The sequence below is a fragment of the Rossellomorea sp. FS2 genome (genome assembly GCF_047915635.1).
GTDB lineage: Bacteria > Bacillota > Bacilli > Bacillales > Bacillaceae_B > Rossellomorea > Rossellomorea marisflavi_A.
This window is the reverse complement of the sequence record NZ_JBLRVS010000001.1, coordinates 612,563-668,387: the sequence shown is the minus strand read 5'-3', so window position 1 is coordinate 668,387 and position 55,825 is coordinate 612,563. Positions and strand designations below refer to the sequence as shown.

65 protein-coding genes and 1 other annotated feature (2 of these 66 cut by a window edge) are annotated in these 55,825 nt (G+C 50.2%); of the genes, 15 read left to right on the top strand and 50 right to left on the bottom strand.

Annotation, left to right across the window (positions count from 1 at the left end):
* The 11 genes from ACNA6I_RS03540 to ACNA6I_RS03490 all read right to left on the bottom strand — a co-directional run.
* Window positions 1–856, bottom strand: partial view of an ATP-binding protein gene (locus ACNA6I_RS03540; protein ID WP_416312958.1) — the start only. It extends 911 nt beyond the left edge of the window; 856 of the gene's 1,767 nt are visible here — the first part of the coding sequence; the start codon lies at window positions 854–856; the stop codon falls past the left edge of the window.
* Entirely contained in the window at window positions 853–1,569 is a 717-nt protein-coding gene (locus tag ACNA6I_RS03535; RefSeq protein WP_048005922.1) for a response regulator, read from the bottom strand. The genes ACNA6I_RS03540 and ACNA6I_RS03535 overlap by 4 nt, the downstream gene beginning before the upstream one ends.
* A gap of 191 nt (window positions 1,570–1,760) precedes the next feature.
* Window positions 1,761–2,936, bottom strand: coding sequence for a c-type cytochrome biogenesis protein CcsB (gene ccsB / locus ACNA6I_RS03530; RefSeq protein ID WP_048006388.1), 1,176 nt, complete (start codon window positions 2,934–2,936; stop codon window positions 1,761–1,763).
* Complete coding sequence (resB, locus tag ACNA6I_RS03525; protein ID WP_048005923.1) at window positions 2,917–4,587, bottom strand: cytochrome c biogenesis protein ResB; 1,671 nt, start codon at window positions 4,585–4,587, stop codon at window positions 2,917–2,919. Before resB ends, ccsB begins: the two co-directional genes overlap by 20 nt.
* A gap of 27 nt (window positions 4,588–4,614) precedes the next feature.
* Window positions 4,615–5,145 carry a thiol-disulfide oxidoreductase ResA gene (gene resA / locus ACNA6I_RS03520; RefSeq protein ID WP_048005924.1) on the bottom strand — a complete coding sequence of 177 codons (531 nt, stop codon included), beginning with the start codon at window positions 5,143–5,145 and terminating at the stop codon, window positions 4,615–4,617.
* A gap of 258 nt (window positions 5,146–5,403) precedes the next feature.
* The gene (locus tag ACNA6I_RS03515) at window positions 5,404–6,135 is read right to left on the bottom strand and encodes a pseudouridine synthase (RefSeq protein ID WP_048005925.1); all 732 of its coding nucleotides are present in this window, start codon (window positions 6,133–6,135) and stop codon (window positions 5,404–5,406) included.
* Window positions 6,136–6,258: 123 nt separating this feature from the next.
* On the bottom strand, window positions 6,259–6,786 hold the full coding sequence (locus ACNA6I_RS03510) for a spore maturation protein (RefSeq protein ID WP_048005926.1): 528 nt from the start codon (window positions 6,784–6,786) through the stop codon (window positions 6,259–6,261).
* Window positions 6,786–7,379, bottom strand: a complete 594-nt coding sequence (locus ACNA6I_RS03505) for a nucleoside recognition domain-containing protein (RefSeq protein ID WP_416312957.1) — start codon at window positions 7,377–7,379, stop codon at window positions 6,786–6,788. The genes ACNA6I_RS03510 and ACNA6I_RS03505 overlap by 1 nt, the downstream gene beginning before the upstream one ends.
* On the bottom strand, window positions 7,372–8,535 hold the full coding sequence (locus ACNA6I_RS03500) for a D-alanyl-D-alanine carboxypeptidase family protein (RefSeq protein ID WP_048014058.1): 1,164 nt from the start codon (window positions 8,533–8,535) through the stop codon (window positions 7,372–7,374). Before ACNA6I_RS03500 ends, ACNA6I_RS03505 begins: the two co-directional genes overlap by 8 nt.
* 109 nt (window positions 8,536–8,644) lie before the next feature.
* Window positions 8,645–9,229 (bottom strand): SMC-Scp complex subunit ScpB, encoded by a 585-nt coding sequence (gene scpB / locus ACNA6I_RS03495; protein ID WP_048005929.1) that lies wholly within the window; start codon window positions 9,227–9,229, stop codon window positions 8,645–8,647.
* Window positions 9,216–9,980, bottom strand: a complete 765-nt coding sequence (locus tag ACNA6I_RS03490) for a segregation/condensation protein A (protein ID WP_048014056.1) — start codon at window positions 9,978–9,980, stop codon at window positions 9,216–9,218. Before ACNA6I_RS03490 ends, scpB begins: the two co-directional genes overlap by 14 nt.
* 156 nt (window positions 9,981–10,136) lie before the next feature.
* Here ACNA6I_RS03490 and ACNA6I_RS03485 point away from each other — a divergent pair, with 156 nt between their 5' ends.
* Window positions 10,137–10,661 (top strand): DUF309 domain-containing protein, encoded by a 525-nt coding sequence (locus ACNA6I_RS03485; protein WP_048005931.1) that lies wholly within the window; start codon window positions 10,137–10,139, stop codon window positions 10,659–10,661.
* Between the two features lie 22 nt (window positions 10,662–10,683).
* Here the strand turns inward: ACNA6I_RS03485 and ACNA6I_RS03480 are convergent, their stop codons facing one another.
* The 18 genes from ACNA6I_RS03480 to ACNA6I_RS03395 form a co-directional block, all read right to left on the bottom strand.
* Window positions 10,684–11,037: a GNAT family N-acetyltransferase gene (locus tag ACNA6I_RS03480; RefSeq protein ID WP_048014054.1), complete on the bottom strand. Its 354-nt coding sequence runs from the start codon at window positions 11,035–11,037 to the stop codon at window positions 10,684–10,686.
* Between the two features lie 331 nt (window positions 11,038–11,368).
* Entirely contained in the window at window positions 11,369–12,673 is a 1,305-nt protein-coding gene (gene lysA / locus ACNA6I_RS03475) for a diaminopimelate decarboxylase (protein WP_416312956.1), read from the bottom strand.
* An 83-nt stretch (window positions 12,674–12,756) separates the two neighbouring features.
* The gene (locus ACNA6I_RS03470; protein WP_048005934.1) at window positions 12,757–14,226 is read right to left on the bottom strand and encodes a spore germination protein; all 1,470 of its coding nucleotides are present in this window, start codon (window positions 14,224–14,226) and stop codon (window positions 12,757–12,759) included.
* The gene (locus ACNA6I_RS03465) at window positions 14,219–14,791 is read right to left on the bottom strand and encodes a stage V sporulation protein AE (RefSeq protein ID WP_048005935.1); all 573 of its coding nucleotides are present in this window, start codon (window positions 14,789–14,791) and stop codon (window positions 14,219–14,221) included. Before ACNA6I_RS03465 ends, ACNA6I_RS03470 begins: the two co-directional genes overlap by 8 nt.
* A 24-nt stretch (window positions 14,792–14,815) precedes the next feature.
* A complete protein-coding gene (locus tag ACNA6I_RS03460; RefSeq protein ID WP_148795385.1) occupies window positions 14,816–15,238 on the bottom strand; it encodes a stage V sporulation protein AB in 423 nt (140 codons plus the stop codon).
* Complete coding sequence (locus ACNA6I_RS03455; protein ID WP_048006389.1) at window positions 15,228–15,848, bottom strand: stage V sporulation protein AA; 621 nt, start codon at window positions 15,846–15,848, stop codon at window positions 15,228–15,230. The genes ACNA6I_RS03460 and ACNA6I_RS03455 overlap by 11 nt, the downstream gene beginning before the upstream one ends.
* A gap of 139 nt (window positions 15,849–15,987) precedes the next feature.
* A complete protein-coding gene (gene sigF, locus ACNA6I_RS03450; RefSeq protein ID WP_048005937.1) occupies window positions 15,988–16,755 on the bottom strand; it encodes an RNA polymerase sporulation sigma factor SigF in 768 nt (255 codons plus the stop codon).
* A 12-nt stretch (window positions 16,756–16,767) separates the two neighbouring features.
* Window positions 16,768–17,211 (bottom strand): anti-sigma F factor, encoded by a 444-nt coding sequence (spoIIAB, locus tag ACNA6I_RS03445; protein WP_048005938.1) that lies wholly within the window; start codon window positions 17,209–17,211, stop codon window positions 16,768–16,770.
* Window positions 17,212–17,562 carry an anti-sigma F factor antagonist gene (gene spoIIAA, locus ACNA6I_RS03440; protein ID WP_048005939.1) on the bottom strand — a complete coding sequence of 117 codons (351 nt, stop codon included), beginning with the start codon at window positions 17,560–17,562 and terminating at the stop codon, window positions 17,212–17,214.
* A 106-nt stretch (window positions 17,563–17,668) separates the two neighbouring features.
* Window positions 17,669–18,835, bottom strand: coding sequence for a D-alanyl-D-alanine carboxypeptidase family protein (locus ACNA6I_RS03435; protein WP_048005940.1), 1,167 nt, complete (start codon window positions 18,833–18,835; stop codon window positions 17,669–17,671).
* Between the two features lie 169 nt (window positions 18,836–19,004).
* Window positions 19,005–20,312, bottom strand: coding sequence for a pyrimidine-nucleoside phosphorylase (locus ACNA6I_RS03430; protein WP_048014733.1), 1,308 nt, complete (start codon window positions 20,310–20,312; stop codon window positions 19,005–19,007).
* Window positions 20,313–20,339: 27 nt separating this feature from the next.
* On the bottom strand, window positions 20,340–21,155 hold the full coding sequence (locus ACNA6I_RS03425) for a purine-nucleoside phosphorylase (protein WP_048014051.1): 816 nt from the start codon (window positions 21,153–21,155) through the stop codon (window positions 20,340–20,342).
* Window positions 21,156–21,229: 74 nt separating this feature from the next.
* Window positions 21,230–22,417, bottom strand: a complete 1,188-nt coding sequence (gene deoB, locus ACNA6I_RS03420) for a phosphopentomutase (protein ID WP_048005943.1) — start codon at window positions 22,415–22,417, stop codon at window positions 21,230–21,232.
* Between the two features lie 187 nt (window positions 22,418–22,604).
* Window positions 22,605–23,498, bottom strand: coding sequence for a site-specific tyrosine recombinase XerD (xerD, locus tag ACNA6I_RS03415; RefSeq protein ID WP_063191747.1), 894 nt, complete (start codon window positions 23,496–23,498; stop codon window positions 22,605–22,607).
* Between the two features lie 6 nt (window positions 23,499–23,504).
* Complete coding sequence (locus tag ACNA6I_RS03410) at window positions 23,505–23,732, bottom strand: YqzK family protein (RefSeq protein WP_048005944.1); 228 nt, start codon at window positions 23,730–23,732, stop codon at window positions 23,505–23,507.
* A 150-nt stretch (window positions 23,733–23,882) separates the two neighbouring features.
* Window positions 23,883–24,329: a Fur family transcriptional regulator gene (locus tag ACNA6I_RS03405; protein WP_048005945.1), complete on the bottom strand. Its 447-nt coding sequence runs from the start codon at window positions 24,327–24,329 to the stop codon at window positions 23,883–23,885.
* 111 nt (window positions 24,330–24,440) lie between these two features.
* Window positions 24,441–25,094, bottom strand: a complete 654-nt coding sequence (spoIIM, locus tag ACNA6I_RS03400; protein WP_048005946.1) for a stage II sporulation protein M — start codon at window positions 25,092–25,094, stop codon at window positions 24,441–24,443.
* Between the two features lie 104 nt (window positions 25,095–25,198).
* Window positions 25,199–25,747 (bottom strand): NUDIX domain-containing protein, encoded by a 549-nt coding sequence (locus tag ACNA6I_RS03395; protein ID WP_048005947.1) that lies wholly within the window; start codon window positions 25,745–25,747, stop codon window positions 25,199–25,201.
* Between the two features lie 74 nt (window positions 25,748–25,821).
* On the opposite strand from ACNA6I_RS03395, the gene mciZ reads away from it, so the two are divergent.
* Entirely contained in the window at window positions 25,822–25,959 is a 138-nt protein-coding gene (gene mciZ / locus ACNA6I_RS03390) for a Z-ring formation inhibitor MciZ (RefSeq protein ID WP_048005948.1), read from the top strand.
* Between the two features lie 66 nt (window positions 25,960–26,025).
* Entirely contained in the window at window positions 26,026–26,946 is a 921-nt protein-coding gene (locus tag ACNA6I_RS03385; protein ID WP_048005949.1) for an aldo/keto reductase, read from the top strand.
* Window positions 26,947–26,988: 42 nt separating this feature from the next.
* On the opposite strand, the gene ACNA6I_RS03380 is transcribed toward ACNA6I_RS03385, so the two are convergent.
* The 4 genes from ACNA6I_RS03380 to ACNA6I_RS03365 form a co-directional block, all read right to left on the bottom strand.
* Window positions 26,989–27,225 (bottom strand): YqkE family protein, encoded by a 237-nt coding sequence (locus ACNA6I_RS03380; RefSeq protein WP_048005950.1) that lies wholly within the window; start codon window positions 27,223–27,225, stop codon window positions 26,989–26,991.
* A gap of 164 nt (window positions 27,226–27,389) precedes the next feature.
* Entirely contained in the window at window positions 27,390–28,052 is a 663-nt protein-coding gene (locus tag ACNA6I_RS03375) for a CoA transferase subunit B (RefSeq protein ID WP_048005951.1), read from the bottom strand.
* Between the two features lie 17 nt (window positions 28,053–28,069).
* Window positions 28,070–28,759, bottom strand: coding sequence for a CoA transferase subunit A (locus ACNA6I_RS03370; RefSeq protein ID WP_048005952.1), 690 nt, complete (start codon window positions 28,757–28,759; stop codon window positions 28,070–28,072).
* Between the two features lie 16 nt (window positions 28,760–28,775).
* Window positions 28,776–29,966, bottom strand: coding sequence for an acetyl-CoA C-acetyltransferase (locus ACNA6I_RS03365; protein WP_416312955.1), 1,191 nt, complete (start codon window positions 29,964–29,966; stop codon window positions 28,776–28,778).
* A gap of 169 nt (window positions 29,967–30,135) precedes the next feature.
* On the opposite strand from ACNA6I_RS03365, the gene ACNA6I_RS03360 reads away from it, so the two are divergent.
* From ACNA6I_RS03360 to ACNA6I_RS03345, 4 genes are all read left to right on the top strand, one after another.
* Window positions 30,136–31,026, top strand: coding sequence for a hydroxymethylglutaryl-CoA lyase (locus ACNA6I_RS03360; RefSeq protein ID WP_048005954.1), 891 nt, complete (start codon window positions 30,136–30,138; stop codon window positions 31,024–31,026).
* A 121-nt stretch (window positions 31,027–31,147) separates the two neighbouring features.
* Window positions 31,148–32,065: an alpha/beta hydrolase gene (locus tag ACNA6I_RS03355; protein WP_048005955.1), complete on the top strand. Its 918-nt coding sequence runs from the start codon at window positions 31,148–31,150 to the stop codon at window positions 32,063–32,065.
* Complete coding sequence (locus ACNA6I_RS03350; RefSeq protein ID WP_048005956.1) at window positions 32,062–32,964, top strand: aminoglycoside phosphotransferase family protein; 903 nt, start codon at window positions 32,062–32,064, stop codon at window positions 32,962–32,964. Before ACNA6I_RS03355 ends, ACNA6I_RS03350 begins: the two co-directional genes overlap by 4 nt.
* Window positions 32,965–32,983: 19 nt before the next feature.
* Window positions 32,984–33,667: a YjjG family noncanonical pyrimidine nucleotidase gene (locus ACNA6I_RS03345; RefSeq protein WP_048005957.1), complete on the top strand. Its 684-nt coding sequence runs from the start codon at window positions 32,984–32,986 to the stop codon at window positions 33,665–33,667.
* A 43-nt stretch (window positions 33,668–33,710) separates the two neighbouring features.
* Here ACNA6I_RS03345 and ACNA6I_RS03340 read toward each other — a convergent pair whose 3' ends face one another.
* Window positions 33,711–34,040 carry an iron-sulfur cluster biosynthesis family protein gene (locus ACNA6I_RS03340; RefSeq protein WP_048005958.1) on the bottom strand — a complete coding sequence of 110 codons (330 nt, stop codon included), beginning with the start codon at window positions 34,038–34,040 and terminating at the stop codon, window positions 33,711–33,713.
* Window positions 34,041–34,155: 115 nt separating this feature from the next.
* Between ACNA6I_RS03340 and ACNA6I_RS03335 the strand changes: the two genes are divergently transcribed.
* Window positions 34,156–34,371: a CDGSH iron-sulfur domain-containing protein gene (locus ACNA6I_RS03335; protein WP_048005959.1), complete on the top strand. Its 216-nt coding sequence runs from the start codon at window positions 34,156–34,158 to the stop codon at window positions 34,369–34,371.
* Here ACNA6I_RS03335 and ACNA6I_RS03330 read toward each other — a convergent pair whose 3' ends face one another.
* Window positions 34,372–34,704, bottom strand: coding sequence for a YolD-like family protein (locus ACNA6I_RS03330; RefSeq protein WP_048005960.1), 333 nt, complete (start codon window positions 34,702–34,704; stop codon window positions 34,372–34,374).
* Window positions 34,705–34,724: 20 nt separating this feature from the next.
* Window positions 34,725–36,011, bottom strand: a complete 1,287-nt coding sequence (locus ACNA6I_RS03325; protein WP_231579001.1) for a DNA polymerase thumb domain-containing protein — start codon at window positions 36,009–36,011, stop codon at window positions 34,725–34,727.
* 395 nt (window positions 36,012–36,406) lie between these two features.
* Between ACNA6I_RS03325 and ACNA6I_RS03320 the strand changes: the two genes are divergently transcribed.
* On the top strand, window positions 36,407–36,592 hold the full coding sequence (locus tag ACNA6I_RS03320; protein WP_156185311.1) for a hypothetical protein: 186 nt from the start codon (window positions 36,407–36,409) through the stop codon (window positions 36,590–36,592).
* Here the strand turns inward: ACNA6I_RS03320 and ACNA6I_RS03315 are convergent.
* Window positions 36,589–37,134, bottom strand: a complete 546-nt coding sequence (locus ACNA6I_RS03315; RefSeq protein WP_048014729.1) for a DUF402 domain-containing protein — start codon at window positions 37,132–37,134, stop codon at window positions 36,589–36,591. The genes ACNA6I_RS03320 and ACNA6I_RS03315 overlap by 4 nt on opposite strands.
* Before the next feature lie 107 nt (window positions 37,135–37,241).
* On the opposite strand from ACNA6I_RS03315, the gene ACNA6I_RS03310 reads away from it, so the two are divergent.
* Entirely contained in the window at window positions 37,242–38,183 is a 942-nt protein-coding gene (locus ACNA6I_RS03310) for an alpha/beta fold hydrolase (RefSeq protein ID WP_048014728.1), read from the top strand.
* A 6-nt stretch (window positions 38,184–38,189) separates the two neighbouring features.
* On the opposite strand, the gene ACNA6I_RS03305 is transcribed toward ACNA6I_RS03310, so the two are convergent.
* The 3 genes from ACNA6I_RS03305 to ACNA6I_RS03295 form a co-directional block, all read right to left on the bottom strand.
* On the bottom strand, window positions 38,190–38,714 hold the full coding sequence (locus tag ACNA6I_RS03305; RefSeq protein ID WP_048005965.1) for a hypothetical protein: 525 nt from the start codon (window positions 38,712–38,714) through the stop codon (window positions 38,190–38,192).
* A 141-nt stretch (window positions 38,715–38,855) separates the two neighbouring features.
* Entirely contained in the window at window positions 38,856–39,650 is a 795-nt protein-coding gene (locus tag ACNA6I_RS03300; RefSeq protein ID WP_048005966.1) for an SDR family NAD(P)-dependent oxidoreductase, read from the bottom strand.
* Window positions 39,651–39,664: 14 nt separating this feature from the next.
* Entirely contained in the window at window positions 39,665–40,558 is an 894-nt protein-coding gene (locus tag ACNA6I_RS03295; protein WP_311284608.1) for an MBL fold metallo-hydrolase, read from the bottom strand.
* Between the two features lie 243 nt (window positions 40,559–40,801).
* Window positions 40,802–41,011 (top strand) — a binding site (T-box leader).
* A gap of 52 nt (window positions 41,012–41,063) precedes the next feature.
* On the opposite strand from ACNA6I_RS03295, the gene proC reads away from it, so the two are divergent.
* Together proC and namA are read left to right on the top strand one after the other, a co-directional pair.
* Window positions 41,064–41,879, top strand: a complete 816-nt coding sequence (gene proC / locus ACNA6I_RS03290; RefSeq protein ID WP_048005969.1) for a pyrroline-5-carboxylate reductase — start codon at window positions 41,064–41,066, stop codon at window positions 41,877–41,879.
* 103 nt (window positions 41,880–41,982) lie between these two features.
* Window positions 41,983–42,999, top strand: a complete 1,017-nt coding sequence (gene namA / locus ACNA6I_RS03285; RefSeq protein WP_416312954.1) for an NADPH dehydrogenase NamA — start codon at window positions 41,983–41,985, stop codon at window positions 42,997–42,999.
* Window positions 43,000–43,109: 110 nt separating this feature from the next.
* On the opposite strand, the gene ACNA6I_RS03280 is transcribed toward namA, so the two are convergent.
* Together ACNA6I_RS03280 and rnz are read right to left on the bottom strand one after the other, a co-directional pair.
* Window positions 43,110–43,862: a GNAT family N-acetyltransferase gene (locus tag ACNA6I_RS03280; RefSeq protein ID WP_048005971.1), complete on the bottom strand. Its 753-nt coding sequence runs from the start codon at window positions 43,860–43,862 to the stop codon at window positions 43,110–43,112.
* Entirely contained in the window at window positions 43,859–44,800 is a 942-nt protein-coding gene (gene rnz, locus ACNA6I_RS03275; RefSeq protein ID WP_048014745.1) for a ribonuclease Z, read from the bottom strand. Before rnz ends, ACNA6I_RS03280 begins: the two co-directional genes overlap by 4 nt.
* Before the next feature lie 242 nt (window positions 44,801–45,042).
* Here rnz and zwf point away from each other — a divergent pair, with 242 nt between their 5' ends.
* Window positions 45,043–46,545, top strand: coding sequence for a glucose-6-phosphate dehydrogenase (zwf, locus tag ACNA6I_RS03270; RefSeq protein ID WP_048005972.1), 1,503 nt, complete (start codon window positions 45,043–45,045; stop codon window positions 46,543–46,545).
* Between the two features lie 27 nt (window positions 46,546–46,572).
* Complete coding sequence (locus ACNA6I_RS03265; RefSeq protein WP_048005973.1) at window positions 46,573–47,193, top strand: cyclase family protein; 621 nt, start codon at window positions 46,573–46,575, stop codon at window positions 47,191–47,193.
* Between the two features lie 619 nt (window positions 47,194–47,812).
* Here ACNA6I_RS03265 and ACNA6I_RS03260 read toward each other — a convergent pair.
* The 5 genes from ACNA6I_RS03260 to mce all read right to left on the bottom strand — a co-directional run bounded on the left by ACNA6I_RS03260 (window position 47,813) and on the right by mce (window position 53,196).
* Window positions 47,813–49,063: a DNA polymerase IV gene (locus ACNA6I_RS03260; protein ID WP_048005975.1), complete on the bottom strand. Its 1,251-nt coding sequence runs from the start codon at window positions 49,061–49,063 to the stop codon at window positions 47,813–47,815.
* A 15-nt stretch (window positions 49,064–49,078) separates the two neighbouring features.
* The gene (locus ACNA6I_RS03255) at window positions 49,079–49,546 is read right to left on the bottom strand and encodes a chemotaxis protein CheW (protein ID WP_416312953.1); all 468 of its coding nucleotides are present in this window, start codon (window positions 49,544–49,546) and stop codon (window positions 49,079–49,081) included.
* 137 nt (window positions 49,547–49,683) lie between these two features.
* Window positions 49,684–50,811, bottom strand: coding sequence for a tripeptidase T (locus ACNA6I_RS03250; RefSeq protein WP_048005977.1), 1,128 nt, complete (start codon window positions 50,809–50,811; stop codon window positions 49,684–49,686).
* A 418-nt stretch (window positions 50,812–51,229) separates the two neighbouring features.
* A complete protein-coding gene (locus ACNA6I_RS03245; protein WP_048014036.1) occupies window positions 51,230–52,777 on the bottom strand; it encodes an acyl-CoA carboxylase subunit beta in 1,548 nt (515 codons plus the stop codon).
* The gene (gene mce, locus ACNA6I_RS03240; RefSeq protein ID WP_048005979.1) at window positions 52,777–53,196 is read right to left on the bottom strand and encodes a methylmalonyl-CoA epimerase; all 420 of its coding nucleotides are present in this window, start codon (window positions 53,194–53,196) and stop codon (window positions 52,777–52,779) included. Before mce ends, ACNA6I_RS03245 begins: the two co-directional genes overlap by 1 nt.
* 176 nt (window positions 53,197–53,372) lie before the next feature.
* Here mce and prli42 point away from each other — a divergent pair, with 176 nt between their 5' ends.
* Window positions 53,373–53,468: a stressosome-associated protein Prli42 gene (gene prli42 / locus ACNA6I_RS03235; RefSeq protein WP_148795406.1), complete on the top strand. Its 96-nt coding sequence runs from the start codon at window positions 53,373–53,375 to the stop codon at window positions 53,466–53,468.
* A 17-nt stretch (window positions 53,469–53,485) separates the two neighbouring features.
* Here prli42 and ACNA6I_RS03230 read toward each other — a convergent pair whose 3' ends face one another.
* The 3 genes from ACNA6I_RS03230 to ACNA6I_RS03220 all read right to left on the bottom strand — a co-directional run.
* Window positions 53,486–54,475, bottom strand: coding sequence for an aromatic acid exporter family protein (locus ACNA6I_RS03230; RefSeq protein ID WP_048006392.1), 990 nt, complete (start codon window positions 54,473–54,475; stop codon window positions 53,486–53,488).
* A 173-nt stretch (window positions 54,476–54,648) separates the two neighbouring features.
* Entirely contained in the window at window positions 54,649–55,365 is a 717-nt protein-coding gene (locus ACNA6I_RS03225; protein WP_048005980.1) for an amino acid ABC transporter ATP-binding protein, read from the bottom strand.
* Window positions 55,358–55,825, bottom strand: partial view of an amino acid ABC transporter permease gene (locus ACNA6I_RS03220; RefSeq protein WP_048005981.1) — the 3' portion only. Its footprint extends 192 nt past the window's final position; the window shows 468 of its 660 coding nt (coding positions 193–660); its start codon lies off the right edge, out of view; the stop codon is at window positions 55,358–55,360. Before ACNA6I_RS03220 ends, ACNA6I_RS03225 begins: the two co-directional genes overlap by 8 nt.

The window sequence follows — 55,825 nt, the reverse complement described above, 5'->3', positions numbered from 1 at the left end:
GGTCTGCAGGAGGGTTCGTAATGAGGATCGTACCGTCCCGATTGAAGGTGATGACCCCGTCGGCCATGGAACTCAAAATGCTCGACAGCTGTTCTTTTTCCTGATTCAAGGCATTGATATGGAACTTCAGCTGTCTTCCCATCTGGTTGAATCCCGTCGCAAGTTCACCGATTTCATCTTTTGTCAGGATCGGTACTTTCGTATCGAACTTCCCTTTCGCCACTTCGAAGGCTGCTTCCCTCATCTTCCTCAATGGCGATGTGATCCTGGTGGAGAGGAAGAAAGCAAAGATGGTGGTGAGGATGATCGCGATCCCCATGGCAAGGACGATAAGCTTCGTTGTCTGTTTCGTCGTATCCTTGATCACATCAAGGGACTGATAAAGATAGACGGCCCCTTCCTGACCGTTGACGCTCAGGTGGCTTCCGACGACGATGATATTCTCATGACGATTCGCAGAGGGATCGGAGGGAACTTCATATTCCCTCTTGATGGTCTCATCACGTACTTTTACTTCCTTCAGTTTCGGGTCATTTCTGATGAACCGGTGAATATCCTTCTCGACCCCTGTGGAATCCTGGGAAAACAGTTCCTGATTATCATCGACCGTAATGAGAATATTGACGGGATCATCGATGATTTCACTGCCAAGCTCGAGGCCCAGATCAAGGTCTTCATGATTTTCAATCACCTTGGCCACTTTGTCGGCAGTGATCGTGAGCTCGTTTTCCACCACATCCACATGGTAGTTCTGGAAGAACTCAAGAAGCAGGATCGTCAGGATGAAAAGAACGAAGGAAACGAGGAGAAGGATGGTGACCCAAAGCTTCCCGACTACACTACGCCACAGTCTCATTCATTTGTAACCTCGAACTTATATCCGACGCCCCAAACGGTGACGATCATGCGGGCAGCGTCTTCCGATACTTTGTTCAATTTTTCACGAAGGCGTTTGACGTGGGTATCCACTGTCCGAAGATCTCCGAAGAATTCATAGTGCCAAACTTCCTTGAGAAGATGTTCACGATCGAACACTTTATCAGGGGCCTTTGCTAGGAAGTAAAGGAGTTCATATTCCTTTGGCGTCAGATTCACATCGATTCCATCGGCACTCACCCTGTGAGCATCGTTATCGATGGTCAGATGCTTATAGACGATCAGATCCTTCGCTTTTGCATCGGTTTGGATGAAGCTGGTCTTGGAGGACCTTCTGAGAAGGGCTTTCACCCTCAGGACCACCTCTCTCGGTGAGAATGGTTTCACGATGTAATCATCGGTCCCTACCTCGAAGCCCTGCACGCGGTTCACTTCTTCCCCTTTTGCCGTCAGCATGATGACAGGCGTCGTCTTCGTCTCGCGAAGGTTCTTACACACTTCGATTCCGTCCATCCCGGGCATCATCAAGTCTAGAAGGATGCAATCATATTCGCGTTCAAGAGCCATTTCAAGGGCACGTTCCCCATCTTCAGCTTCTTCGATTTCATAATTTTCTCTTTCCAGATACATTTTCAATAATCTTCTGATGCGGTCTTCATCGTCCACGACCAGAATCCGGATGTTTTCTTCCATGGGTTTTCCCCCTTTAGCATAGTTATCTCCATTTTAATCGGAATTAGTGGTATTTTTAAACCGAAAAGCGTTGTTGAATTGTTCAAAACGACAATCCAGCTATCTATCTATGTACGCCTCCTGCTGTCCGCCGTTTCATTGTACCAAAAAGCTGACAGGGACACCCATGTCAGCTCTTTGATTCCTTCCGATCAGGCATACGAGTGTAAACCTGCAATGATCAAATTGACGGCCACCAGGTTGAAAAGGATGATGGCAACCCCGACAACGGCAAGCCATGCCGATTTCTCCCCGTGCCAGCCCTTGGATAATCTCAAATGAAGGAAGGCTGCATAGAAGAGGAAGGTGACCAGTGCCCACACTTCCTTCGGGTCCCATCCCCAGTAGCGGTTCCATGCGATCTGGGCCCAGATCATGGCGAAGATCAAGCCTCCGAGTGTGAAGACCGGGAATCCGATCAGGACGGATCGATAGCCGATTTCATCCATGAGATTCAGGTTCACATTTTTCACCATAGGCTGCATTTTCGCCGCAATGCGCTTACGCAGGATCAACCTGAGGAGAAGATAAAGGACCGCTCCGGATATGATTGACCAGATCACTGTATTAAGTTTCTTCGCATTGATGAGAGCAGGCATTTCCACCAGGGGTTCCATGACCCCTTTCGTCTGAAGCTCGCCTTCATTCGGCCCTACGAGTGCGGGCAATGTATACTGCGCTACCGCTTCCTTCTCTTCCTGATTGATATAGTTGAAGTCTGCCTGGTAGTCCATGCCTTTGAATACAACTGACACCAAGACAAAACCAAGGACGACAACCAGTGAGAACATGACGGTTTCAAGCCAGAACGATTGTCTGCTCCCCTTTGAATGATCAACTGATTTCAACAAGTAGATCAAGCCTGCCACGAAGCTGATGGAAAGGATCGCTTCCCCGGCCGATACGGTCGTCACATGGATCTTCAGCCAGTCACTCTGAAGGGCAGGGATCAGCGGCGAAATTTCCGTCGGGAACATGCTTGCATAGGCAATGACGAGCTGCGCAAACGGCAGCGCGATGATTCCTAGAACGGTTGATTTATACATAAAGTAGATGATGATGAACGCGCCCACAAGCATCATTCCGAAAAATGTGGTGAACTCAAAGAGATTGCTCACCGGGGCATGACCTGCCGCCCCCCATCTCAGGAAGAAATAGCCGATTTGCGCAACGAATCCGATGATCGTCAACGTGATCCCGATCGTACCCCATTTGCGCTGATTTGTTTCTGTCGTGTTCTTTTGGCGGATGCTACCACCAAAGAAGAACGTCGCCACCAGATATGTGATAAAGGAGATGTAGAGCAGGTTACTGCTCCATTCTGCCATTGTTGTCGACATCCTTTTTCCCCCTAGCTTCTTTCGATTCTTGTTGATCTTTCGGTTCTTCTATGCCTGTCCCATCAAGGATATGGCTGATTTCATGCTTGAGGCCATGCCAGTTTTTATTTGTATGCCCTGCAACGATGATGCCGTCCTCGGACTTTCTAAGCCAGATTCTCCGGTGATGCCAATACGCCCCCTGGATGACTCCGATCATGAAGATGGCTCCCCCGACTGCCAGGATCCAAAGCGTCAGGTCCTTTGAGAACGTCAGGGCTGAGATATCCCTGGAGTCGATGCCGGCGAACGACAGCTTATAATCATTCTCCCCAAGGGGTTCTAGATTTTTCTGGATTCCGATGAAGGCCACTTCTCCATCCGGCTTTTCTGGTGAGAACAACTCGAACAAGAATGCCGGGTTATTTGGTAGCGGAGAGGCAGTTTGAGGCTCGCCCTTTTTATCAAATCCTGAAAAATCAGGATAATAGCCTTTGAGTTTCACTTTATAGCCATCGTCAAGGGCGTACTCTTCCTCTGGATCCATCAGATCGACGGTGAACGCCCCGTGCTGCTCACCCGTGTCCTTTTTATCCAGTGTGAAGCTCATGCTTGTCAGTTCATCAAGCTTATAGCTTGTCTGATAAACCGCATAGTTTCCGAATTTCAAAGGATGATTCACCCGGATGGACTCTTCTTTCTCAGCGGTCCGTTCCACTTCCTGTCCCGGAAGGCGTTCTCCTGACTCCTTATAGAGGACCACATCGGTCTGGAAATTCTTTGCGACATCTCCATTCTTCTCGATGGCTTCACTGAACACTTCTTTGTCTTTTTCTTTATCATAGGTTTCCATGATGAAGTTTTCGTTCTTGATGAAATATTCATTGTCCGTGCCAGGTACCGCCCGTGTCTCGCCTTCACGGATCCATATGGTTTCATTCAAATACATTCCAGGGACAAAGCGGAGCATGCCGCCTATGAGAAAGATGATCAGCCCAATGTGGTTCACATAGGGACCCCAGCGCGAGAATCGATTCTTTTCTGCAAGGATGCTTCCATCTTTTTCCCTTATCTTATACTTCTTATCTGATAATCTCTTCTTTACATCATCCATAGCTGTAGGCTCAATGCTTGAAGCCACTGTCTTTCCGTAGAATCTCTGTCTCTTCAGGAATCCTTCATGCCGGTCGACCCTTTGATTCTTGAGGGCCCTGTGAAGGGGGATCACCCTGTCGAGACTGCAGATGACGAGGGATACTCCGATGGAAGCGACAAGGAGAAGATACCACCATGAACTGTAGAGATCATGGAATCCAAGCGTATAGTACAGGTCTCCGAAGAACCCGTATACATCTCCGTAGAACTCTTCCGGCGGCCTTCCTCCGGGTATGTATTCTTCCTGGGGCAGCACGGTGCCCAAAGCTGAAGCAATGAGCGTAAGGACGATGAGCCATACACCCACCTTGACGGATGAAAAGAAGTTCCAGATCTTATCGATGATGGATTTACTGTAGGTTTGAGAACGCCTCGCACTTCCCTCATAGCGCATATCATGCAGCTTTTCTTTTTTTGCCTCTTCTGTAAGGGCCCGTCCACACGATTCACACAGGACCGTTCCATTGGGATTGACGTGACCGCATACGCATTTGATCTCTTTCATGTAAAAACCCCTTCTGTCAGGTTGGCATTATGGCTTGATACTCTCCAGGTCTTCTATGATATCTTCTTCTGACATCGTCCCCGTGATGATCTTGTCGATCTTCCCATCGGGATTGATCAGCATGGTCGTCGGAAGCGGATCGATTCCGTAGGCATTCTGCACTTCTTCTTCCTTATCGACGACAATCGGGAATTCCAGCCCGTGCTTCGAGGAGAAGCTGTTGATCAGGAAGTCCGACTGCCCTACATTCACCGCAAGGATCTGAACGCCTTTATCCTCATATTTCTTATACTGATTGTTCATATAGGGCATCTCACGTTCACATGGTTTGCACCACGTTCCCCAAAAATTCAGGAATACGCCCTGGCCTTTGTAGTCGGAAAGCTGATGGGTGTTGCCTTCCATGTCTTTAAGGACAAAATCAGGGGCCTGGTCCCCCACCTGTAGCTTTCCACGATCCTCCTTGGTGAAATTGGCATACAGCGTATAACCGACGGCCGACACCAGTATCAGTAAGATGACCGACCGGATCATCAACCTGCGTTTTTTCTTATTCATCGTACCCCTCCTCGCTCTGAAATCGCTAACAAAATAAGTGAAATAAAATGACTTCCGAGTGAAGTCCTTATGTATGCCTTCCCATCACTCAAAAATGATAGAAGGAAAGGGGATGATCGATTGATCAACCCCTGCCATTGTCTGTTGCAACCGTTTCAAGAAGCAGGGGCCTTCCCCATAGATGGTAAAATTCCTTTCCAATTATACCATTTTTCTTCATGACGGTCTTTCAGATTATATGAATGATTCGTGACACTTTTATTTGTTGGCGGCTGATTCTGCCAACGTGCGGAGCTGCTTGACTTCGTGAGGGGTCAGCTCTCTTCCTTCCCCTGCGGTCAGACCCTGGAGGGTAAGGGAGCCATAGCGCTCACGCTTCAGCTTCTGCACCGGGTATCCGATATGCTCGAACATGCGGCGGACCTGACGATTCCGGCCTTCGTGGATCGTGATTTCGATGATGGACTTCCCTTGCTTCTTGTCCATGCTGAGCATTTTCACTTTCGCAGGAGCGGTTCTCCCGTCCTCGAGCTTCACACCCTTCTCAAGTTCCTTCAGCTTGAACTTGGATGGGATGCCCTTTACCCTCGCGACGTACGTCTTTTCGATTTCATTGCTCGGGTGCATGAGGAGGTTCGCGAACTCTCCGTCATTCGTAAGGAGCAACAAGCCTGATGTTTCGTAGTCAAGACGACCGATCGGGTAGATCCTCTCGTCGATTTCCTGGAAGAAATCCGTCACGACCTGACGATTCTTATCATCGGTCACGGCAGAAATGACGCTTCTCGGTTTGTAAAGCATATAATAGACCTTATTTTCCCGTTCGATCTGGACTCCGGAGACATCCACCCGGTCGGAAGCCGCTACCTTGGTTCCCAATTCTTTGACGACTTTCCCATTCACTTTGACTTTACCTTCTATGATCAGCTGCTCAGCCTTGCGCCTTGATGCGACACCGCTGTGTGCAATAACTTTTTGTAAACGTTCCACGGTCTTTCACCTCATTTTTCTATTCCTTCATGAATTATGGCATAAACCATGCAAAATAGAAAGGTATAAAAAGAAAACGGGCTTCCGCTTTCCTTTTATACCTTTTTTCAGATCGTATTGAAATCAGAACATCAGGGTCACCACGAAGATCGCCGCTGCGATGCCGACCACATCGGCGAGAAGACCGACCTTCAACGCGTCCCCCATCCTGCGGATCCCTACAGCACCGAAGTAGACGGTCAAGACGTACAGTGTCGTATCTGTACTGCCCTGAAGCACGGATGCAAGCCTTCCTATGAAGGAGTCGGGTCCATATGCCGCGACCATATCGCTCATCATCCCTAATGCGGCCGTCCCGGAGATCGGCCGGATGATGGCGAGGGGCACGATTTCAGGTGGGATGCCAATAGCCAGGAGACCCGGTCTTATCAGCCCGACAAAAAACTCCAAAGCACCCGATTCCCTGAAAATCGTGATGGCAACAAGCATGCCGATCAGGAAGGGGATGATCGACACGGCGATCTTGATCCCCTCCTTCCCTCCTTCCACGAAGGATTCATAGGTAGGGACCTTCTTCCACGTGCCGTACAGTAGAATGAAGCCGATCAGCAGGGGGATCATCCAGAGGGAAACCAACGAAATCCACTGCATCACTTCACCCCCCGTTTCGTTCTCCTATGGTGGAAGTACCGATCGATGCAGATCGCACCGATTGCCGATAATATCGTCGCCACCAGGGTCGGTCCAACGATTTCCGTCGGCGATGCTGAATCATATTTCATCCTGATGGCGATGACCGTCGTCGGAATCAGGGTGATGCTTGACGTATTGATGGCGAGAAACGTGATCATCGACCTGCTCGCCGAGTCCCTCCCCCCGTTCAACTGCTTCAATTGCTCCATCGCTTTGATCCCGAGGGGAGTCGCTGCATTTCCGAGTCCGAACATATTCGCCATCATATTGCTTAAAATATATCCCATTGCCGGATGATCCGCAGGCACTTCCGGGAAGAGCCGCTTCACAAATGGCCGGCATAGGCCCGCGAGCTTATCGAGTAGCCCCGCCTCCTGGGCGATCTTCATCATACCGAGCCAGAAAACGAGTACGCTTACAAGTCCGATGCAAAGGGTGACCGCTTCATTGGCCGATTGAAAGATGGCTTCGTTCACTTCGGCCATCCTCCCATTGATCACAGCAAAAACCAGACCGATGATCGTGAGCGCCGCCCAGATGATGTTAACCATTTTTGTTCACGCCAAGGACCGATTGAATGGAGCCGGCCCATAGCTTCCACCAGCTTTTCTTCTCGGGTTTTGCGACGGATTCAAAGTAGACCGGGAGAGAGTCCACTTGTTCATCGTCCAGATAGACGAGGGCATTCCCCACGATATCAGGCGCCCCCTTTCCATCAGCCCATTTCTTCTCAGGCTTCAGCATCCTGTACTCCACCCTGACACCATCCACTTCGTTCTTTTGAAGAGTCAGGACCGCATCCCTGTCTACATGGACGTGCCCCTGATAGACGGGGTCATCGATGTTTTCGATTTTCCCCTTCGCAATGACAATTTTATAGTCATACTGCTTGAATCCATACTCGAACATGGAGATATGGTCATTCCAATCATCCGGCCCATTCAATGTAACGGCGATCAAGTCCTCTCCGTCTTTAGAGGCCGTGGAGACAAGCGTCCGTTTCGCCCTTTTGGTGAAGCCGGTCTTCCCACCGGTGCTGTATTTATAAAGCTCCGTCAAAAGTCTGTTCTTATTCTTCCACTTCCTGTCCCATTTCTCTTCAGGATTAGGTGCTGTATGGAGCTTGGTGCCGGCAATCTCGGCATAACGCTCATTCTTCATGGCGTACCGTGTCAGAATCGCCATATCCCTTGCTGTTGAATAGTGATCTTCGTGATCATCCAGCCCATGCGGATTGGAAAAATGGGTGTTTTCCATGCCGATTTCCCGGGCTTTTTCATTCATCATATAGACGAACCCGTCAAGACTCCCTCCCACGTAGTCTGCAATGGTGACAGCCGCATCATTCCCCGACCTCAGCATCAGCCCGTATACAAGGTCTTCCAGTTTGATTTTCTCCCCCGCTTTCAGGTAAAGCGAGGATCCTTCTGTTCGGACGGCATCATCCGGAACCGTTACATCACGGTCAAGCTTCCCGGATTCCACTGCCAGGATCGCTGTCATGATTTTAGTGATACTTGCAATCCGGCTCTTTTCATCTGCATCCTTTTCATACAGGACCCTGCCCGTTTCCTGATCCATGAGTATCGCCCGCTGTGAACTGACAGATGGAGCAGCCTGTACCTTTCCTGAAACCAATGAGAACAAGAGGACAACGACCAGGATGCTGTATATGTAGACTTTGCGATTATTCCCCTTCACCTGCATCTACTCCTTGTCATGACTATTTGTACAAGTTTATGCGGGACAACGGGTAATATGATTGAATAATCTTCCCATAAAAAAACACCGTCCACTTGAGGACGGTGCTTCATGGTCATTCGTTGCTATCCAGTGTTTCCTGGAATTTTTCAAAAAACAGATCTGCTTCCTCATCTGCAAATTCTTCTTGTACGTGATCGGGCAGTGGCGGAAGCTCTTCTATGCTCTTCAATCCGAAATAATCGAGGAATTCTTTCGTCGTCCCGAACAGATAGGCCCTGCCTGTCCCTTCGGCTCGCCCCACCTCTTTCACAAGCCCCTTCGATGTCAGCGTTTGTACGGGACGTTCCGTTTTGACCCCGCGGATCTGTTCGATTTCAGCACGGGTGATAGGCTGTTTGTACGCGATGATGGCCAGGGTTTCAAGTGCCGCCTGGGACAGAAGGCTCACATTCGGTGACTCCACCAGCTTTTTGAGGTATTCAGCATGTTCTTTTTTAGTAGCGAGCTGATAGGCACCTGCAATTTCAACGACTGCAATCCCGCGGTCGACGTACCATTCTTTCAATTCATTCATTCTGTTCAACGCTTCGTCTTCCGGTATGTCCAATACCGAGCAGACCTGTTTCAGGGAAAGACCTTCGTCTCCGGCTGCGAAAAGCAGGCTTTCGAGGATGGCTTTCCAATTACGTTTGTCCAACTAGTCCTACCTCCTCACTTGCTTCCACAAAAATTTCCGTGAAATTCTCTTCCTGGTCGACTCTGATCTTTTGACGTTTCATCAGTTCAAGAACGGCCAGGAATGTGACAACCAGATGATCTTTTTGATTGGAGGGGAAAAGGCTGGTGAAGGTTGTTCGCTTCCTCAAACTTTGCAGGCTCACTAAAATTTCATCCATTCGTTTTTCTATGGAAATCTCCTGCCTGGTGATTCTCGTTTGCACAGGCTTCTGGAGCTTTTTGCGTCGCAATAATTTATTGAATGCACCGAGCATATCATAGACCGTGACTTGCCCGATGCTGTCTTTCAGATTTGAATCCTCTATGTATTCAGATAGGTCGCTTGGCGGCTTCGTGAAAACCTGCCCCCGCTCTTCTTCCCTGCTCCGGAGTTCCGTCGCAGCTTCTTTGAATTTGCGGTATTCGATCAGTCTTTCCACCAGTTCGTCCCTCGGATCTTCCTCTTCGAATTCGATCTCTTCATCAAGGGAATCTTCATCGTATTTCGGCAGAAGCATTTTGCTCTTGATCGCAAGAAGCGTCGCGGCCATCACAAGATACTCGCTCGCTACATCGAGCTGAAGGTCCTTCATGGCATGCACATAGATCATATATTGCTCGGTAATCTGTGCCATGGGGATATCATAGATATCGATTTCCAGTGAATTGATCAGATGCAGAAGAAGATCCATCGGACCCTCGAACGCTTCAATTTTCACATTGTATTCCATTTCATCACCAATTTCCATTGTACAGACTTAAAAAAGAGCTACTTATTAGTATAGTAGATTGACTACCAATCTCCAATAGAAATTTTACCCCCAGCATGATTCGTTTCACCGCATGGGTGAGTATGCTACACTAACCTTATTGAAAGGAGCGGTTGAATGACACAACACCCCACCCCCTATATCGAATTCCTCGCCCACTTCAATGGAAGCAGGGATTACTTTGAGTGCCATGAAGTCCTTGAAGAATATTGGAAAGAAACCGATCCCGGCAACAGGGACTCACATTGGGTCGGCCTCATCCAGATTGCCGTCGGGATGTATCATTTCCGCAGGCAGAACTTGAAGGGTGCGAAACGCATGATCCGTAAGGGTACGGAGAACCTGAAGTGCCACCGTCCGGTCATGACGAGGCTCGGCCTTGATGAAAGCCGTCTGTTTTCCATATTGGCCGAAACGGAAGAGCGCATACGTGAAGAAATGCCCTACCGCAGTGTCAGCCTCCCCATAAAGGATCCGGACCTGCTCCGATCCGTTCAGCAATGGTGCAGCCGCAACGGGTACGGCTGGTGTATCCCGAGTGATCTGACCGATCACGAGCTGATTCATCGCCATTCACGCAGAGATCGCTCACAGGTGATTCAGGAACGGAAGGAAGCCCTTCTCAGAAAAAAAAGAAACTAGCCTCCGGGCCAGTTTCTTTTTTTCATTCATTCATTTCTCCTTCGCACCTTTCAAAAAAGGAAGCGGTTTCTTCGTTGGGTTTGACGTCGAGCTCAGAGTACATGTCCTTCAGATGTTTCACCATCGCCTTCCCGATCCCTTCATGACGATGCGACGGGTTCACGGAGATGTGATGGATTTCCAAGGCACCTTCTTCTTTCTGCACCCCGATCAGGCCGACTATGTCTTCTTCTTTCCATAAAAAAAGCTGCCAATTATCATCCGTTTCATACTGCTTCATCGTTTGCTGAAGCTTCTTCAGGTCCTTTTCACTTGGCATGAAAGATAATAATCCCATTGCGATCTTTTCAAAAGCCTTTTTATATCGGATTAACATATTTACCCCTCGTTACGTTTATGTCCAGATGCTTTTACCGTGGACAAAACTATAATTTTAATAAGCGAATGTTTTACTATCTTACTAAAACTGTTCTTTTTTATCAACTACCGTTTAGTTTCCCGCCAGGAAGAGCCAATAAACCACTCCCCACGCTAAACCCACTGCCAAAAGAAGGAAAAATAAACGCGTATTGCTTTTCGACATTGCGTACCCCCTGATTCAACACCCGTTCTTCGGACGGATCTGGTAGACTCTCACTCTATTAAGTATAACAGGTCATGGTAATATCCGGCACCTTTCAGTCCGGATATTTCCATGATTGTCACATTCAATCGAGCGGGAGGTCAAGGGAGAGGAGATCCTCATAGGTTTCCCGTTTCACCACGAGGCGATCCTTCCCTTCTTCCACGAAGACGACGGGTGGACGAGGGATACGATTATAGTTATTCGCCATGGAGTACCCGTATGCGCCTGTGCAGAAGACAGCCAGGAGGTCACCAGGTGCTGCAACCGGTAACGGAAGATCCCAGATCAGCATGTCACCCGATTCACAGCATTTCCCTGCAATGGACACGGTTTCTTCCACAGGTGCCCCTGCTTTATTGGCAAGGACCGCCTCATATTTTGCGCGGTACAGAGCCGGACGGATATTATCACTCATCCCTCCGTCGATGGCGACATATTTCCTTACTTCCGGTACCACCTTGGTCGATCCGATGCTATAGAGGCTTGTCCCCGCATCACCAACAAGGGAACGGCCCGGCTCGATCCATATTTCCGGCATGTCCAGTCCATGGCGCTCCACTTCTTCCTTCACCACTGTGATCATGTCTTTAACATACTGTGCAGGTGGGATCGGCTGATCTTCCTTCGTGTACCGGATACCGAAGCCGCCTCCAAGGTTGATGACCTGAGGTTCGAACCCATGCTGCTCCTTCCACGATGCCACGGTGTCGATGATCTTCCTTGCCGCCAGGATGAAGCCTGTCGTTTCAAAAATCTGCGACCCGATATGACAGTGGAGTCCAAGGAGTTCGATGCCCTCCATGGCCACTGCCTTTTTCATGGCCTGCTCTGCCTGGCCGTTCCCAAGATCGAAGCCAAACTTCGAATCCTCCTGCCCAGTCAGGATATAATCATGTGTATGGGCCTCGATCCCGGGAGTGACACGGAGAAGCACTCTGGTTGACCCGCCAAGCTCCCCGTGAATGGCGCCGATCAGCTCAAGCTCATGGAAGTTATCGACAACAATGCAGCCGATGCCGAATTTGATCGCCATTGCAAGCTCTTCATACGATTTGTTGTTCCCGTTAAAATGGATCTTCTCGACGGGGAATCCGGCTTTGATCGCCGTATGGAGTTCCCCTCCGGAAACGACGTCCAAGGACAGCCCTTCCTCTTTCATCAATTGAAAGATCGCGATGCTCGAGAAGGCTTTGCTTGCATAGGCAACCTCCGCTTTGACACCCAACTCTTCAAACGTATCCTTGAAGCCGCGAGCGCGCTCCCTGATCAGTGTCGTATCATATATGTATAGGGGGGTACCGTATTGTTCCGCCAGCTTTACGGTACTGACCCCGCCTATGGTCAATTGACCCTGTTCGTTGATTTCCTGAGATCCATGAAGTTCCATTCTCTGCTCATTCCCCTCTTTAATCCTTTACTAATTAAAAGTAATTTACCATAGAATGAGGGGGCTTGCAATCCTTCCTGGATTCAGCTCGGCTGTTTATGCCGGTTCTTTGCATGGACGATGCTCGGTCTGATTTTGGCTCCCGGTACCGAACGCCTGATGAGGATCTGAAGGAACGCTTTCGGACTGAATGGCAGCAATGGCCACATATAAGGAGTATTCAGTGACTTGATATTGGTGACGAATAGGACGTAAAGGGTACACCCGATAACGAGTCCCGGAATATGGAACAGGGCCACGAAAATCAAGATGATCAGTCGTGCCATCTTGTTGGCAACGCTTAATTCATAACTCGGGGTGGCAAAGGTACCGATCGATGCAACCGCAACATAAAGGATGACCTCCGGTTGGAAAAGGCCGACATCGATGGCAATCTGACCGATCAAGACTGCCGCGATCAGACCCATGGCCGTTGAGAGTGGCGTCGGTGTGTGTATCGCCGCTATCCTGAACATCTCCACCCCGAGATCCGCGATGAAGAGCTGGGCGATCACCGGGATATTGGTCTGTTCATCCGGACCTACATATTTGATTGCTTCCGGCAATAATGATGGATCCAAGACAAACAGATACCATAGAGGCAGAAGGAATAACGAGGCGAGGACACCAAGGAATCTCGTCCAGCGGACAAATGTTCCCACCGCAGGAGATTGGCGATATTCTTCCGCATGCTGAAGATGATGAAAATAGGTTGTCGGGGTGATGATCACACTCGGTGAGGTATCCACGAAGATGAGCACATGCCCTTCCAAAAGATGGGTCGCCCCGACGTCCGCCCTTTCCGTGTACCGGACGAGGGGGTAAGGATTATATCCTTGTTTGACCAGGAATTCCTCGATCGTTTTATCGGCCATCGTCAGGCCGTCGATTTTGATGCTTTGAAGCTCTTGTTTGACGATTTCGATCAGATTCGGATCGGCCACGTCCTCGATATAGGCGATGGAAATGTCCGTTTTGGACCGTTCACCTATCCTGAAGATCTCGAACCGGAGTCTCGGATCGCGGATCCTCCTGCGGGTCAGGGCTGTGTTGACGATGATATTCTCCACATAGCCATCACGTGAACCCCTTACCACCTTTTCCGTATCCGGCTCTGACGGTTGCCTTCCGGGATAGCTCCTCACATCGACGATCAGGGCTTCCGGGGCCCCTTCCACAAAGACGGCGATCAACCCTGATAGGACTTCATCCACCGCTTCCTCCACCGTTTTGACAGGTTCGACGGACTGGTGGACCAGACGATTGTGTACAATATCATAAATCTTACTGGTTGCCCGTTCATTATCATTCACGTCAACGAGTTCTTCAACGATGTGAATGACATAAGACGCATCGGTCAAACCATTGATGTAATAGATATGGACACCTTTCTTCAGGATCATGAGCTTACGTACGCCCAAGTCGAAGCTTTTATTCAGTCCAACATGGTTTTGCATATACTCTTCGAGTTTCCCCAAGTCCTTTGGAATCGGGGTCTTTCTGATTTCACCCATTGTACCCGCTCCTCTCTAAGATGATTTCCACTGCTTTTTTCGTGATGGGGCTACCCTGAGAGTAGTGATCCCGCTTCGCCATTTTCCCTATATCCCCTACACCGACGATGACCGGCACGTCCAGTTCATCCAGACAATACACCGTATCACCAGTCAATCTGCCCATCTCCATTTCCGGCACGCCGAATTTATCGACTCCATAGGGGGTGAGCTCTCCGAATTTATCAATGCACACGTCGACCCTCGTCCACTCCGCATGCCTTGTATGGCTTGCAACGGCTATGACACCGAGCACCTCGATATCATCATGCTGCGCCACGTACTTCATCGCCCTTTCCCCCGACCCTTCCCCAAGGAAGCCGCTATCATCGAACATGACAAAAACGGGGTCGCATTTGGCCTTTTTGATCAACTTGACCACTTCAGGTCCCGAGAGGACGGTCGGATTCCCCTTCGTGCTGGAAATGCACCGTCCCCCGAACTCCTTGGCCACGCATTCAACGGCCTTTTTCGCATATTCGTCACCGTCGGTTACAAGGATGACCTTCCGTTTTTTTTCTGTCATTTCAACGACCGCCTCTGCTTATGATTAAGGCTGTACGAGATACAGCCAATGGAATAGGGATCCTGCGACTTTGCCCAGGACGATGGCCATGATGAGCGTGATGATCTGGCTTTCGATCCCGATCCGTTTTGCCAGGATGGGGAAAACATTGAGCACCTCCGTGAGTGCGGCTGCCATCAGACCGATGAAGATGCCGCTTGCCGCTCCAATCGGAATCAAGATGACGGCGGCTGTGTGCAGCGTGAAATCATTCAATGAGATCACCGTGCCGGAAAGTGCTCCCGTCACGACCGCCCATTCATAGGAATGAATCATTTTCATCGTTTTCGTCAACTGCGTGAGCCTCGGGATGATACCGAGGACGGTCAAGAAGGCCACGAGCCCGGAGCCCACAGCAAGTCCCCCTCCGAACCCTACAAACAGTGCAAGAATGATCTTAATGGTCATCGAGCTTTTTCTGACTTTCTTTGTTTTCATGCATGATGACATATTGGTCAAGGTCCTGCTGGTAGTTGAACATCTCTACTTCAAGGGGACTTGGTTCTTCATTGATCCGTTTTTTGAACACATGATTGAAGAATAGGATCATCCCGAGACCCAGACCGATGGAATAGGGGATCTGATAGATCAACGGGTGTGGGTCCACACGACCGGTAATGAAAAAATACATGCGCTGATGAACTTCCCTCATGCTCACATCTTCGTGAAAGTTGATGATGGCGAGCGCCGTTCCGATGAATAAGAGGAGCCAGACGCCTGCGAAAAGGGGAAGGGATACCTTTTTCTTTTCATACACCACTTCGATGATCGTTTGGACTGGACCGATCGTTTGGATATCGAGAGAGGGATGGACGGCATTGATGCGCCTGATGGCCGTCATCACATCCACGACGATGATGTTTTTATCTTCCACGGTAACGTGATGGACAGGTATGTCCCTTATGCTTTCCAGAATCGGCTCCGGTGCGATGAGCTGGGCGATTTGCCCCAATTTCACTAAACTCTCTTCCCTCACTTGGATGCGGTGGCGCAATCGGATATACAGAACGTTCTCCAACATACTCACTTCCTGATTTCCTTGATTTTCACCTTGTTACCCATAGTATGGATGTTCAAAAATTATTTATGTAAACGCTCCATTCCCCCTCCACACCAAAAAGCCCGCAGGCTCCTTTACTCAAGGGTCCTGCGGGTTTTCATTCTGTATTCATTTGTTCCTTCATCGACTTGAGGATCTTCTTTTCCAGGCGCGATACCTGCACCTGTGAAATACCAAGCCGGTCGGCCACCTCCGACTGGGTCTGATCTTTGTAATAGCGTAGGTACACGATCAGGCGTTCGCGTTCATCCAGTTCCAGGATGGCTTCTTTCAGGGCGATTTTATCAAACCATTTATAGTCGGTCTGATCGGCGATCTGATCCAGTAATGTGATGGGATCCCCGTCGTTTTCATAGACCGTTTCATGGATGGAAGAAGGAGCCCTGCTGGCTTCCTGGGCCATGATGACTTCTTCCGGGGAATACTCCAGATGTTCGGCCAGTTCATTGACCGTCGGGACCCTTCCGAAGGTTTTCGACAACTCATCCTTCGCCTTCCGGATCTTATTCCCCATTTCTTTGAGGGACCGGCTTACTTTGACCGTGCCATCGTCCCTGATGAAGCGCTGGATCTCCCCGATGATCATGGGGACCGCATAGGTGGAGAATTTCACATCATAACTCAAATCAAATTTATCAACGGATTTCAGAAGGCCGATGGAACCGATTTGGAACAGGTCGTCCGGCTCGTACCCCCGGTTGAGGAAACGCTGGACGACGGACCAGACCAGCCGCATATTCTTCTGGACAATGATGTCCCTGGCCCCCTGATCACCTTCTTGACTGAGCTTTATCAGTTCCTTGACCTCATGATCCTTTAAGAATGGCTGCGCCTTTTCCTTTTCATTTTTCACTTCGACATCCATGGGCACGACTCCTTAATTGCATAGCGTTTTACTATTGGTTAAGTGCTTTTTCAGCCTTACCGTGGTGCCTGTACCTGGGTGTGAGGATATTTCGATTTCATCCATGAAGTTTTCCATGATTGTGAAGCCCATGCCTGAACGCTCCAGCTCCGGCTTCGACGTATATAGGGGTTGGCGTGCTTCATCCACATCTCCGATTCCAATCCCTTCGTCCCGGATGGTCATATCGATGTAGCCATCTTCCTCCATGATGACAGAGATGAATACCTGACCCGTCGGTTTGTTTTCATAGCCGTGGATGATGGCATTGGTCACGGCCTCTGAGACGACGGTTTTGATTTCCGTGAGTTCATCCATCGTCGGATCGAGCTGTGCGATGAAGGATGCGACGGTCACACGGGCAAAGGATTCATTCTGACTCACTGAACTGAACTGGATACTCATTTCATTCCTCATTCAAGCGACCCCCAATCGTTGCAGTGCATTTTCTTCAGAAGGCTCAAGACGGATGATCTTGAAGAGCCCCGACATATCAAAAAGGCGGTTGACTGAATGAGAAATGGCACAAACGACCATCTCTCCGTGTTTTTGCTTGATTTGTTTGTAGCGGCCAAGGATCACACCCAGGCCGGAACTATCCATGAAGCTCAGTTCTTCAAGGTTCAGGATGATATGGCGGATATTTTCACTCTCGATCAGGGCGGATGCCCTTTCCCTTAATTCATCGGCGGTATGATGATCCAACTCCCCGCTCAGACGGATGCACAGGACGTCACTTTTCACTTCTAGGTCAATAGCAAGACTCACTATAGAAAGCCTCCTTCTCTGTCTTATAGTGAGTGTTTTCGCTATTCTTTTTCAAGAATCCTTCCTGATGACAAAACTAGAAGGAATTCGTCATAATTAGTCAATGTTATTGATCGGTTTTCGTGAACATGCTCAGGCTTCGTTTATAAAAATCCCACCAGCTTGCCTTCTCCACATCACTCTTTGCCACGAGAGGTGTTTCAAGAACTTTCTTCCCTTTGTTCATGATGACGAGTTTCCCGATTTCGTCCCCTTTCTTGATCGGGGCCTTCACCTCTTCCGCGATGCTCACCTTCTGCTCCACCTTATCAAGCTTCTCCCCTTTTTGAGTCAGGATTGAAACCGGTTCCTGTGTGACAGCTTGGAGTTTGCGGTCTTTTCCTTTGGATACTTTTGCTTCGCCGATGCCGTCACCCTTTTTATAGAGGGGCTTCGTTTGATATTGATTGAAGGCGTAATCGAGCATGGTGCTCACTTCATTGTTGCGGTCCTTAGGGGAAGGTGCACCGAATACGACGGCAATGACCCTCATATTCCCTTTTTTCGCAGTGGCCGTGAGACAGTATTTGGCCTCATTGGTGAAACCGGTCTTGAGACCATCCACCCCGTCATAGAAGCGGACGAGTTTATTGGTATTCACAAGCCAGAACTTTTTGTCAGTGTTTTCCCTGAGATACGATTCATAGCTTCCCGTGAACTTCGTGATGCCGTCATATTTCAATAATTCCTTTGCCATCATGGCCATATCGTGGGCAGAACTGTAATGGCCCTTTGACGGTAGTCCGGTCGGATTTTTAAACTGGGTGTCCTTCAATCCGAGTTCCTTTACCTTGGCGTTCATTTTTTCAACGAAGCCTTTTTCACTGCCTGCGAGATGCTCTGCCATGGCAACAGATGCGTCATTGGCGGAACCGATGGCAATCCCTTTCAGCATTTCCTCTACAGACATTGTTTCACCTGGTTCAAGGAAGATCTGCGAGCCGCCCATCGATGCTGCATGTTCACTGGTGCGGATCTTATCCTTCCAGTCGACCTGGCCGTTCTCGATCGCTTCCATGATCAGGATCATGGTCATGATCTTTGTCATGGATGCCGGGGCCAGGCGTTCATGACTGTTTTTATCGTATAGGACAGAGCCCGTATCCCTTTCGATCAGGACCGCTGATTTTGCTACTTCAGCAAGCTCGGACTTCTTCTCCTCAGCAAATCCCGATACGGGGTTCAATGAAAAAATGAAGAAACATAGCGTTAGGATAGACAGTACACGTTTCATTTTAAGATCCTCCATTCATCTTCAATATTCAAAACTTCTATCACCATTTTTTCCAACATAGACCTTTTTATACAAAGGCTTCCGAAAATTCTTGGGAGATGCTGTGGATTCTCACTGTCTGCAAGCACAAAAAAACCACCTCCCGTTTTCCGGAAGGTGGTGCTGGTAATCAATGTGTGATTTCTGTGTGAATCAGGGTCGGTGCTGCTACTTTCTCAGAAGAAAGCTTGATGCTTTCATATAGCTTTTCCTTTACCCGTTCCAGTTCCGCTTCATCATTGCTGTATATGGTCACCAATGACTCCCCGGCCTCTACCCGGTCACCGATCTTCTTCCTGAGCTCGAGCCCGACGGCAAGGTCGATGACGGAATCCTTCGTCGCCCGTCCCGCTCCGAGCCACATGGCTGCAGTCCCGACGGCATCTGCGATGATCTCGGATACATATCCTGCTTCCTTGGCGGGCAGTTCACTGATGTGTGCAGCCTGAGGGAGCTTGGACGGTTCATCCACGATGGACGCGTCTCCTCCTTGGGAGGCGAGGAAGACCTTGAAGCTTTCAAGGGCGGACCCATCCTTCATGGCTTTTATGAGTCGTTCACGGGCTTCTTCTATGGAATTCGCCTGTTCGGCCAGGTAGACCATATGACTTCCGAGGGTCAAACAAAGTTCAGTCAAGTCTTCCGGCCCTTCGCCCTTCAGCGTATCGATTGCTTCCTTCACCTCGAGGGCATTCCCGATGGCAAATCCGAGGGGCTGACTCATATCAGAGATGACGGCCATCGTTTTCCGGCCAACATTGTTCCCGATATTCACCATGGCACTCGCAAGCTCCTTGGAGTCATCGAGAGTCTTCATGAAGGCACCTGCTCCGGTTTTGACGTCCAGTACAATGGCGTCGGCTCCTGCTGCGATCTTTTTGCTCATGATGGAGCTTGCGATCAGCGGGATGCTATTCACCGTGGCTGTCACGTCACGAAGCGAATACAGCTTTTTATCGGCGGGGGTCAGGTTTCCGCTTTGTCCGATGACCGCCAGCTTGTTTTTGTTTACAAGACGGATGAATTCGTCATTTTCAATTTCCACATGGAAGCCTTCAATGGCTTCCAGCTTGTCAATGGTCCCGCCGGTATGTCCGAGTCCGCGACCGCTCATCTTCGCCACAGGCACTCCTACTGCCGCCACAAGGGGGCCGAGTACGAGGGTCGTCGTATCACCGACACCCCCCGTCGAGTGTTTATCCACTTTGATGCCTTCTATGGCGGAAAGGTCAATCTGATCACCCGACTCCACCATCGCCATGGTCAAATCGGCACGCTCCCTTTCGGTCATATCCTTGAAGAAGATCGCCATGGTCAAGGCGCTAACCTGATAATCCGGAATGGATCCTTCTGTATATCCGTTTACGATGAAGTTAATTTCCTCCGTCGTCAGTTCTTTTCCATCTCGTTTTTTCTCTATTAGGTCAACCATTCTCATCACTTTCACCCACTTTTACGTATTAGCTTACAATGACTTGACGATTTCTTTTACATAGGAGAGGAAGTTGGCACGTACCAGTTCGGTCGTCTCCATGACCTCATCATGGGAAAGGGGCTGATCCAGGATCCCTGCAGCCATGTTGGAAATGCATGAGATCCCGAGAACTTTCATTCCGCCGTGGCGGGCTACGATGACTTCCGGAACGGTGGACATTCCGACTGCGTCACCTCCGAGGACACGTGCCAGGCGGACTTCTGCAGGTGTTTCATACGTAGGACCTGTATTCCCCACGTAGACCCCTTCCTGTACGTCAATGGAAAGCTTAGCGGCAATTTCCTTGGCAAGATGCCGAAGCTCCTTCGAATAGGCTTCCGACATATCCGGGAAGCGGGGACCCATGCGGGAGTCATTCGGGCCGATGAGGGGATTCCCTCCCATATTGTTGATATGATCCGTGATGATCATAAGGTCGCCTGCTTTGAAGCTCTCGTTCACTCCTCCAGCAGCGTTCGTCACGATCAGGATTTCGACTCCAAGCTCCTTCATTACTCGCACCGGGAAGGTTACCTTATCGAAATCATATCCTTCGTAGAAATGGAAGCGTCCCTGCATTGCAACGACTTCCTGACCGGAAAGTCCGCCGTATACAAGCTGACCGGCATGCCCTTCCACCGTCGAGACCGGGAAATCGGGGATTTCGTTGTATGGGATTTTGACAGGCTCTTCGATCTCATCTGCCAGGACTCCGAGTCCCGAACCCAGTATCAAACCGATTTTAGGTGTTTTGGTGAATCGTTCGTTCAGGTAGCGTGCGGCTCTTTCTATTTGTTCGTATTTCATGGTCACCTCTCCTTTACCGCTTTATTTTGTACCGGCAACTGCTGCCGGCCATCTGTCATTGGACGTGCGAAAATTTATTTCAGTGACGTCAGGAAGCTTTCCCCGAATTTTGGATGTTTCACATTGAAGTTGTCGGCAACCGTAGCCCCGATATCGGCGAATGTCTTCCTTACAGGAAGCTCTTCACCCTCTCCGCTGAATCGCTTTGAATAGACGAGAAGCGGTACATATTCACGCGTATGGTCGGTTCCTGGAGCCGTCGGGTCATTCCCATGATCCGCCGTGATGATGAGAAGGTCTTCTTCGGTCATTTTCTCGAAAACCTCCGGAAGCCTGGCATCGAATTCTTCCAAAGCTTTCCCATAACCTTCAGGATCACGGCGATGGCCGAATTGGGCGTCAAAGTCGACAAGATTGAGGAAGCTCAAGCCGGTAAACGGCTGGTCCATGGTGCGGATGAATCCATCCATACCGTCCATATTGTCCTTTGTCCGGACCGAATCCGTCACCCCTTCCCCGTTGTAGATATCGGAGATCTTCCCGATGGCGATCACATCGTATCCAGCATCCTTCAGCTCGTTCATGACGGTGCGATCGAATGGTTTCAAGGCATAGTCATGTCGATTCGATGTTCTTTTGAAAGCCCCCGGCTCACCGATGAAGGGGCGGGCGATGACACGGCCAACGAGGAATTCATCATCCTTCGTGAGTTCCCTGGCGATTTCGCAGATGCGGTACTGTTCTTCGATGGGGATGATGTCTTCATGGGCTGCAATCTGCAGGACGGGATCGGCGGATGTATACACAATCAGGGCTCCGGTCTCCATATGTTCTTTCCCCAGTTCATCGATGATGGCCGTTCCGCTTGCAGGCTTGTTCCCGATGACGGTCCTGCCCGTTTCCGCCTCCAGTTTCTGGATGAGCTTTTCCGGAAAGCCTTCCGGATAGGTTTTGAACGGTGTATCGATGTTCAAGCCCATGATTTCCCAGTGTCCTGTCATCGTGTCTTTCCCTACGGATGCTTCCTGCATTTTCGTGTAGTGGGCAAGGGGCTTTTCAGCCTTGTCGATCCCTTTGATCTCACGGATGTTGCTCAGACCAAGCTTGGCCATATTGGGCATATGGAGCCCATCCATATGTTCCGCGATGTGACCGAGGGTATCGGCACCTGTATCATTGAACAGGTCTGCATCGGGTGCTTCCCCTATTCCCACTGAATCCATTACGATCAGGTGGACCCTTTTGTATGTATAGCTGCTCATTTTATCTGCCTCCTGTGAACAACCGTCTATAAAACGGTTACATTTTCATCAATGCTAGTAGTGTACCCTCTGTCACTCAGTGTGAATCAGAACGATACAACGTCAGAAGTCTGACATCTTTATTCTACTTTCCCCTTCAAAAAAATACAAGGGAGATCCCGCAAAATTTGCGGGATCTCCCCATACCCTAAGCCCTTGGGTGGAATTTCGTATATACATCCTTCAGGCGGGTCTTTGTCACGTGCGTATAGATTTGCGTGGTGGAAATATCGGCATGTCCGAGCATTTCCTGAACCGCCCGCAGATCGGCTCCATTTTCAAGGAGATGCGTGGCGAATGAATGCCGTAGTGTATGAGGCGTGAGTTCCTTCTCGATATTGGCCTTTTTCTGAAGGGCCTTGAGATTCTTCCAGAACCCCTGCCTGCTCATCCCGCGGCCATGATGATTAAGAAAAAGGTGATCATCCCGTTCTTTGCCCGACCTGAGCTTCAGACGGGAATGTTCGAGGTAATCCCCGAGGACATTCATCGCCGTCTGGCCGATGGGGATGATCCTTTCCTTATTGCCCTTCCCGATACAGCGGATGAATCCCATATTGAGATGAAGATCATCGAGCTTCATACCGATGAGTTCACTTACACGGATCCCTGTTGCATATAAGAGCTCAAGCATGGCCTTATCCCTCATGCCGAGGGGAGTGGAGGCATCGGGCGCTTCGAGGAGCGCCTCCACCTCGGATAGGCTCAGGATCTTGGGCAGCTTACGTTCGGTCTTCGGTGTCTCGAGATGGACCGTCGGATCCTGCTCCACGGCTTTCTCTCTCAGAAGGAACTGGTGGAATGAGCGGATCGAAGCCACATGCCTGGCCACGGTCTTCGACGACTTCCCCTGATCACCAAGATGCCCGAGGAACTGGACGATGTTGACACGTGATACCTCACCCCAGCCTTCCATCCCTTCTACATTTTTAATATAGAGGGAGTAGCTCTTCAAGTCGCGCTTGTAGGAGTCAATCGTATTTTTCGAAAGCCCCTTTTCAACTGTCAAGAAATGCATGTAATCTTCTATGCGGTCTTCCAACATCCATTACTCCCCGTTCGTATAAAAAAATAATAATCGATCATACCAGTGTGCTTCCTCGTCTGCAACCGCCGAGGAAACTTTCACTGCTGACCCCTCCGGTTCATCGTACCGATGATACCCTTCGTATTCTTCACCGATCCACATAATGCCATAATAAAAAAGGATCGTCGATCCCGTAAAAAGGATAAACACCTTCAGCGTCTGCCAGATCATCCGGACTCCTTTACCCATCTTCCATCCTCCCCGTCATCTATTAATACAAGCTATGACGGTTTTCCTTCATTTTATACCTGAACGGATGAAAGTTTAGGCGATGTATCGGCAAAAAGCCCCGAAGATTATGTATATCGCATGCTTGCGACGGGATCCCCGGGGCTTCGATTACTCTTCATTATCCTGGCATCTTGAGCAAATGCCGTGAAAGGTCAATCTGTGGTCTTTTATTTTAAACTTCCAGTCGCGTTCCACAATGTTTTCAACGTCTTCCAATAGATCTTCCTGAATTTCATCCACCGCTCCACATTCGATGCATACGAGATGATGATGGAAGTGGGCAGCTCCTTCTTGGCGAAGATCATAACGTGATACTCCGTCGCCAAAGTTGATTTTATCCACGATTTTCAGTTCGGACAACAGCTCCAGGGTGCGATACACCGTGGCAAGTCCGATTTCCGGAGATTTTTCCTTAACGAGGAGGTATACATCTTCGGCACTGAGGTGGTCTTCTTCATGTTCGAGCAACACCCGCACAGTCGCTTCACGCTGGGGTGTAAGCTTGTAACTGGCTGAGTGAAGGTGCTTTTTGATTCGTTCAATACGGCTTTCCATGGTCCCTTCCTCCCCCGTCAATATCTAGTTTATTATAACAAAAAGGGAGGAATAAGCAAAATAAAATTATTACAAACAAAAAAGTAGAATGATTCTTATATAAGAATAGGTTTACTTGATTTTGGAAATAACCGCTTCCATCAAACTTGGAGACAGATAGGCTTCCACTCCCGCCGCCACCGTGATGATGGCGATGGCCGCTACAAGGAAAACGACATATCGCGAAAAGAACGGGATCATGGGTAACTGCATGGAAGTCTGTCCCCTCATGAAGATCTTCCTGATCAACGTAATGGAAAAGCTCGCACTCACAGCCCCTATGAAAATGAAGGCCGGTATGATGATGATGTTTTGTGGAAGGATGCTGACGAATGAGAGCAGGAAGCCGCTCCAACCCATCTGGTTCACGAGGAAGCCCACAGAGAAACCGACCACGACCCCTTTCATGAAAACGAGAACGAAGATCAACGGAAGTCCGATGATCGAAATCCCGAGCAGCCAAAGGATGCCCAGCGACTTCACATTATGTAGGAAGCTTTGCCTGAACATATCCTCTGAAGATGTCATCCTGCCTCCTTCTATCTCGGTGAAGAATTTCCCCAGATAAAGATATAGATCTTCTTTCTGGGCGAACGACAGGGAATTGACGACGATGGCGCCGAAGATCACACCCATGAGGAATAATGTGATCATGAATAAATAGATCGAGGAATGGGCTTGTACATGTTGGATTAGTGGATTGGATTGAGAAAATTTTTTACGCATCACTGTGCTCCTCCTAGACATCGATTACTAATCTATATGAGGGAGCACCCGGACATATGACAAGATCCCTCCCGGATAACCGGAAGGGACCTGCATGGCAAGGATCAGCGTGTTGCCTCCAGGAGTTCAAGATATTGAATGGCATACGCCGTCTTGGCGTCATAGATTTTCTTTTCCTTCATGAGTGCCTTCGCTTCCTCCAGCCCCACTTCCAGGAGCTCGACGAATTCATCTTCATCCGGACCCTTCGCATCTTCCATTTTATACAGATCCTTTGCGACATACAGATGCACTAGTTCATCAGCGAATCCCGGGGAAGTGTAGAAGGAGATCAAATGCTCAAGCTTTCTGCATCCGTATCCCGTTTCCTCTTCAAGCTCCCTTTCTGCTGTAAGGGCAGGCTCTTCACCAGGCTCAAGCTTGCCTGCAGGGATTTCAACAATGGCTTTCTCAAGGGCTTTCCGGTACTGCTCGACCATGACGATCTTTCCTTCTTCCGTGAGGGCGATCACAGCCACGGCGCCCGGATGCTTGATCAGTTCGCGTTTGGAGGTCTTTCCGTTCGGGAGCTCCACTTCATCGATCTGAAGGTTGATGATCTTTCCTTCGTATACTGTTTCCGACTGGATTGTTTTTTCTTCGAATTTACTCATTTGTCGACTCTCCTGTTCTTTCAACGCTGGATTCTTCATACATTCTACCATACTTCCGAATCGGGGTGGAATTCTTGGAAATTCTGGTGGATAAAGATCGTGTCATCCTCAAAGGGAAGGCGTGGGAGATCAGAAGGAAATTGAAGGAGTACAGTGTCCGGTTCGATACGGTCCAGGATTGGATCAAAGCCATGCATTCCGAGTCCCGTTAATTGTTTATCCCATCCTCCATCCGTTAATATAATAGAGGAAAGAGTATCGGAAGGGATGGATGAATAGTGGATAAGAGAGAACTTGGAAACTCCGGTCTATATGTATCAAAGCTTGGACTCGGATGCATGTCCCTCGGGACGGAGGAGCAATCGGCGGTAGAGATCGTCCGTTACGCCCTGGACCATGGCGTGAACTATCTTGATACCGCCGATTTGTATGACTTTGGACAGAATGAAAGAATAGTGGGACAAGCCCTGAAGGGGCGCAGGGACGAAGTGGTCCTTGCGACAAAAGTCGGGAACCGCTGGGACGATGTGGATGATGGGTGGCGCTGGGATCCTTCCAAGAGCTACATAGAGAAAGCCGTAAAGGACAGCCTTCACCGCCTGGGTGTCGACTACATCGATCTGTACCAGCTTCACGGGGGAACGATCGAAGACCCTTATGAAGAAGCCATCGAGGCTTTTGAAACGCTGAAAAAAGAAGGGTTGATCCGGGCGTATGGGATTTCGTCCATCCGTCCGAATGTGATCAAACGATTCCTTTCACACGCCGATATCCAGAGCATCATGATGCAGTACAGCCTACTCGACCGCCGTCCTGAAGAATGGATGCCCCTCCTTGAGGAACATGGTGTGAGCATCGTGGCGAGAGGCCCCCTTGCCAAAGGGATGCTTTCAGAGCGGATGCTGGCGAAAGCCTCGGAGAACGTCCGGGAGAAGGGCTATCTGGACTATTCGTATGGGGAACTGGAGGAGACGCTTTCTTCCATTAAAGAGAGACTGGGCTCACGAGGCATGAATGAACTTGCCCTACAGTACGTGCTCTCCCACTCCACGGTCGCTTCTGTCATCGCAGGAGCAAGCTCAAAAGAGCAGCTCGCCCAAAATATCGAAGCGGTCAACCGTGAGCCGCTCACGGATGGAGAAGTCAAGCTCCTGAAGGACCTGACCAAATCTTCTAGATATGATGCCCACAGGGACTGACCCATAGGAAAGGGACGGCTATCCATAGCCGTCCCTTTCTGTCTATCCGCGATCTTTGAACTCTTTCCAATTCATGCTGCTCTCATTCAAGAGTTCCTCGAAGCTTTTATTCTTTTCCCGACGCTTTTGCTCTTCTGCCTTCAAGCGCCGCTCTTCCGCTTTCTTGTCGGCCTCTTCGTTCTCAAGCTCCTGCTTTTTATGTTTAAGCTGCTCGAATAGATCGGCATTGATGGAATGTTTGAGCGTCAGTTCTGCTTCCTGTTTCTTTTTCTTTGACATCTCGATCCCTCCCCACCCCTTAGTTATAAAACGTTCGACCTCATAAGTCCACTATCTTGCAAGAATTCGTTCAGGAAAAGGAAGTTGACTAGGTGCCAATAGAAAAAAAGACCGGGCATTGAAACCCCGGCCTTCCGCATCCCCCGACTCTCTTTAATATGGAATCAGTATGCTTCAAGCTTCACATCATCATGGACGATGAGGTCCGCCGCCGTTGATGACTTGATATCATCCACGCTGAAGCCGTTGGCCACTTCACGCAGAACCAGCCCTTCATCCGTGACGTCCATGACCGCACGATCGGTAATGATGCGGTCCACGACGCCCCTGCCTGTAAGCGGAAGAGTGCATTCCTTGAGGATTTTGCTCTCCCCGCTCTTGTTCACGTGCTCCATGATGACGATGATGCGTTTTGCCCCGTGGACAAGGTCCATGGCTCCGCCCATCCCTTTGATCATCTTGCCTGGGATCATCCAGTTGGCGAGATCGCCATTTTCCGCCACTTCCATTCCTCCGAGGATGGCGATATTGATATGTCCTCCCCGGATCATGGCAAAGGACTCCGCACTATCAAAGTACGCGGACCCGGGAATGGCCGTCACGGTCTCTTTTCCTGCGTTGATGAGATCTGCGTCCACTTCCTCTTCTGTCGGATACGGTCCGATACCGAGCAACCCATTCTCTGATTGCAGGACCACCTGCTTATTGTCCGTGATATAGTTGGCTACGAGCGTAGGCATCCCGATGCCGAGGTTGACGTAGAAGCCATCCTCGATTTCTTTTTCCGCACGCCTGGCAATCCGCTCCCTCATACTTCCTCGATCCATTTCCTCCACTCCCTTTCTTATGATTTTACCGTTCTTCGCTCGATCCGCTTCTCTTGATCGGCTTGGATGAGCCGTTGGACGTAGACGCTCGGCGTATGGACCTCGGCAGGGTTCATGCTGCCCGTTTCCACAAGCTCTTCCACCTCGGCGATCGTCACCTTACCGGCAGCGGCAATCATAGGATTGAAGTTCTGGGCGGTTTTATTGTAGATGAGGTTCCCCATCTTATCGCCCTTCCAAGCACGGACAAGTGAAAAATCGGCGGTGTACGCCTCCTCGAGGAGGTACTCCTTCCCATTGAAGGTGCGCGTCTCCTTGCCTTCGGCCACCGGGGTACCGACGCCTGCCGGAGTGTAGAATGCCGGGATGCCGGCTCCGCCCGCACGGATTTTCTCAGCAAGGGTACCCTGAGGGACGAGCTCGACTTCCAGCTCTCCCGAAAGGACTTGACGTTCGAACTCTTTATTCTCCCCTACATACGAACCGATCATCTTGTCGATCTGTTTGTTCTTCAATAGTAAGCCTAGTCCCCAGTCATCCACCCCGCAGTTATTCGAGATGACGGTCAGGTTCTTGACTCCTTTCTTTTCAAGGGCCAGGATCAATTTCTCCGGGATCCCACACAGGCCGAAGCCTCCTACCATCAATGTCGCCCCGTCCTTGATATCGGCTACAGCTTCATCATACGATGTGTATACGGTTTTCATCTCGTTCCCTCCCATTCTATTGATTCAGTTCAACGATCGTCGCAACGCCCTGGCCTCCACCAATGCAAAGCGTAGCAAGACCGTGGGTGACATTTCGCTTCTTCATCTCGTGAATGAGGGTCACAAGGATCCTGGTCCCGCTCGCACCGATCGGGTGGCCGAGGGCAATCGCCCCTCCATTCACATTCAGGCGCTCCTTATCGAAATGAAGCTCTTTATCAACAGCAAGGGACTGAGCCGCGAACGCTTCATTCGCTTCTACGAGACCCATGTCTTCAAGGCTCATCCCTGTCTTCTCCATGACTCTCTTCACCGCCGAAACCGGTCCGATTCCCATCACACTCGGGTCGACGCCTGCATTGGCATTCCCTTTGATCACGACAAGGGGGATGATCCCCAGCTCATCCGCCTTCTTCCTGGACATGACCAACACTGCTGCTGCACCGTCATTGATGCCCGACGCATTTCCCGCCGTGACCGTCCCTTCTTTTTTGAAGGCCGGGCGGAGCTTGGATAACCCTTCAGCCGTCGAGCCTTTCCTCGGGAACTCATCCTGACGGAATACGACTGCTTCCCCTTTTCGCTGCGGTATTTCCACCGGCACGATCTCATCGTCGAATCTTCCTTCTTCGATGGCGGATACAGCTTTTTGCTGACTCCATGCCGCAAATTCATCCTGCTCTTCCCTCGTCAGTCCATATCGATTACACAGATTCTCAGCCGTGACGCCCATATGGTAATCATTGAAGGCACACCAGAGCCCGTCAGAGATCATGCTGTCGACGACCTTCTGATCCCCCATCTTATAGCCGTCCCTTGCCCCTTTTAATAAATACGGGGCCATGCTCATATTCTCCATCCCTCCGGCAACGACGATATCGGCATCACCCGCAAGGATGGCCTGCGTTGCCAGGTGGACAGTTTTAAGGCCGGAGCCGCATACTTTATTGATGGTCATGGCGGGGACGGTTTCCGGCAGTCCAGCCTTGATGGAAGCCTGACGTGCAGGGTTCTGCCCGAGGCCTGCCTGGAGCACATTCCCCATGATCACTTCATCAACCTGATCGGGGTCCACCCCCGCTTTATCCAATGCTTCTCTAATCACGATGGCACCAAGGTCCGGCGCCGATACGCCCTTCAGCGAACCGTTGAATGCCCCTATTGCTGTCCGCACCGCACTGACGATCACCACTTCATTCGACATCATTCTTCCTCCCTTTCTTACAATCTGGTGTGTTTTTAAGAGAGTTCGACCATAAAAACATTCCCATCATACAGTTTTCGATGAAAGCGGTTAAATTCCTCTAAATTTGACGAAAAATTTTTAGTTGATTTATATATTAGAATATTTCTACAATAGAGGCAGGAGGGAGATTATGAAACTACCTAAACAAGTGACGATCATCGAAGTCGGCCCCCGGGACGGACTTCAAAACGAACAGAACTTTGTGCCCACTGAAGTAAAAGCTGCCTTCATACGGAAGCTCAAGGCTTCAGGGATCAAAGAGATGGAACTGACTTCCTTCGTTTCCCCGAAGTGGGTGCCCCAGATGCAGGACGCATATGATATTGTGGAAAACTGTCTGACGGAGGATTCTCGTGACATCGTTTTGGCGCCGAACCGGAAAGGGGTCGAACGCGTCTATGAAACGGGGTGTCGTGCCATCGCCGTCTTCGTGGGCGTAAGCTCGGGATTCAATCGGAAGAATATCAACAAGTCGACGGAAGAGGCTCTTGAGGAGATCCTGCCTCTGGTCAAGCAAATGAAGGAACGGGGCTATTTCGTCCGTGCCTGCATCTCGACGGCATTTCACTGTCCTTATGAAGGGAAAGTTGATCCGTATGAGACCCTAGCCATCTGTAAGGCGTTCCGTGATGCCGGTGTGGATGAGCTGAGCGTCGCAGATACGATCGGGAAAGCGGATCCGCTCGAAGCATTCTCGCTCTTTTCCCTGTTGAAGCGTGAATTGCCCGACGTGCTCATGACGGCGCATTTCCACGACACCCGGAAGATGGCCCTGCCCAATATCCTTGCTTCCATGCAGGCAGGCGTCACCAGATTCGATTCTTCTGCAGGTGGTCTCGGAGGTTGTCCTTTTGCCCCAGGTGCCACAGGAAATGTTGCAACGGAAGACGTCGTTTATATGCTGGACTCCATGGGGATCTCCACCGGCATTGATCTTGAAAAATTGACCGAGGCCATACGGGAGGTCTCCCCTCATATTTCACGGAAAATTGAAAGCGGTTACTATAATCTAAGTCTTTGATTTCCCCTTCAGCGCTCCCTTTGGGTGGCGCTCTTTTTGTATCTGTGGAGTGCTCTCCGTTTCTCTTTTTAGCCCGATTTGCTAAGATGGAAGAAAATGATTCTTCGAGGTGAGCCATTAGATGAAGAAGAAGTTAGCCGTACTGGGAGGCGCCGTCTCCACATTGGGCCTGCTCGGTCTATACATAACCAATCGCTTCATGTATCTGCCCAAAAAAGAGGAAAAGGACATTTACGAACGTGAAATCCAGGCAAACCGCCTGATTGAACATGAATACAATACCCTTCCGAAACAGGAAGTGACCATCACCTCCCCCTTTGGATATTCCATCAACGCCGTCTTCATCACCCCCTACCCAAAGGGCAAATTCATGATCTTCTGCCACGGTGTGACGGAGAACAGATGGAACTCGGTGAAGTATATGAACCTATTCCTTAAGAGAGGCTACAATGCGGTCCTCTATGACCATCGACGACACGGCGAGTCCGGCGGGAAGTCGACGAGCTACGGATATTTCGAGAAGCAAGATCTGAAGGCTGTGGTGGACGAATTGATCCGTCGCGAAGGCGACGATGTGCACTTCGGTATCCACGGGGAATCCATGGGGGCCGCCACCCTCCTTCTTTATGCGGGCAGCGTCGAGGACAGGGCAGATTTCTATATCGCGGATTGTCCTTATTCGGACTTCGGTCAGCAGCTGACCTACCGGATGAGCGCGGAGGTGAAGCTCCCATCCAAAGCGGTCCTCCCCCTTATCAACGGGATGCTGAAGCTCCGGGAAGGGTATACCTTGAAGGACATTGCACCCCTCGCCGTCGTGGACCGGATCAAAAAACCCGTCCTCTTCATCCACAGTGCCGACGATGATTTCATCCTGCCTCGGATGACGGAAGAGCTCTTCGAAAAGAAGAAGGGACCCAAACAGCTGTTTCTGGATTTCAAAGGTGCACACGCCCAATCGTATAATGATAATCCCGAAAAATACGAAGAAGTCATCGACGAGTTCCTTCAGCGTTTCACCGAAGGCGGTGAATCATGATCCCTAAGGCATTTGCTGAAAAGATGGTGGCTATGCACGGGGAGCGGGGCGTGGAATGGATCCGCCGGACGGAAGGCCTGCTCGCTTCAATCAAGGATGAGGGCACTCTCACATTCGGGGACCCATTCGACCTCAGCTACAACTTCGTCATCCCTGCATCTGATGGCACTCACGACTACGTGTTGAAGACAGGATTCCCCGGCCAGGAATTCACCCATGAATACCAGGCTCTCCAAGCCTTTGAAGGGCCGGGTGTGGTCAAGTTGATGGAAGGCAAACCGGAAGAAGGCTGGATGCTCCTTGATCTTGTAAAGCCCGGAACCCCTCTCCACACCATAAAGGAGGAAGCGGACGTGCTGGCGATCTGGTCTGAATGCGCAGGGGCGCTTTGGCATCAGCTTCCAGACGGTGCGGATTTCCCGACGGTCTCAGATTGGTCAAGGGGCCTCGCCAGGCTCCGTGATCGCTTCGGCGGCGGAACCGGCCCCATTCCGGAGTATCTGGTTGAAAAGGCCGAAACTCTTTTCCCCGAGTTGCTTTCAACAGCCGGTCCCCTTTATCTTTTGCACGGTGATCTGCATCACGGCAATATCCTGCATTCAGACAGGGACGGCTGGACGGTCATCGATCCGAAAGGACTGATCGGAGAGCGGGAGTATGACTGCATCCAGTTCATGCTCAATCATTGGCAAGACCACCCGGAACCCCTTTTGCTCCTCGCTTTGAGGGCCGGGACGCTCGCATCCTCCCTTTCCCTTTCATACGGGAGATTGATTCGCTATGGTCTTTGCCACTCTATACTCTCTGCCAGCTGGTGCACGGAAGACGGCGTCGGCGATCCGTCCAACGGCATTGAACTGGCCAAATTATTCGATACGCTCATCCAAGACGAACACTGACAGAAGGAGACACGACACCATGACATTCTATAAGACTTTATTTTTTGACGTAGACGACACGCTGCTGGACTTTAAAGCTGCGGAAGAAGAGGCCATCACCCTCCTCTTCACAGAACATGGGATACCCCTTGCGGAGGAGACAAGATCCCGTTATTCAATCCTCAATCAATCCCTATGGCGAGATCATGAACAAGGAAAACTTGATCGGGATACGCTCCTCAACACCCGATTCTCTCTCTTTTTCAAGGAGCTCGGACAAGAAGTCGACGGGAAGGCTCTCGGCGAACAGTATCGCTCCTATCTCGAAAGGGGGGATCAGCTCATGGACGGCGCTCTTGAGACCATCACGGCCCTGAAGGAAGATCATGATCTTTACATCGTCACCAACGGGGTGTCGAAAACCCAGTATAAGCGCCTCGCTTCTTCCGGCCTTCATCCCTTATTCCTTGAAATCTTCGTATCCGAAGACACCGGCTTCCAAAAGCCGATGAAAGAATTCTTCGACCACGTCTTTGCACGGATCCCGGGCCTTGACCGGTCGGGGAGCCTCATCATCGGCGACTCCCTGACGGCAGACATCCAAGGGGGATCCATGAGCGGGATCGATACCTGCTGGTACAACCCCTCTGGTAAGCCGAATGACAGCGGAATCGTTCCTACTTATGAAATTCGCGACCTCCGGGAGCTTTTGAAGCTTCTATAAATAAACGCCCCGCATCCTCTTGGTGGATGCGGGGCGTTCCGGTTCATTCCGGGAACAGCACAAAGTTCATTCGTCCGTTGATGATCTGACCCGGGCTTTTCAGTTGGAAAGTGTTGCTTGAAGGTGAAAAATCGATTTTTAACTGTTCGTCAAGGAAGACCATCTTGGACTTCTCCACAAGGATGGGGCCCTCATTCGTCTCGATCACAAGATCCTCGCCTTCCACCGGCTCATGTACATACCAAAGCGTCGGAATCCCGCTGACGACGCACCCGCATCCCTCTGTGTCATACTTTAATTTTATATGGCCTTCCCGGCCGGAAATTTTCTGTTCGATGATTTCACTTGCTTTTTCGGTCCACTCAATTTTCATCTTGTCTGCCTCCTTTACCCTTCCATACTATCATAGTTGGAGAAGACGTATTGCAATTTCGGCTCAGTCCCTATACTATCAAAGAGATTACACGATTTTGAAAGGGTGGATGACAATGTCAAAAGCACAGATCAAAGTGAACGATAACGGGTCTTTCCGGGTCAGCGGGGATGTTGAACTCGTAGATGCCGACGGGAATGTATTCCCAACAAAACCGGTATTCACCCTATGCCGATGCGGCATGTCTGCGAATATGCCGTTTTGCGACGCATCCCACAAAGGGAAATTCGACTCCTGCGTGCGCGCCGAAAAAGTCCTGGACGAAGAATAATCACTCATCGATCCGGATATCTGCTATGTCAGCTAGCCGGATCGCATGGACCTCACCGAAGCGATCCACTACACGGAGCTTCCCCTCAAGGGAATCTGCGTGGTGAATTTCCCCGATGAGGAGGCGATGCCGCTCCCTTTCATAATGAGTGATCATCACACTCCTGCCATATTCCACCGCTTCTGTCACCACTTCATTCATCATCTCTAACTCCTGTTCATCCAGCTCCCTTCGCTTTTCAAACGAGTCTTCCTCCGCCCAATCCCTCAGCATTTTCACATGCTCGGGAAGCATCATCGATGTCCACTTGATTTTCCCACGATCGCGAATCATCCCATTCACCTCTCATTCCTCTACGATTTATGACCGCCGACCAGCTTCGCCCGGTGGCGTGCCGTCCCGGCCGCCGTGTAGGAAACCGCCCTCAGGAGGGAAGAAGATCCATATTTATTCCGGATCCCGTCCACCACATAGCCGAGCCTTTTCAGTTCCGGGCGCTTCAAGTCGAAAAGCGACATTTGAAGCGGGCCGTCTTCCACGATATTGGATAACGTAATGGATAATTTCCGGACGGTCCTTCCGCTGTAATTCTCTTCAAACAGCTCCAGGCAGGTCCGGTAGATCTCCATCGTGATGTTCGTCGGCTCCTCCACCGTCCTGGACCGGTGGAACCCTCCGCCGAATTCTTCATGACTGTACCCGAGGCCGAAGCTGATGGTCCTTCCCGCCTTTTTATGGGAACGTGCGCGCCGGGCGACCTCTTCACACATCTCCAGGATGACATGCTTGATTTCTTCCTTCTCTTTATAATCCCGAAGCAGGATCTGGCCTTTACCGAAGCTCACCTGTCCCTCCATGATGGGGGCCCCGATTTCAGACAGGTCCACCCCCCATGCATGATGGTACAGCTGATTCCCCATGATCCCGAATTTCGCTTCAAGTTTCCCGAGCTCATACTGGGCAAGCTGCCCCACCGAAAAGATCCCCATTCGGTTCAGTGTCTTTTCAAGGCGTTTGCCGATCCCCCACATCTCGCTCAAAGGAGAAAGCGGCCATAATTTTTCCGGGACATCTTCATACGTCCACTCGGCGATCCCCCTGGATTTCGCATCAAGGTCAAGGCAAAGCTTGGCAAGAAGCATATTCGGTCCGATCCCGATGGCACAAGGGAGCTGAAACTCCCTCTCCATATCGTCCTGGATCTTACGGGCGATTTCTTCCGCTCCGCCCCACAGTCCCATTGCCCCATCGATCTTGATGAAACTCTCATCCACGCTGTACGTATGAATGGCCTCCTTCGGGACGTAACGGTGGAACAGCTTCGTGATCTCCATGGAAATCCGGACATAAGTCGCCATCTTCGGTTCCACCAAGCAGATCCGATCATCCCGCGGGATTTCGTACATCCGCGCCCCGGTCTTGATCCCAAAGTCCTGCTTCAGCTTCGGTGAAGCCGCCAGCACGATGCTCCCCTGACGACTCTGATCCCCGACGACCGCCAGATAGCAATCAAGGGGATCAAGTCCCATCATCACAGCCGAACAACTGGCATAGAAGCTCTTCATATCGATGCACAAAATCTTTTGATGCGGAAGCCCGCTGTAATCGACACTCATCTCTCCCACCCCAAACCAGAACATTCGTTCCATATAGTATATGATGATTGTATACGAATATACGTTCCTATTTCAACAAAAATTATTGGTAAAAAGAAAAGCGGAGGGGGCTCGCACTGAGGCGACAAGCATAAGGCGAAGGCACCGGAAAGGCGGTCTTGGCCTTTTTGGTGGCTTTGACTTATGACCTCGAGCCTCAACCCGCCGGAGCTGGACATGAAGAAAAGCGGAGGCGGGTCGCCCTGCCCCGACAAGCATAAGGCGAAGGCACCGGAAAGGCGGTCTTGGCCTTTTTGAGATCTTTGACTTATGACCTCGAGCCTCAAGCCCCCGGAGCTAGACATAAAGAAAAAGCGAAAGGGACCTGAGGAGAATTGAACTTTTATGAATGGATTTAAAAATTCAAGGAAGGTAGTTAGTTGAGAATGACCCACTGGAGGATCTTATGGTTGGCAGAGAGCTGCTACAGCCCTCAGAAAGAGCGGAGAAAAGGAATGACGATGTGGATTTCGGGGGGATTTAACCGCCTTGGCCTGTTGCTGAAGATTGCCCGTAATCTTTTCGAACACCTTCCTGACCTGGGCCCCTCTTCAAGAATCGACTAAACATGCCTCAACCGGGATGAAAGCATCGCGCGATCTTCCCGCGCCTTCTCCAATAGGCAAAACTCACCACGTTTCACAGCCTGACTGATCCGTTTCAGTTCCTCCCATGCCCGGGAATGGGTCTTCCTATCGATCGCCCCGGTTTTCAACGCTTCATCAAGCTCCTCGGCATCGAGAATCTTCGTCTCACCCGAAGGCAGGACAACCAGATCCAGATACAGGTCATCCAACCAAGGGACGCCCCCATCCTCGCCGACTCCATCGCAAATATCAATATACCACTGGATGACCTCCCCTCTGTCATCGAACATCGTCGTTAAGGCGTATGAGCCATGATCGGGGAAGTGTTGGAGCCATTGGTACCCTTTATCCACCAGACATATGGGAAGATCGCCATAGTCTTTCCACAGCGGCTCCCTAACGTTCAGGAACTCAATCAAAGCAACCCGGCCTTCAAACCCTTCCCGCACTGTATCAGCCGCGGCATACCGTTTGTCCAGTATCCGCTCCCATCCTCTGCGATCTGCGAATTTCCTTTTCATCTTTCCACACCCCTTTCTATTAAAAAATGGTTTCCCTTTTAGCATATGAAGGGATTAAGGCACCTCTGTCGAATGGTAGGAGAGAAGAAAGACAAAGGAGGCTCACAATGGACAAGTGGATCCATCGCGTCATCACATGCTTGTTCTTTCCTGCAAGCCTGGTGAATATGATCGTGCGGTTGAAAGATAAAAAACCTCCCTATGGGAAGGTCATTCAGACAGCGAGAGGTGCTTTTCATGTAATCGAAAACGGAAGCGGACCAGTCACTGTCGTCTTTGATGCGGGTTTATCGGGCCATGCCATGCAGTGGCATAGGGTCCAGGAAGAATTGAGCAGATTCACCCATACCATTTCATTCGACCGCGGCGGGTATGGATGGAGCGAGCCCCGCCATGGAGCTCATGATGCGAAAGGTGCAGGGGAAGATCTTGATGCCATCCTGGATGCCCTCCATTGTCACTCCACCCTGTTGCTCGTCGCCCATTCCTATGGAGGCTTGAACGCAAGACTTTACAGCTCACTTCATCGAGAAAGGGTAAAGGGGCTCGTGTTGGTGGATACCGTCCATGAAGACCGGTATACGCTAAATGCCATGACCGATCGCAGAAGGAAGGAATGGAGGAACATGCTCCGTGGCATGCGGTTCGCCCACTATTTTTCACGGACGGGCTTCCCCCGCCTTTTCACGGAAAAGGTCGGCGGTGACTTTCTTTTTCCGGAACTGCAGGAATGGCACCCGGCGATCGGCTACCGACCCGAAGCATACGAAGCCGTCTTTAACGAATTGAAGGACAGCGCCCTGTCTGCTGAACAGATCCGTCATTGCCCTCCACTGGATCCCAGTCTGCCTCTTACACTGATCCAGGCCCGTCATACGGATCCCGAATGGCAAGGGTATGTAAAAAAGCTCAAGCTTCTGACAAAAGATCCGACGATCATTGAAACCCCACACGGCCATAGTATCCAGATGGAAAACCCCGCTCTGGTTACCGGAGCCATACTCGACACCCTCCGTGGGATCGAACACGAAGAGACCGGTCAAGCGTGACCGGTCTTACTGCGTGACAGGACGAGCGGGCACCATCACCCGTTCATGCTGGAGATTCACCATGACCCTCACGTCCGTCCCGATGGAAGGGTCCGTGAACCGCACATCATAAACCCCCGGCACCTCCTTGGTGACGGAGTGAAGGAGCACCTCTGAGAATCTCGGATCCTGAAGGACCAGCCGGACGGCGTGGCACTCCTTCATACTTCCCTCATCGGAGAAGAGGCTCATTTTTGCCGCCTCCGCCCTGCGCGGATGGGACTCGGAGATCTCCCCGTCTGCTTCTACCTTGATCTTATCCCCGAGACCCACGTCCTTCACCGGAATTTCATCCCCGTCCCCATTTATCACGACTGCATCTTGTACAGAAAACCATGTATCATTTATTAAAAGTTCTTGTGCTTCCACCTGGGTGACAAAGCCTATGTACGACCCACTGGACTGCCTATGTTCCGCCGCGTTCCCCATTCCGCAACCGGTCAACAGGACCATGGCGGTTACAAGCATCACAGCGATCGAAGAATTCTTCATAGACTCCCTCCCCTCCCTACTTTAGACGGATGAGCAGGGAAAAAGGTTTCATGAAAAATGAAAATTCCGAATAAAACGATCGACTATTGGTTCCGATTACAGTCCGAGTGAATTTCCTGATTAAGGTAGGAAAGCACCCAATCATTTTTTGAAAAAGAATCGATTCCCGACGGTTTCGATCAGGCCTGGGAACAGCTGGTAGAACAAACTTCCTGCGTTCATCCACCGCGGGAGATTGATTTCCCTCCTGGAAGTAAATAAGGCATGGATCACTTTATCGGCCACATCGTCCGGGTTCAACATCAACTTTTCGACATTTTTCACATAGGTGCCCGACTCATCCGCAATGGTAAAGAAGTCGGTGGCAATCGGACCGGGATTGACAGCCGTCACCAACACGCCGTACCGCTTCGCTTCCATCCTCAGACCGTTCGTGAATCCAAGGACCGCGTGCTTCGATGCCGAGTAGGCGCTTGATTTGGGCGATGCAAACTTCCCTGCCTGCGAAGCGATGTTGACGATATGACCGTAGCCCTGCTCTTTCATGATCGGCAGGACTTCACCGGTACATGCCATCAGTCCGAGGACGTTGACGTCGATCATCCCCTTCACTTCCTCAAAGGACACCTCATGGGCTTCTTTGAAGATTCCGAAGCCTGCATTATTGATCAGCACATGGATATGTCCGAACTCTGCCTTGATTTCCCCGAATGCCTTTCCTACCGCTTCATGGTTCCGTACATCAAGGGGATAGCCCACCACCTTGACACCGTATTGATCCCGAAGTTTTGTGGCCAACCCATCGATGAGCGGGGCGCGGCGTGCAATGAGGGCAAGATTCGCGCCGGATTCGGCGGCCTTTATCGCCATCCTCTCCCCGATTCCCCCGGAGGCACCGGTGATGATGATGGTTTTTCCTTGTATCTTAGAATTCATTGTGACTCCCTCGCTTAAGAAAAATAGTAGTACACCCCATGTTGTTTCTCTACTTTTATTCTATCCGATGCCTCAAGATAATCAAGCTGCCCGATTGTTTCGGATAAGGTGAGACCGAGCTCCTTCTTGTACACGGCAGGAAACAGCCTTTTGCAAATCTCGAAGGCCGTCATGGGGCGGGCCTGGATCATCGTTTGGACGGAAGCTGCCCGCTCTTCCTGCTTCCGCTTCCTTCTGACGATGAGTTCCTGTACATCCCGGACGTCCTCTCCGTGCCCTGTATACGCCACCGAAACAGGCAAGTTTGTCAGTTTATCGAGGGATTCATTATACTGCAACATGGGCTTCGGCCTTCCTCCGCCATTGAATAACGGTTCAATCAAAGGGTTGGGGGAAATATGCGCAAGGATGTGGTCGCCGGCAATGAGGGTACCATCCTCCTCACGATAGAAAGACAGGTGACTCTGAGCGTGTCCGGGGGTACCGATGATGGTCCACCCCGGAAGCCCGGGCAATTCTCCCCCTTCTTCTACGCAGCGGTCAAGCGGGCGATTCCCCATCAGGGTGAGAAGGTGTTCAAACGATGTGATCCTAGAAAGGATTTCTTCATCGACCCCCGATTCCCGGGCAAGGTCGAAAAAGAACGTGCCATATTCATCGAGAAAACCTGCATCCCTGTGCAGCCAGTGACGGTTATACGGATGGCCGATGATCTCCACCGAAGGGGCAAATCGCTCGACCAAGCCTGCATGATCAGGGTGATGATGGGTCAATACCACCTGTTCAATGTCCCCTGGCCCGTATCCCGCTTCACCTATCTGTGCAGTCAAGCTCTCCCACGCTTCTTCCGTAAGAGGGCCCACATCGACTAAAGTCAACGCGTCCCCTTTCAGTAGATAAACATTCACGTCCCCAACCGCATACGGTGTGGGTAAAGTGATTTTGGTTATGGTATCCTTCAATGTCTTTCACCTACAGTTAGATAGTTTTTTGGACCGGATGGCTTCAGCCGCCCCGCAAAAATGAATGGTCCTTCATTTCAGTGTACCCTGTAATCCTGCCCGTGTCATTTTTCTTTTTTCAGAATAAACTGAAATAAACCCTTGACAGACGGGTTGCCTATCGAAGATAATCACCTATAATACTAAACGGCCAAAGCGATGAGAAAGACAAGTAGCATGCTGACGATGTCAGAGAGCGGTATTCACCGGCTGCAAGATACCGCCATCCTCTCCGCATGCGAACCTACCTTTCGAGCGTCTTTAATAAAGAACGTGTTCCAGCGTTATTGGAAAATGAGTGTGCCCGTTCATCGGGCAAAACAAGGTGGTACCACGGGAGCAGATCCTTTCGTCCTTTTTCTGGATGAAGGGTCTGCTTTTTTATTTTTGGATTCTCAGGAGGGATGAATAGATGAACACATTATTTATTGGAGCAGGCTCAATGGCCTGCGCGTTGATGAGAGGGGCATTGAAATCCGGTGCGTTGAAAAAGGAAGATACGTATGCGCTCAATCGTTCGAATGAAGTGCGCATGAAGGAACTTGATGAATGGTTCGGTGTATCAAAACCGGGAAGGGGCCTATCATTTGACCTGGTGGTCCTTGCCATGAAACCGAAGGATTTTGACGAAGCGGCAGACGTGATCCGGAGCCATCTTTCCAGCCAAACCGTCATCCTGTCCGTTCTCGCAGGCATCCCGGTCTCCTATATTCGCGAAAAGCTCGGGTTCCTTGGGGGAATCGCCCGTGCCATGCCGAATACGAGTGCCGCCCTTGGGAAATCGGCGACCGCCGTGACCCTTGATCGGTTTGGCGATCGGGTCATGAAAGAGGCCGTCGTCCACCTGCTCGACTCGGTGGGTCTGACCGTGGAGGTGGAAGAACACCAGCTCGACCTGATCACCGCCTTATCAGGGAGCGGCCCTGCCTATATTTACTATATGGCGGAAATGATGCAGGCAACGGCCGTTGAACTCGGCCTCCCATCCGAGCTTGCACGGGATTTGACCATCCGCACGATCACCGGAGCAGGGGCCATGCTCGAAGAATCGGGACTGGACGCCGAGGAGCTGAGGAAAAATGTCACGAGCCCTGGTGGGACGACGGAAGCGGGAATTGAAGCGTTGAAGGCACACGGGGTGGAACATGCCCTGTTCGAGTGCATTTCCTCCGCACGCAATCGCTCCGAGGAACTGGGGAGAAAACTCATCAAAACGGAAAAAGACTGAAGCGTCCCGGAGCAGATTTCTTTCCCATCCTCATGCCGCGTTGATATAATCTTGTGCATCGGGAAAAATAAAATCCTGAACTGGCCGAATGGAGGGAAAAGAATTGAATCGAAAACTATTTCAACCATATACCATCAAAAATGTAGAATTGAAAAACCGCATCGTCATGGCGCCGATGTGCATGTACTCTTCCCATAATGAAGACGGAAAAATTGAGAACTGGCACCGCACGCACTACACGAGCAGGGCTGTAGGAGGAGCAGGGCTGATCATACAGGAAGCTACTGCCGTCACACCCCAGGGTCGCATTTCCCCTCAAGACCTTGGAATCTGGAGTGATGATCACCTCGAAGGACTGACAGAGCTTGTCTCTCTCATGAAGGAACAAGGGGCCAAAACCGGCATCCAGCTTGCCCACGCCGGAAGGAAAGCCGTCCTTGAAGGGGATATCCTCGCACCGTCCGCCATCGCCTTCAACGACGACATGAAAACGCCTGTTGCCATGACGACCGAACAGATCAAAGAAACGGTCACAGCGTTCAAAAATGGTGCTGAGCGTGCCAAAAAAGCCGGATTCGATGTGATTGAAATCCACGGCGCCCACGGCTATCTCGTCAATGAGTTCCTGTCCCCCCTCTCCAACAGACGGGAGGATGAATACGGAGGGAGCGCAGAAAACCGCTACCGCTTCCTGAAGGAAATCATCGCCGGGGTCAAAACCGTATGGGACGGTCCCCTCTTCGTCCGTGTGTCGGCGAAGGATTACCATGAGGAAGGCCTCGACGTGGATGATTACGTCGTCTTCTCCAAATGGATGAAGGAGCAGGGGGTCGACCTGATCGATGTCAGCTCTGGAGCCGTTGTTCCGGCACGGATCCCTGTCTTCCCCGGCTACCAGGTGAAACCGGCCGAACGCATCAAGCATGAGGCGGACATCGACACAGGTGCCGTCGGACTCATCACTTCGGGTCTTCAGGCAGAAGAGATCCTTCAGAATGAGCGCGCTGATCTCATCCTTCTCGGAAGAGAGCTGCTTCGGGATCCATACTGGCCGCGTACGGCAGCAAAAGAACTCGGTTACGAAATCACCCCACCCGTTCAATATGAACGCGGCTGGTAAGGCATACGCAAACCAAGGAGGGCATGTCATCGACATGGCCCTTCCTTATGTCTCCGATCACCCAAAGAAACCGGCTTCCCTGTAGAAGGAAGCCGGTTTTTTTGGGTGTATTATTCGGTGTAGATCTTTTGAATTTCATATTGAAAACCCTGATACCGATAATTTTGCTTCTGATACATCTCCCGCGGCGTATCTTCCCCGTCCGCAACAAGGATCACGGTACAATCCGGATAAAGTTCCATAACCCTTTGCTGCAGTCTCGAGGCTATCCCTTTTTTCCGATAATCCTCATGTACCATCAGACCATCGATTTCGGCCGTTCCTTCTTTCAGGATCACGTCGACGGAACCCGCAGGCTTTCCTTGGTAATAAGCGAGGAGCTGGGTGACATGGTCATCATCGAAATGTTGGCGATGGACGGTCACCTTTCCCTTGGCGAATGATTCACCGTAGATCAGATCCTGTTCATATTGAAACGCAAGGTAATCGTCGAGGTCGCTGATGACTTCAACCCTTATATCCGGGTCGTCTTCCATACGGGGGAAATCCTTCGGGTGGATTGCGTAAAGCTCCGTGAAGCTGATCTCAAATCCCCTGGAGGCCAAATGATCAGACAATCCATCAATCGGCTTCTTATTCTCAGGGAGATGGAACTTCACATGCTTTTGCCCCCTTGCAGCATGATAGGCTTTTAAGTAATCCGCCACTTCCCTGAATTCCTCCAGGCGGGGCGCCCGGAAGAATTCAATATAATTGCTGCTGTACCTTTCAAGGAACTCCGGGTCATGGACATGTTTGTACAGTTCATTTTCTTTCACTAAACGGCCATCACGATGGATGTTTTTATAGGTGATATGCGTCATGATTGTTCCTCCATTGCTTTACGCGGTACGGTATATTCCAACAGGTCCTGTGCCATCATGGTTTCAGGGAAGATCTCTTGTGCTTCCTGTACCAGTTCCGGCCATGCTTCTTTCGCGTAGCGGGACGATATATGGGTGAGGAACAGAACCCCCGCCCCGGCATCACGTGCCGTTGCCGCCGCCTGTGCAGTGGTGGAATGGAAATAATCCCTCGCCATCTGCTCCTGGTCCCTGTTAAATGTGGCTTCATGGATGAGAAGATCTGCCGATTCAGCAAGTGCCCTTGAATTCGGACATACCCTGGTGTCACCGAGTATGGTTACGATGCGCCCCGGGACAGGGGGTCCGAGGAAATCCTTTCCATCGATGACTTTTCCGTTTTCAAGAGTGATCGTCTCTCCTGCCTTCAGTCGTTTGTAGATCGGACCGGGTGCGACTCCTGCCTCCCTCAGACGTTCGACTTGGAGGACGCCTGGTGCATCCTTCTCCGTGATTCTGAACCCGAAGGATTCAATTCCGTGATCGAGCTTGCGGGCTTCAACGGTGAATTGGTCATCACTGAAAATGATCCCTTCCCCGATTTCCACCACATGAAGGGGATAGCGAAGATGGGTCTTGCTGACGGACAGGGAAACCTCGATGAACGCTTTGATCCCTTCCGGTCCGTAAACCGTGAGTGGGGTCTCCCCTCCCTGGAAAGACCGGCTGCCGAGGAAACCAGGGAGCCCGAATATATGATCACCATGCAAATGCGAGAGGAAGATCTTTTCGATCCTTCTCGGCCGGATGTTCGTATGTAAGATCTGATGCTGTGTCGCTTCCCCACAATCGAAAAGCCAGATCGCCCCCCGTTCTTCCAAAAGCTTAAGGGCAACGCTTGACACATTGCGAAATTTGGCGGGCACGCCTGCACCCGTCCCTAAAAATTGCACATCCACGTTCTTCACCTCTATGTATTCTGTTCTTTCATCATAGCACATCTTTTCCTTTCCTATTACTAGTTGATATCGGAAAAGGGCCAATCTTTCATACTTTTATCATTTTGAGCCATTCTAATCAAAGGAGCTTTCCCAGTCAGGCAAAAGACTTGCTTATTGGAGGATTAGTTTTTACAATGAAATCATTGTACAAAAGAGGAAGTACCATGCCGGCTATACCGGCAAAAAGATAAAGTGAGGTCATGACATTGAATAATCAGCATACACCATCTTCTCTTATTACGATTTTCGGGGCGACTGGTGATCTAGCCAAGAGAAAACTATATCCATCCCTTTATCATTTATTTACAAAAGGAAAGATCTCCAAGCACTTTGCCGTCATCGGCATCGGGCGCAGGGAATGGTCGAACGAAACCTTCCAGGAGCACGTAAGAACCTCTGTACATAACGCAATCGGCAGTAATGAAAACATAGAAGAATTTGTATCCCATTTTTATTACCAGGCTCATGATGTATCAAGCGATGAATCATACAGGGAATTGAAAACCCTCTCGGATCAGCTGGATGAACAGTATCAGCTTGAAGGAAATCGCATCTTCTATCTCGCCATGGCACCTGAATTCTTCGGTACCATCACCGAGCAGCTCAAGAAGCAGGGCGTGACGGATGCAAAAGGCTTCCAACGTCTTGTGATCGAGAAACCATTCGGTCACGATCTTCCTTCTGCTGAAGCGCTGAATAAACAGATCCGCGAATCCTTCTCTGAAGACCAGATCTACCGCATCGATCATTATCTCGGTAAGGAAATGGTTCAAAATATCGAGGTTATCCGTTTCGCCAATGCCATGTTCGAACCGCTCTGGAACAACCGTTACATCTCAAACATCCAGGTGACTTCTTCGGAAGAGCTCGGTGTGGAAGATCGTGGCCGTTACTACGAGAAAAGCGGAGCCCTCCGTGACATGGTGCAGAATCACTTGATCCAGATGGTGGCCCTCCTTGCCATGGAACCGCCAATCAAGCTGACAACCGATGAGATCCGCAGCGAGAAGGTCCGCGTCCTTCGTTCCCTTCGTCCAATCGAAGGCGAAGAAGTGAAAGACTATTTCGTACGCGGTCAGTACGGTCCAGGTAAGATGCACGAAGAAGCTGTACCGGGCTACCGCGAAGCAGACAATGTTGATGATGAGTCCAACACCGAAACATTCGTTGCAGGGAAACTGATGATCGATAACTTCCGATGGGCAGGTGTGCCATTCTATATCAGGACGGGCAAGCGCATGGAAACAAAATCGACGAAAATCGTCGTGCAGTTCAAAGATATCCCGATGAATCTTTACTACAATCCCGGGAAACCACTTGCGCCGAACCTTTTGGTGATCCATATCCAACCTGAAGAGGGAATCACCCTTCACCTCAACGTTAAGAAAACCGGACAGGATATTGAAACGACTCCTGTCAAACTGAATTTTGCCAACCACGACCTGGATGGCATCAACACGCCGGAAGCATACGAAAAATTACTTCATGACTGCCTGAGGGGCGATGCAACAAACTTCACCCTGTGGGACGAAGTGAAATTATCATGGGCATTTGTTGACAAGATCTCTGAAATTTGGGAATCTACTCAACAGGAAGACTTTCCTAACTACCCTGCCGGCTCCATGGGTCCAAAGGCTGCAGACGAGCTATTGGATAAAGATGGTTTCAACTGGTGGCCGATAGGGAAACTTGATGTAGAATAACAATGATACTTGAAGGGTGAGGAAACAATGAAGATCTATGACGTAACAGCTCCAATCCACAGCGATATGCCGGTATACAAAAACAAGCCGGAAAAAAAGCCGTCCATCAAGACCGATACAAACGGACACGTAACGGAATCACGCATCTCCATCGACCTACATACCGGTACACATGTTGATGCTCCCCTCCATATGTTCAACGAAGGGGAAACAATCGAAACGATTGATATCAAACAACTTGTCAGACAGGTTAAAGTATTCGATCTGACAGATGCAGAAGAAAATATTTCCTACGACGATATCAAAGACCTAGATATCGAAGAAAATGATTTTGTCATCTTCAAGACGAAGAACTCATGGGATGAAGAGTTCAACTTCGAATTCATCTATGTAGCCGCAGATGCCGCCAAGCACCTTGCAGAGAAAAAGATTGCAGGTGTCGCCATCGATGCGCTCGGCATCGAACGTGCCCAGGAAGGTCATCCGACTCACCGCACATTGATGGGGAATGGAGTCATCATCATGGAAGGTCTCCGACTCAAAGACATTGAACCGGGACAATACTTCATGGTCGCAGCTCCCCTCAACGTACAGAAAACCGACGCTTCTCCTGCAAGGGTCCTCTTGTTTGATGAAATGATCGGATAAACACGAAAAAGGGTACCAAATCGATCAGATTTGGTACCCTTTCTGTATAGATGAGTGCTACTCAAAGGTAAAGTAACCCACACACAGGATGCATAACCCTGAACAAATCAGTACTAAAAACAGCTTTCTTATATACCATGGGAACAGATGGATCAAATACATTAGGATCTCCCCTAAAATGCTCCCTGAATCGGCATGTAACAGGTCACTTTGATAAAACTCTTTCCCCTTAACCGAGAAAAAAATCAGACTAAGAAAAGAAAAAGCGGAAAATAGCATCATTAGAATATCCATATAGACTCCTCTATCATCCTTCGATTTAGCTTGCGTGTTGCCGCTCTCGGTCATGGAATACTGATATGCCCATTTCACCATACTATTTAACGCTTGATGATAAAGGCAAAAGGAAACTTCTTTGCGGATAACAGCGTACAGGGAACGTAATCTTTCAGTCAGTACGGGGAAGCTTTGCCCCTCTACGGTTCAATCCATCATCACACCATGCCTTGAGTGTAATTCATGAGTCAAACAAAAGTAAAGGGTTCAAATCGTATGCGATTTGAACCCTTTGTTACCATTCATAATCATTCGGACCCTTCCCCCTACTGAGAGGATTCCTCTATTCTCTAAGAAAATCCTTGTTAAAGCTTGTGTCAGTTTTCGTGTCAGTCCGGGCGCCTTTACTTCCTTTAATGCCCCTTGCAATGGAATCTTTTCCGTACTTGTCCTGGAGTTCGGAAACGACTTTGTACAGCGGCTCTTTTTCTGCTTCTTTTTTGTAGGAAAAAAGGTCAAGCTGTTCTGTGGCTTCGCTCTTTTCCACTACATCCTGGGCTGTGACCCCGAGGAGCCTGACAGGTTCCCCGTTCCAATGTTTCATGAACAGGGCCTTTGCCACTGCGAAGATATCCTCTTTCTTTCCTATCGGATTCTCAAGTTTCCGGCTTCTGGTGATGGACTTCCTGAACTTGTCCTTGATCATCACCTGAATCGTCATCCCGAGGACATCCTTCTGATGGAGCCTTGAGGCGACTTTCTCACTGAGTTGCAATATGACGGCCAACAGATCGTGTTGATTGGTGGTGTCTTTAGGGAGAGTAGTGGAGTTCCCCACACTTTTATAATCATAGATTGAATCGGGATCCACGATCCGCCTGTCAATCCCATTGGCTTTTTCCTTAAGCCGGAGCCCGTTGATTCCCAGGCGGGACTTCAGTTGGATATCATTTGCGAAGGCAAGGTCCCTGCATGTCTCGATCCCCATCCCGTTCAATTTCAACGCTGTTTTTTCCCCGATCCCGTGCATGTCGATGACCGGAAGCGGCCAGATTTTTGCGGGCAGGTCACGCTTCCTCAGCACCGTAATCCCCATGGGCTTCTTCATATCCGAAGCCGTCTTGGCCAGGAACTTATTGGGGGCGACACCGATACTGCAGGGAAGATCCAGCTGGGAAAGGATCTGTGATTGGATTTGTCCGGCGATTTCAATGGGTGAGCCCAGTTCGAACGAATCGGTGATATCCACATATCCCTCATCAATGGAAACGGGTTCCACGAGTTCGGAATATTGTCTTAAAATATCAAACATGCCTTTGGAAGCAGATCGGTAGCGCTCGAAATTCGGACGCATGACAATCAGCTCCGGACAGAGTCTTTTCGCCTCCCAGACAGGCATGGTGGTCTTTACACCGAATCCCCTCGCCTCATAGCTGCATGTGACGACGATTCCCCTCCGCTCCTCGGGGTTACCGGCGATGGCCAACGGTTTCCCTTTCAAAGAGGGATCATACGCCATCTCCACGGATGCGTAGAAGCTGTTCATATCGACATGGAGGATCACCCGTCCATTTTTAGGATAAAAATTTCTCATACGATCGCGTCTTTCTTAGTTGGATTGCACTTCTTGTTCCGTGACATAGGCTTGGATCTCAGGAACACCCTTCAGTCCGGCCACCAATCGATCAGGATCGATCTGGGTGAGCATGCGATCCTCGAGATTGATGATGCCTGAGAAGTAGTCTGCCTTCCCATATGCAAGCAGACCGACCTGGGTGAGGGCTTCATCGGAATACTCCATGATTTCCTTGGCTTCTTTCACAAGGAGCCCGAACGGCATGATTTCACTCTTCACCACGATAAGAAACGCATTTGTCCGGTCCAGTGATGAAGAATAAAGGATTTCTGCAAGGTCAAAGACAGGAATGAGCTCTCCCCTTACCTTCGTCACCCCAAGCACAAATGATGGGAGATGGGGGATCGGGTTGATCCCCTCCGATTTTTCAATGGAAACAATGGTATCAACGGGTAGAGCATACTCTTCCTTACCTGCGTGAAAAACAATGACTTTAATCATGAACTGACTCTCCTCTCCGTCCTTCGACCTGGACGCTCTTCTTCCTTTTAATGTACCATAGATTGCCATGTAAGGGGAGTCAGAACAAAAGGTCCACCAGCAAACGCGCTGATGAACCTTCCTCCTTAAATCCGGAATTAGTTAGATGCCGCTGCTTCTTCTACGATGGCGATGACCATCTCAGCCAATTTATACAGCTCTTCTACAGGCATTCTTTCATTTTTTGTGTGGATTTCTTCATATCCTACCGCGAGATTGACCGTCGGGATGCCGAACCCTGCGATGACGTTCGCATCACTGCCCCCGCCGCTTGTTTGAAGCTCACTCGGGCGTCCCACTTTCGCTGCGGCACGTTTTGCCACTTCTACGACTTCATCCCCATCGGAGAACTTGAATCCCGGGTACATGACTTCGATCTCCACTTCTGCTTTACCACCCATTTCGTCGGCAGCTGCATGGAATGCTTCTTTCATTTTTTCTACTTGAGCTTCCATTTTTTCAGGTACAAGGGAGCGTGCTTCTGCAAGGATATCGACTTGCTCGCAAACGATATTCGTTGCCTTTCCGCCTTCGAAGCGTCCGATATTCGCCGTCGTTTCTTCATCGATACGACCGAGTGGCATCTTCGAGATGGCTTTTGAAGCGATGGTAATGGCGGATACACCTTTTTCAGGAGCAACCCCGGCGTGTGCCGTAATGCCGTAGATTGTCGCTTTCACTTTTGCCTGGGTCGGCGCAGCCACGATGATGTTGCCGACTTTCCCGTCGCTGTCGAGGGCAAAGCCGTACTTCGCCTTCACGAGTGAAGAGTCGAGGGCTTTTGCTCCGACGAGGCCGGATTCTTCCCCTGCGGTGATGATGAACTGGATATCACCGTGCTCGATGTTATTTTCTTTCAGCACTCTTACGACTTCAAGCATCGTAGCAAGACCTGTCTTATCATCGGCCCCAAGGATGGTCGTACCATCCGAATAGATATAGCCATCTTCCTTCAGTTCAGGCTTGACGCCCTTAGCAGGAACGACAGTATCCATATGGGATGTGAAGTAGATCGTATCTGCACCTTCCTTTGTCCCTTTGAGGTTGCAGATCAAGTTACCGGCACCGTGTCCTGTTACACCTGTCGTGTCATCCTCGAACACATCGACGCCAAGTTCGGTGAATTTTGCAGTCAATACTTTTGCAATTTCCGCTTCGTCCTTTGTTTCAGAATCGATCTGCACCAATTCCATGAATTCATTCAATAAACGCTCTTGATTGATCATATTCGTACCTCCAACATTATGTAATCACTCTACTAGTATAGCGCTAATACCCCGGCGTCACAAATAGAGTGCTTTCATGCAGGCCGGAACTTTCCCCATTTAAGCGGATGGTGGCAGAATAACCCCTTTGATGGTCGGATTAGGGCGAGCCGCCTATGCTTTTCTTCTGTCCAGCTCCGGCGGGGTGACCCTCGAGGTCATAAGTCTAATCACTCAAAAAGGCACAGAACGCCTTGCCGAGTGATTCGCCTTATGCTTGTCGCCTCAGGGCGAGCCGCCTCCGCTTTTCTTTCTGTCCAGCTCCGGCGGGGTGACCCTCGAGGTCATAAGTCTAATCACTCAAAAAGGCACAGAACGCCTTTCCGAGTGATCCGCCTTATGCTTGTCGCCTCAGGGCTAGCCGCCTCCGCTTTTCTTATTACAACGGGATGTTTCCGTGTTTCTTTTTGGGGCGGTCTTCTTTTTTGTTCCTCATCATGTCGAGGGCCTGGATGAGTTTGATCCGGGTTTCCCGGGGGTCGATGACGTCGTCGACCATGCCACGGGATGCTGCAACGTACGGGTTGGCGAATTTTTCGCGGTATTCTTCGATCTTTTGCGCCCTGACTGCTTCAGGATTGTCGGATGATGCGATTTCCCGGGCAAAGATGATGTTCGCTGCCCCTTGTGGACCCATGACGGCGATTTCCGCGTTTGGCCATGCAAATACGAGATCTGCTCCTATGGATTTGGAGTTGAGTGCTACATAGGCTCCACCGTATGCTTTCCGGAGGATGACCGTCATCTTCGGCACGGTTGCCTCCGAATAGGCATAAAGGATCTTGGCCCCGTGGCGGATGATGCCTCCGTGCTCCTGTTTGATACCAGGGAAGAAACCGGTCACGTCTTCGAAGGTGATGAGTGGGATGTTAAAGGAATCACAGAATCGGATGAATCTTGCCGCCTTATCAGACGAATCGATATCAAGTCCGCCTGCCATGACCTTCGGCTGATTGCATACAAGGCCGACGACTTCTCCCTTGATTCGTGCAAGGCCGACGACGATGTTCTTCGCGAACTCTTTTTGCACCTCCATGAAACTTCCTTCATCGACCACTTGATTGACGACCGTCCGCACGTCATAAGGACGGATGGCATCGAACGGGATGATATCGGTGAGGTCCGGACGATAATCATCCGATTCTCCGGTGTCGAGACGCGCGGGCTTTTCCTCATTGTTTTGTGGAAGGTAGGTGAGTAATTTCCTGACCTCTCGTAACACTTCTTCCTCGGTTTTGCCCCTGAAATGGGCATTGCCGCTGATCGAGTTGTGAACTTTTGCCCCACCGAGATTCTCTGCGCTGATCTTTTCGCCAGTCACGGTCTCGATCACCTTTGGACCGGTGATGAACATCTGACTCGTATCATCGACCATGAAGACAAAATCCGTGATGGCAGGGGAATACACGGCGCCGCCTGCACAAGGTCCCATGATGACGGAGATCTGAGGGATGACTCCCGAGTAGATCGCATTCCGGTAAAAGATGTGCCCGTAGCCGTCGAGAGAGACAACGCCCTCCTGGATCCGCGCTCCGCCAGAATCATTCAGTCCGATGAACGGAGCTCCATTTTTAACGGCAAGATCCATCACATGGGCGATCTTTTGTGCGTGCATTTCACCAAGTGCTCCCCCAAACACGGTGAAATCCTGGGAAAACAGATAAATGGGCCGTCCATCGACCTTTCCATATCCGGTCACCACCCCATCTCCCGGTCCCTTCATTCCTTCCAAACCGAAATCGACGCTTCTATGCTCAATAAAGGGATTCAATTCCACAAAGGTCCCCTCATCAACGAGCAAATCGATCCGCTCGCGTGCGGTCAGCTTTCCTTTGGCATGCTGTTTGTCAATCCGCTCATCTCCTCCGCCAAGCTCCACTTCGCGCCTGCGCTCGTATAGTTCGTCAATTTTCTCATAAATATCCATTATGTTGTCTCTCCCTTCGATGCCTTCTTCTCACAGAGTTCATAGAGTACACCCATGGAGGACTTCGGGTGAAGGAACGCGACCGAAGCCCCCCCAGCACCCGTTTTCGGTTTTTCATCTATCATCCGGACGCCTTTTTCCATGATCTCCCCGATCCTCTCTTCGATCGTTTCTACAGAAAATGCTATATGGTGAAGCCCCTCTCCCCTTTTCTCAATGAAAGCCGAGACAGGACTTTGATCAGAAATGGGCTCCAATAGTTCAATCTTAAGATTCCCCGCATCGAGGAAAGCCACTTTCACCCCTTGATTGGCTACTTCCTCCAGTTTTAAAAGCGGAATGCCCAGCACGCCCTCGTAGAAAGGAAGTGCCTCTTCAATGGAGCGGACAGCCACCCCGATATGATCGACTTTCTTCATTCTCTCATCCCCTTGTTGTCACTATCACCACTATCCTATTTCCATAGATGTTGTCGAAATTCCTCCTAAAAGCACAAAAAAAGTAAACGTTTTCTCCCGTCAGAATCCTTGTTATATTGATGATTTCACGATAAAATGATGAGTAACCACGCAAACAGATTGGAGCGAACCATTACATGGGCAATAAGAAAATCCAGAGAATCATCGTATTCATCATGTTATTCGCCATGATCGCATCCACCATCATGGCCGGATTGACATTCTTGCTATAGGTATACAAAAAAGTCCGCTACGACGTAGCGGACTTTTTTGTATGGAAGGATCGTGATTTCTTGATGCCTTTGAACGAGCTTTTCAGCTGCAGGTATTCTTCCATCTCCCGGACGAACTGATAGAGGGCTGCCCTCGTCTCAAATTCTTCGCGGGTCTTGGGAAGTTCCATCTGTTCAAATTCGACTTTCATATCATAGAGCATTTTCAAGTAAAAAAGAGCGGTGTTCCCTGGGTGGATATGATCCCGCAGTTCCTCAAGGAAATCCGCGATCCGGTGACCCTGTTCAACGGTTTGTGACAGTGAAGCTGCAATGGGCAGGATCCGCTGAAGGATATAAAACTGCTTTTCCCTCATTTTAAAATACAGATAGTACAGATTTTCATGGCGCAGGAAGTGATTTTCCACGTCTTTGAATGCAAGGGTCTTCGCTTCCCTGAGAAGCTTCTCCGTTTCCGTGATTTCCTTTCCATCCCATTTGCCATCATTCGTTTTAAGATAGTTGATCATTTCACAGAAGATCTTATAAAAGTTCTCTTCGATGCGTTCCTGATATTCCACCAGCTTGGTTTCCACACTGGGCATATAGAGATTCATCAAAAGGGCGATTCCGATCCCTGTCAAAATGATACCGAGCTCATTTTCATATAACCCCAGGGTGACCTTCCCTGCCGAATACACATGAAGGATGATGACGGAACTCGTTACGATTCCTTCCGAAATGTTAAGCGCAACGGTAATCGGGATGAAGATGAGGAGTACGAGGCCGATCACGGCAGGATGGTAGGAAATCAACTCAAAGAGGGCACCGGACATGACCATGGCGATGACACATGCCAGGAAGCGGCTCCAGGATGCATTGATCGATTTTTTCTTCGTATTCTGAATGCAGAGGATGGTAAGGATCCCTGCCGATACGAAGTTATCCAGATGAAGCCACTGGGCCACGCTGATGGCAAGCGCCGTCCCTATACCGGTCTTCAGGGTGCGGTATCCAATTTTAGGCATAGGTATTTTCAATCTATATGTCACAACCTTTTCTATCGATTGATATTGGCTTCTTATAGAATACCACATTTCAAGTGGGGCGATGCCCGATTCGAAACCTTAATTGAATTGGAAATAGTGTGACAGTCATTCCATAAGAAAAACGGAGCCGCTCCTGCAGCCCCGTTTTTGCTTCACAGTATTTTTTCAAGAAAGACCTTGCCCCTTGTGCTTGTCGGATTAGAAAAGAACTCGACCGGATTTCCTTCTTCCAGGATGACCCCTTCATCCATGAATACGACCCGGTCCGCCACTTCCCGGGCAAAGCCCATCTCATGGGTGACGATCACCATCGTCATCCCCGAATGAGCGAGTGCTTTCATGACGTCGAGTACTTCTTTAACCATTTCAGGGTCCAGCGCAGAGGTGGGCTCATCGAAAAGCATCACTTTCGGCTCCATGGCCAGCGCCCTTGCGATTGCTACCCGCTGCTTCTGCCCGCCGGAAAGACGGTTGGGGTATTCGTCACACTTCTCTTTAAGTCCCACTTTCGTCAGGAGTTCCATTCCTGCCTTGGCTGCCTGTTCCTTTGAGATTCCCTTTACACGGACAGGTGCATACGTCACATTTTCAAGGACGGTCAAATGGGGGAAGAGGTGAAAGTGCTGAAAGACCATCCCGACTTCCTGCCGTACTTTCCCGATATTCTTTTTGCTCACCAGCTGCTCTTCAAAATGAATGTCACCCGATGTCGGCTCCTCGAGGAAATTAAGGCAGCGGAGAAGGGTTGATTTACCTGATCCGGAAGGACCGATTACGGCTACAACCTCCCCTTTCCCGACGGAAAAATCGATGCCCTTTAATACGTTTAATTGTCCAAAAGACTTATGGATGGATTTCCCCTTAATCATTGCCTTTCAGTCTCCTTTCAATAAGCTTCCCGATGAATGTCAAGATGATGACGAGGACATAGTAGATCAGTCCTGCGAACAGGAGAGGCTCGAAAAAGGAATACAAATCGCTCCCCACCATATACGAACGCCTCATGACGTCTGCTGCACCGATCACCGTTACAATGGCCGATTCCTTCGTCAAGGTGATGAACTCATTCACAAGTGCAGGCAGGATGTTCTTGATCGCCTGAGGCAGGATGATGTCCATCATCATCCGCGGATAGGAAACACCCAGTGCAAGGGCTGCTTCTCTCTGACCCTTATCGACTGCATTGATCCCAGCCCTGATGATTTCAGAAATGTAGGCGGCTGAATTCAGGGAGAATGCCAGAATGGCAGCGACGGAGGCCTCGATCTGGGTCCCGAACAGCTGCGGAGACCCATAAAAGATGATCATGAGCTGGAGGACAAGCGGCGT

Excerpts from the sequence above, each read along its gene's own strand:
- ACNA6I_RS03345 (WP_048005957.1), top strand. The coding sequence starts at position 32,984 with ATGACATTCTATAAGACTTTATTTTTTGACGTAGACGACACGCTGCTG.
- ACNA6I_RS03435 (WP_048005940.1), bottom strand. The coding sequence starts at position 18,835 with ATGAAACGTGTACTGTCTATCCTAACGCTATGTTTCTTCATTTTTTCA.
- ACNA6I_RS03370 (WP_048005952.1), bottom strand. The coding sequence starts at position 28,759 with ATGAAAACCGTATACACATCGTATGATGAAGCTGTAGCCGATATCAAG.
- ACNA6I_RS03375 (WP_048005951.1), bottom strand. The coding sequence starts at position 28,052 with ATGGATCGAGGAAGTATGAGGGAGCGGATTGCCAGGCGTGCGGAAAAA.
- ACNA6I_RS03340 (WP_048005958.1), bottom strand. The coding sequence starts at position 34,040 with ATGAAAATTGAGTGGACCGAAAAAGCAAGTGAAATCATCGAACAGAAA.
- mce (WP_048005979.1), bottom strand. The coding sequence starts at position 53,196 with ATGAAGAAAGTCGATCATATCGGGGTGGCTGTCCGCTCCATTGAAGAG.
- ACNA6I_RS03255 (WP_416312953.1), bottom strand. The coding sequence starts at position 49,546 with ATGATTAAAGTCATTGTTTTTCACGCAGGTAAGGAAGAGTATGCTCTA.
- ACNA6I_RS03330 (WP_048005960.1), bottom strand. The coding sequence starts at position 34,704 with ATGATTCGCGATCGTGGGAAAATCAAGTGGACATCGATGATGCTTCCC.
- ACNA6I_RS03485 (WP_048005931.1), top strand. The coding sequence starts at position 10,137 with ATGACACAACACCCCACCCCCTATATCGAATTCCTCGCCCACTTCAAT.
- ACNA6I_RS03510 (WP_048005926.1), bottom strand. The coding sequence starts at position 6,786 with ATGCAGTGGATTTCGTTGGTTTCCCTCTGGATGATCCCCCTGCTGATC.
- ACNA6I_RS03245 (WP_048014036.1), bottom strand. The coding sequence starts at position 52,777 with ATGGATATTTATGAGAAAATTGACGAACTATACGAGCGCAGGCGCGAA.
- ACNA6I_RS03230 (WP_048006392.1), bottom strand. The coding sequence starts at position 54,475 with ATGCCTAAAATTGGATACCGCACCCTGAAGACCGGTATAGGGACGGCG.
- ACNA6I_RS03225 (WP_048005980.1), bottom strand. The coding sequence starts at position 55,365 with ATGATTAAGGGGAAATCCATCCATAAGTCTTTTGGACAATTAAACGTA.
- ACNA6I_RS03325 (WP_231579001.1), bottom strand. The coding sequence starts at position 36,011 with ATGTTCTGGTTTGGGGTGGGAGAGATGAGTGTCGATTACAGCGGGCTT.
- prli42 (WP_148795406.1), top strand. The coding sequence starts at position 53,373 with ATGGGCAATAAGAAAATCCAGAGAATCATCGTATTCATCATGTTATTC.
- ACNA6I_RS03460 (WP_148795385.1), bottom strand. The coding sequence starts at position 15,238 with ATGACCATTAAGATCATTCTTGCACTGTTTGTAGGGTTCGGAGGGGGA.
- ACNA6I_RS03335 (WP_048005959.1), top strand. The coding sequence starts at position 34,156 with ATGTCAAAAGCACAGATCAAAGTGAACGATAACGGGTCTTTCCGGGTC.
- ACNA6I_RS03470 (WP_048005934.1), bottom strand. The coding sequence starts at position 14,226 with ATGGGTGAAATCAGAAAGACCCCGATTCCAAAGGACTTGGGGAAACTC.
- ACNA6I_RS03265 (WP_048005973.1), top strand. The coding sequence starts at position 46,573 with ATGAAGATCTATGACGTAACAGCTCCAATCCACAGCGATATGCCGGTA.
- proC (WP_048005969.1), top strand. The coding sequence starts at position 41,064 with ATGAACACATTATTTATTGGAGCAGGCTCAATGGCCTGCGCGTTGATG.
- ACNA6I_RS03405 (WP_048005945.1), bottom strand. The coding sequence starts at position 24,329 with ATGGAAAGCCGTATTGAACGAATCAAAAAGCACCTTCACTCAGCCAGT.
- ACNA6I_RS03505 (WP_416312957.1), bottom strand. The coding sequence starts at position 7,379 with ATGGTTAACATCATCTGGGCGGCGCTCACGATCATCGGTCTGGTTTTT.
- ACNA6I_RS03430 (WP_048014733.1), bottom strand. The coding sequence starts at position 20,312 with ATGAGAATGGTTGACCTAATAGAGAAAAAACGAGATGGAAAAGAACTG.
- ACNA6I_RS03500 (WP_048014058.1), bottom strand. The coding sequence starts at position 8,535 with ATGCAGGTGAAGGGGAATAATCGCAAAGTCTACATATACAGCATCCTG.
- ACNA6I_RS03490 (WP_048014056.1), bottom strand. The coding sequence starts at position 9,980 with ATGGAATACAATGTGAAAATTGAAGCGTTCGAGGGTCCGATGGATCTT.
- ACNA6I_RS03350 (WP_048005956.1), top strand. The coding sequence starts at position 32,062 with ATGATCCCTAAGGCATTTGCTGAAAAGATGGTGGCTATGCACGGGGAG.
- ACNA6I_RS03260 (WP_048005975.1), bottom strand. The coding sequence starts at position 49,063 with ATGAGAAATTTTTATCCTAAAAATGGACGGGTGATCCTCCATGTCGAT.
- ACNA6I_RS03535 (WP_048005922.1), bottom strand. The coding sequence starts at position 1,569 with ATGGAAGAAAACATCCGGATTCTGGTCGTGGACGATGAAGACCGCATC.
- ACNA6I_RS03300 (WP_048005966.1), bottom strand. The coding sequence starts at position 39,650 with ATGAATTCTAAGATACAAGGAAAAACCATCATCATCACCGGTGCCTCC.
- ACNA6I_RS03380 (WP_048005950.1), bottom strand. The coding sequence starts at position 27,225 with ATGTCAAAGAAAAAGAAACAGGAAGCAGAACTGACGCTCAAACATTCC.
- sigF (WP_048005937.1), bottom strand. The coding sequence starts at position 16,755 with ATGGATGTCGAAGTGAAAAATGAAAAGGAAAAGGCGCAGCCATTCTTA.
- ACNA6I_RS03355 (WP_048005955.1), top strand. The coding sequence starts at position 31,148 with ATGAAGAAGAAGTTAGCCGTACTGGGAGGCGCCGTCTCCACATTGGGC.
- ACNA6I_RS03365 (WP_416312955.1), bottom strand. The coding sequence starts at position 29,966 with ATGATGTCGAATGAAGTGGTGATCGTCAGTGCGGTGCGGACAGCAATA.
- resB (WP_048005923.1), bottom strand. The coding sequence starts at position 4,587 with ATGAAAGAGATCAAATGCGTATGCGGTCACGTCAATCCCAATGGAACG.
- ccsB (WP_048006388.1), bottom strand. The coding sequence starts at position 2,936 with ATGGCAGAATGGAGCAGTAACCTGCTCTACATCTCCTTTATCACATAT.
- ACNA6I_RS03425 (WP_048014051.1), bottom strand. The coding sequence starts at position 21,155 with ATGAAATACGAACAAATAGAAAGAGCCGCACGCTACCTGAACGAACGA.
- ACNA6I_RS03480 (WP_048014054.1), bottom strand. The coding sequence starts at position 11,037 with ATGTTAATCCGATATAAAAAGGCTTTTGAAAAGATCGCAATGGGATTA.
- ACNA6I_RS03280 (WP_048005971.1), bottom strand. The coding sequence starts at position 43,862 with ATGACGCATATCACCTATAAAAACATCCATCGTGATGGCCGTTTAGTG.
- spoIIAB (WP_048005938.1), bottom strand. The coding sequence starts at position 17,211 with ATGAGGAATGAAATGAGTATCCAGTTCAGTTCAGTGAGTCAGAATGAA.
- ACNA6I_RS03250 (WP_048005977.1), bottom strand. The coding sequence starts at position 50,811 with ATGATCAATCAAGAGCGTTTATTGAATGAATTCATGGAATTGGTGCAG.
- ACNA6I_RS03465 (WP_048005935.1), bottom strand. The coding sequence starts at position 14,791 with ATGACAGAAAAAAAACGGAAGGTCATCCTTGTAACCGACGGTGACGAA.
- deoB (WP_048005943.1), bottom strand. The coding sequence starts at position 22,417 with ATGAGCAGCTATACATACAAAAGGGTCCACCTGATCGTAATGGATTCA.
- ACNA6I_RS03360 (WP_048005954.1), top strand. The coding sequence starts at position 30,136 with ATGAAACTACCTAAACAAGTGACGATCATCGAAGTCGGCCCCCGGGAC.
- resA (WP_048005924.1), bottom strand. The coding sequence starts at position 5,145 with ATGAATAAGAAAAAACGCAGGTTGATGATCCGGTCGGTCATCTTACTG.
- ACNA6I_RS03410 (WP_048005944.1), bottom strand. The coding sequence starts at position 23,732 with ATGGGTAAAGGAGTCCGGATGATCTGGCAGACGCTGAAGGTGTTTATC.
- spoIIM (WP_048005946.1), bottom strand. The coding sequence starts at position 25,094 with ATGCGTAAAAAATTTTCTCAATCCAATCCACTAATCCAACATGTACAA.
- zwf (WP_048005972.1), top strand. The coding sequence starts at position 45,043 with ATGACATTGAATAATCAGCATACACCATCTTCTCTTATTACGATTTTC.
- ACNA6I_RS03310 (WP_048014728.1), top strand. The coding sequence starts at position 37,242 with ATGGACAAGTGGATCCATCGCGTCATCACATGCTTGTTCTTTCCTGCA.
- ACNA6I_RS03395 (WP_048005947.1), bottom strand. The coding sequence starts at position 25,747 with ATGAGTAAATTCGAAGAAAAAACAATCCAGTCGGAAACAGTATACGAA.
- ACNA6I_RS03305 (WP_048005965.1), bottom strand. The coding sequence starts at position 38,714 with ATGAAGAATTCTTCGATCGCTGTGATGCTTGTAACCGCCATGGTCCTG.
- lysA (WP_416312956.1), bottom strand. The coding sequence starts at position 12,673 with ATGGAACTTCATGGATCTCAGGAAATCAACGAACAGGGTCAATTGACC.
- ACNA6I_RS03315 (WP_048014729.1), bottom strand. The coding sequence starts at position 37,134 with ATGAAAAGGAAATTCGCAGATCGCAGAGGATGGGAGCGGATACTGGAC.